This is a genomic window from Prevotella sp. Sow4_E9_plate, from assembly GCF_052116205.1.
In the GTDB taxonomy this organism is placed as follows: domain Bacteria; phylum Bacteroidota; class Bacteroidia; order Bacteroidales; family Bacteroidaceae; genus Prevotella.
In genome coordinates this window covers 1-41,783 of the sequence record NZ_JBQKLN010000036.1, presented here as the reverse complement: position 1 = coordinate 41,783, position 41,783 = coordinate 1, and the positions used below count along the sequence as shown (strand labels likewise).

Sequence of the window (41,783 nt, the reverse complement as noted above, 5' to 3'; positions counted from 1 at the left end):
GCTCAAGAAAACGAGTCGCATAAAGGCTTTTGTCTTCAGATTCATCTCCGTACCTGCCAAGTGGATCATGACTGCAAGGCAATACGTGCTGAATATCTACACAGAGAACCGCGCTTATGCAAAACCCTTCAAAACAGAATTCGGATAAGAATCCTTTCTTTCCGGTTTGAATCTGCGTATTACCTCAAGTCGCATCGTGGGGTAAGGGGATGTTGGCTACATATTGATGTTGTGCTGTTGCTTTTTACTGAAAGCTGCTACTAACGACTCATAAATCTACCCTTAATCGTGTATTGGATGATAGTTGCGGGTTTTAGGAAAATCTGAAAGCGTATTTATAGTCATTTGAATCATTTTCTATGAACCCAGGATATTAGAGCAGGACAGATATAACATCCCTGCGGTCTGAGATTCTATATGAATCTCAAACCATATCCTTTTAACAAAGAAATGGCATCCCCTCAAAACCAGGGAGTGCCATTTTTAATTTGATCGTTGTCATTTCTCAAACTCCACAATATAAGTAAAGCGCCCCCACGGTGAACGGCAATAAGCATCTTTGCTACCCTTAGGAACATAGAGAACAATCTTCCTAAAACTAAGAGCCTCAAAGATATCATCCATCGTCACCTTCCAAAGTGCATTTCCCAACCTAGGTGGCGTCTTGCTACGGAAATATATACTCTCCAGATTAGGACTGCCAGCAAAGATATGTTTCATCACGTGCAACTTGGGATTATCAGGCATCACGACCCGCTTCAGGAAAGGGTGAGCAGCAAAGGCACTATCCTCCAACTCATCTACACGATAACTCACACCCTGATATTTCACGGTAGCAGGAATCTCGATGACAGAATCCCGGTCATTGGCAGCACTTACTGTAACCAAACCGCCACCCCACGACTTATATTCCAGGTTGCCAACAGTAAACTGAGCAACCACATCGTATAGTATCTCTGGCTTTACCACCTTATTATATAAAACAATACCTGATGTACCCAAAACTAAAAAAGCGAGAAGACAGTTTAAAGCTTTTAGGCGACGATGAAGCGACTGAATATGCATCCTTAAAGCTAACACATTAGGATACCGATACTCTAAAGGAAGAAAACATCTCTTGACAGCCCAACGGCAAGACCATCCCAGCCGCATCTCCTTCAAGATGACTCCCAGACTGTAGATATCATTGCGCACATCAGGCACACTCTCTTCCTGCTGCTCAGGCGAAACATACCCTTCGGTACCGGCAGGGCTTTTCAGAATGGTATAGCTGTCGGCATCAGAGAGCCCGAAATCAATCAACTTGATCGTACCTCCGTTACGGGCTATCATGATATTGGCAGGTTTCAGGTCGCGATGCACAATCTGCTGATCGTGCACATACTCCATCACCAGCAAAAGCTGGTGGGCAATCTGCCGGCGCTCCAAACCGGAATGCTTCTGGGCAAGCCACTCATCAAGCGTCACGCCATCTATCCATTCCATCACGATACACCTGCCGTATCCCTCAACTTCTTCCAACCCCTCCACCTTCACAATACCGGGATGGTCAAGACGGGCAAGAATGTCATATTCCTTCTGCTGAAGCTGCAGGAAGGTAGAATCATGACACACATCAGGCTTCAACGATTTCAATATCCACCACTGACCGTTGCGCTTGGCACGGAGCAGGACATTAAAACCGCTGGTAGAGAGCTCGGAGATTTCCGTGAATCTATCCGAAACTGCATCTACAGGAGACAATATAAAACCTGAAACTTGCGTCATAGCTGCAAAGATAATACTTTCTGATGAAGAAACAGAAGAATTTAAAATAATTTTAGCATAACATGACGGATAACTCATGAAAAAATAGTATCTTTGCACCCAAAATTGCAATTTTATTAATAATTAATGAAGATTCTAGTAACGGGTGCATCGGGTTTTATCGGCAGTTACATCGTGGAAGAAGCCTTGCGACAAGGCATGGAAACCTGGGCGGCAGTACGCCCTACCAGCAGCAGGAAGTATCTGCAAGACGAACGCATCCATTTCATCAATCTCAACCTTTCTTCAGAGGAAGAGTTGGAGAAAGAACTCGCCCCGCATGAGTTCGACTATATAGTGCATGCAGCCGGCGCTACCAAGTGCCTGCATGCAGAAGACTTTTATAGGGTTAACACAGAAGGAACCAAACACCTGGTGAATACCATCCTGCATCTCGGAATGCCTATCAAGCGATTTGTCTTCGTCAGTTCGCTCAGCATCTTCGGAGCCATCCGTGAGGAGCAGCCTTATCAGGAAATCTGTGAGAATGATGTGCCTAGACCAAACACGGCATACGGCAAGAGCAAGCTGGAGGCAGAACGCTATCTTGACAGCATCGGCAACAACTTCCCCTATATCATCCTGCGACCTACTGGCGTGTATGGTCCTAGAGAAAAAGACTATTTCCTGATGGCAAAGAGCATCAAGCAGCATATTGACTTTGCTGTAGGATACAAGCGTCAAGACATCACCTTCGTGTATGTTCAGGATGTGGTGCAGGCTGTTTTCCTTGCCCTAGACCATGGTATGAACGGCAGGAAATACTTCCTCAGCGATGGCGAGGTATATCAGTCGGCTGCCTTCAGCGACCTGATTCACAGGGAATTGGGTAATCCGTGGATGCTGCGCATCAAGGCTCCTATCTGGGTGCTGCGCATTGTCACCTTCTTCGGTGAATATATCGGAAGGTTAACAGGAAAGATGTCGGCTCTGAACAATGACAAGTACAACATCCTGAAACAGCGCAACTGGCGATGTGACATCGAGCCAGCCATGGACGAACTGGGCTACCACCCTCACTATCCATTGGAAAGAGGCGTGAAACTCGCCATCAAGTGGTACAAGGATAACGGATGGCTGTAAAACATATCATAAAGTTCAATGTTCAAATCTCAAAGTTCAAAGTAACACCGTGATAAAAGATTATTTTAAGATAGAAAAGAACCCCAAGAAGGGTCTCCTACCACTGGAATGGGTGATGCTGGGATATATGGCTGTTACTGTCATTACCATGCTCTTTACCTATACCAAGCTGGTTAACCCGGAAGAAATGCTTTGGGGACGACTGAGGGTTCTCGCCATGACTGCAGCCCTATGGGCAGTTTACAGAATGGCACCTTGCAGGATAACCAAGATGGTAAGAATCATGGCACAGATAGCTCTTCTTGCCTGGTGGTATCCAGACACTTACGAAATCAACCGGATGTTCCCCAACCTGGACCATCTTTTTGCCGGCTGGGAACAGGACCTCTTCGGATGTCAGCCTGCCCAGCTCTTTGCCAAGGCAATGCCATGGGCAGTAGTGAGCGAACTGATGTCGATGGGCTACTTCATGTACTATCCGATGATAGCAGTTATCGTACTCTACTATTTTTTCTGCAGATACTATGAGGCTGAGCGTGCATCTTTTGTGGTGCTGGCTAGCTTCTTCATCTATTATGTCATCTACATCTTCGTACCGGTAGTAGGACCGACGTTCTATTTTGATGCCGTGGGAGCCAGAGACATTGCGCAGGGAATCTTCCCGGCAATGGGCGATTACTTCAACAGCCACAGCAACTGTCTGCCAACACCAGGCTATACTGATGGTATATTCTATCAACTCGTAGAAGATGCCAAGGCTGCTGGCGAACGTCCTACGGCAGCCTTCCCTAGTTCGCATGTAGGTGTAAGTACCGTCATCATGCTGTTGGGCTGGCATACGGGCAAGCACAAACTGGTTTATACGATGTTGCCATTCTACATTTTCCTGTGTCTGGCCACCGTTTATATCCAGGCACATTATCTCATTGATGCTGTGGCAGGACTCGTTTCGGGCGTTGTTCTCTACTTCGCCCTGATGGCAGTATCCAAGCACATGATAGAAAACAACTCATCATCCCGATTGAGATTCAGATAAAGACAGATACATATATATAATAACAACATTAATTTGAATAGAATTCATCTAGAACAATGAAGAAACTATTTATTGAGACTTATGGCTGCCAGATGAACGTGGCAGACAGCGAGGTAGTTGCCTCTGTGATGCAGATGGCAGGCTACGAGATTTGTGAGAAAGAAGAAGAGGCTGATGCCATCTTCCTGAACACTTGCAGTATCCGCGAGAATGCGGAAAACAAGATTTATCATCGCCTCGACACCCTCCATGCAGAGCAGAAGAAGGGCAGAAAGGTGATTCTCGGCGTATTGGGCTGCATGGCTGAGCGCGTGAAGGATGACCTCATCCAGAACCACTATGCCAACCTGGTCTGTGGACCAGACAGCTATCTCAACCTGCCGGATATGATTGCGCAGTGCGAGATGGGAACCAACGCCATCAACATCGAACTTTCCAAGACCGAGACCTACCGTGACATCGTACCTCAGCGCATCGGTGGCAACAGAGTGAGCGGTTTCGTAAGCATCATGCGTGGTTGCAACAACTTCTGCCACTACTGCATCGTTCCTTATACCCGTGGACGTGAGCGCAGCCGTGATGCCGAGAGCATCCTGCGAGAGGTGCGCGACCTGCACGACCGTGGTTTCAAGGAGGTTACCCTTCTGGGACAGAACGTAAACAGCTATGGTCTCTCTCCATCGGGCAAGCGTGAGGAAGGCAGTCTTTCCTTCGCCGAACTCCTGCACATGGTAGCCCAGGCTGTACCGGACATGCGTGTACGCTTCACCACCTCTAACCCAGAGGATATGACCGAGGACATTCTCCACGCCATTGCCGATGAGCCAAATCTCTGCAAGCACATCCACTTCCCTGCACAGAGCGGAAGCAATAAGATACTGAAGCTGATGAACCGCAAATACACCCGTGAGGAATATCTGCAGCGCATCGCCGATATCAAGCGCATCATCCCTGGCTGCGGCATCACCACCGACATCTTCGTGGGTTATCACGACGAAACCGAGGAAGACCATCAGGAAACCCTCTCGCTGGTGAAGGAAGTAGGCTTCGACAGCGCCTTCATGTTCAAGTATTCAGAGCGCCCTGGCACCTACGCAGCCAAGCACCTGCCAGACAACGTTTCTGAGGAAACCAAGATAGCCCGCCTCAACGAGCTCATCAAACTGCAGACCGAGGTGAGCGCTGAGCAGAACAAGAAGGATGAGGGCAAGGAATTCACCATCCTCATCGAGAACTTCAGCAAGCGTAGCCGCGAACAGATGATGGGCCGAACAGAACAGAACAAGGCGGTAGTCATCGACAAGGGCAACCACCATATCGGAGAATTCGTAAAGGTCCGCATCACCGGCTCTACTTCTGCAACTCTCTTCGGAGAAGAAGTAAAAGAGTAAGAATGCTTCTTCAGAAAAAGAAGCGAAAATATACCCAATCGCTCTTTGAAGAAGAAAAAACAAAGAAAACCAAAAGAAAACCGCTAAAAATTTGGCGGTTTTCTTAAAAAGCACTATATTTGCACCTATGAAGGAATTTTTGCAAATCTTACGCCGATTCGTCCCTCCATACAAAAAGTATCTGGGGCTCTCTGTTCTGTTCAATATCCTGTCTGCGGTATTGAACATATTTTCGTTTGCAGCCTTGATACCAATCCTGCAGATTCTGTTCCAGGTAGACGGTGGTATCCGTGCCAATGACTACATGGAATGGGATGGAAGTTTTGATACCGTCAAGGAGGTAGCTACCAACAACCTGTATTACTATATCCAGGAGTTTATCGTGGCACATAGTGCCTCCTTAGCCCTTCTGGTCATCGGCTTGTTCCTTGCTTTCATGACTTTCCTCAAGACGGGAGCCTACTTCCTGTCTTCAGCCACTATTATCCCTATCCGTACAGGTATCGTCCGCGATATCCGCAACCAGCTCTATCAGAAGATCACCTCGCTTTCTCTTGGTTTCTTCAGCGAGGAGCGCAAGGGAGATATCATCGCCCGAATGAGCGGTGACGTGCAGGAGGTGGAGAACAGCATCATGTCTTCACTCGACATGCTCTTCAAGAATCCTATCCTGATTCTCTTCTATTTCATCACGCTCATCTGCATCAGCTGGCAGCTCACCCTCTTCACCATCATCTTTGTACCACCATTCGGCTGGTTCATGGGATTCGTGGGCAAGAAGCTGAAGGCAAAAAGTACAGAAGCACAGGCTCTCTGGAGCGATACGATGAGTATGGTGGAAGAAACCCTGGGCGGATTGCGCATCATCAAGGCTTTCTGCGCAGAGGATAAGATGAACTGGCGCTTCAACCAGGTGAACAGCAGCTATCGCGACAACATCATGCGCGTGAACATCCGTCAGCAGATGGCTCACCCGATGAGCGAATTCCTGGGAACCATCCTTATCGTAGTGGTATTATGGTTTGGCGGTATTCTGGTATTGGACTATGGAAGAATCGATGGTCCTACCATCATCTTCTATCTCGTGATGCTCTACAGCATCATCAACCCATTGAAGGAATTCTCCAAGGCGAGCTATAATATCCCGAAGGGATTGGCAAGCATGGAGCGTATCGACAAGATTCTTCAGGCAGAGGTAGAAATCAAGGACAAGGAGAACCCTGACCATATCGCCAGCTTTGAGCACCAGATAGAGTTCCGCCATGTATCCTTTGCCTATACCGACCATCAGAACGATGAACTGGTTTATGTATTGAAGGATATCAACCTCGTGATTCCTAAGGGAAAGACCATCGCACTGGTGGGACAGAGCGGTAGCGGAAAGAGTACGATGCTCGACTTGATACCTCGTTACTACGATGTACAGGAGGGCGAAGTGCTCATCGACGGCATCAATGTGAAAGACCTTGCCGTGCACGACCTCCGCCAGCTGATAGGGAATGTGAACCAGGAGGCAATCCTCTTCAATGCCAGCTTCAAGGACAACATCCGCTTCGGCAAGACCGATGCTACCGATGAAGATATCGCCAATGCGGCAAAGATAGCCAATGCCTACGAGTTCATTACCAAGTCGGAACATGGTTTCGATACCGGAATCGGTGATCGTGGCGGCAGACTCTCCGGTGGTCAGCGCCAGCGTGTAAGCATCGCCCGTGCCATCCTCAAGAATCCTCCTATCCTCATCCTCGACGAAGCAACATCGGCTCTGGATACCGAAAGCGAGCGTCTGGTTCAGGATGCCTTGGAGAAACTGATGAAGACCCGTACCACCGTGGCTGTAGCCCACCGACTGAGTACCATCAAGCATGCAGACGAGATTTGCGTACTGCATGAGGGAAGAATTGTGGAGCGTGGTACACACGACGAGCTGATTGGAAAAGACGGATATTACAAGAAGTTGCACGATATGCAGCAGGTGTAATATAACTGAGAATTAATAATTAACAATAAATAGTTTTGTTGATGGTTAAGATTGTTTATGCATTCTTTTATGCAATATCGCTGCTGCCTTTCAGGCTACTCTATTGCATCGCCGATTTCGAGTACTTCATGATGTATCGCGTCATCAAGTACCGCAGGGGTATTGTGCGTAAGAATCTCACCAGCTCTTTTCCTGAGAAATCAGAAGAAGAGATTATCGACATCGAGAAGAAGTTCTATCGCTGGTTCAGCGATTACTTCTTCGAGGCTGTCAAACTGCTCAGCATCAGTGACAAGGAGTTGCACCAGCGATTCCAGGTCATCAACAGCGAGGAAGTGGAGCAATGTTTCCTGGAAGGTCAGAACGTGGCAGCCATCCTGGGGCATTACTGCAACTGGGAGTGGCTTTCGTGCGTGGGCATCGAACTGCCTAAGTCACGCAAGATAGGTCTCATCTATCATCCACTGCGCAACCAAGCCTTCGACGAACTCTTCAAGCGCATCCGTTCTCACGAGGAGAATGGCGTGGTAGTGCCCAAGAAAGACATCCTCCGCTACTTGGTGGATTACAAGCGCAAGGGCATCTTGAGCATCTTCGGCTACATCAGCGACCAGGGACCTAAGTGGGAGAACATCCACCTGTGGCTTCCTTTCCTCAACCATCCCGAAACCCCAGTGTTTACGGGTGGCGAAAGAATCATGAGGAAGATGAACAATGCCGTGTTCTATGTAGAAATGTCGCGCCCGAAGCGAGGCTATTATACTGCCACTTACAAGCTCATCACCCGTGAACCCAACTCATTGCCGGAGCACGAGATTACCCGCCGCTTCTTCCAGATGCTGGAAGAAACCATCCGCAAGAATCCACCTTATTATTTATGGACGCATAACAGATGGAAGCGAACCCGGGAGGAGTTTGACAAGCGATATGAAATCAAAAACGGTAAAGTAATTCCTAAAGAATCATGAGAATAGTTCTTTTCTGTGAAAACAAGTATGCCATAGACATACTTAATCCGATACAAGAACATGTGACAAAGCAGCATTTGCCACACGAGATATTGTGGTATATCCACAAACCAAAGATAGACAGTTTTCCATACGCCGACCAGGTGAAATGGACCAACTCTATTCAAGAAGTCTATGACTTCCAGCCAGAGGCTATCTATGTGCCAGGCAACATTGTGCCTTACTATCTGCCAGGCGTCAAGATACAGGTATTCCACGGCTATGCCGCAGAGAAGAAAGACCATTGGATTATCCGCCGTTACTTTGACACCTATTTCACCCAAGGTCCTTACTTCACCTCCCACTTCGAGGCTCTGGCTAAGAAATATGGCGATTTCGAGGTGTTGGAAACGGGATGGCCTAAGCAGGATTGGATCAAGGAAAACCTGCATAAATATGATGCCGACCGAGAGAAACTTCTTAAGGAAAGCGGCAAGGAGACGCTGATACTCTACGCCCCAACCTTCTCGCCAAAACTCACTTCGCTTCCTTACATCAAGGAAGAGCTGGGCAAGCTGGCTAAGGAGCGCAATGCCCTGGTAGTAATGAAGTTCCATCCGCTTACCCGTCAGGAATGGGTAGATGAATACCGTGAATGGGCAGCAAACAAGAAGGATGTTCTCTTCATCGACAAGGGAGAAAACGTGACGAAATATCAGCTGATGGCAGATACGCTCATCAGCGATACCTCTTCCACCATCTATGAGTTCCTGCTGCTCTCTCGTCCAGTCATCACCCTCGGCACCATTTCCAAGGATATCTATTGGGAGAACATCACGGAACCTGGTCAGCTGATTGCCGCCTACGACCATGCCCTCACAGATCCTGAGGCGATAGCCAAGCGACAGTGGATAGTAGACAACTACGACCCATATCTGGACGGCAACGTATGCCAGCGCATGCTCGACGGCGCTGAAGACTACATTCGCCGCCATGGAGTGCCGAAGAAGAGAAAGCTGAATCTCTGGCGTAAATATACCAGCATCAAGACATTTGGAAGAATCAAGAAAGGATAAATAAGTTATGCTTAATTTTACAGTAGGACCTGTGATGGCAAGCGATGAGGTTAGAGCCATCGGTGCTGAGCAGGTGCCTTATTTCAGAACAGCAGAGTTCTCCGCCATCATGAAGGAGAACGAACAATTGATGAAGCAGTTTGCCAAGGCTTCAGACGATGCCCGCACAGTTTTCATCACAGGTTCGGGCACAGCCTCTATGGAAGCTGTGGTCATGAATGTGTTCACTCCTGCCGACAAGGTACTGGTAGTGAATGGAGGTAGCTTCGGTCACCGTTTCGTACAACTCTGTGAAATTCATGAGATACCACATACAGAAATCAAACTTGAGATGGGGACTCCACTCACGGCAGAAGACCTCAAGCCCTACGAGGGACAAGGCTACACCGGCTTCCTCGTCAACCTGCATGAGACTTCTACCGGCGTACTCTACGACATCCAGATGATCAGCGACTTCTGTCATCGCAACCATATTTTCCTGGCCGTAGATTCCATCAGTTCATTCCTTGCGGACCCATTCAACATGAAGGAACTCGGCGTGAACGTAATGATTACGGGTTCACAGAAGGCACTGGCATGTCCTCCAGGCATCTCTGTCATCATTCTCGATACAGAGGCAATCAAGCGAGTAGAGGCAAACAAGGTTAAGTCGATGTATTTCGACCTGAAGGATGCCTTGAAGAATGGTGAGCGTGGACAGACTCCTTTCACCCCAGCCGTAGGAACCTTACTGCAGATTCATGCCCGCCTGAAGGAGATAGAACGAAATGGCGGCGTGGAGAGCGAGAACAAGCGCATGAAAATGCTTGCAGAAGATTTCAGAAGCAAGATCAAGGACCTGCCATTCACCATCGTTTCCCAATCGATGTCAAATGCCGTTACTCCTCTGCATCCACAGAACGCCTCTGCCTACGACATCTTCCTGAAGTTGAAAGATGAATATAGCATCTGGGTATGTCCTAATGGTGGCGATATGGCAGAAAAGGTATTCCGTGTAGGTCATCTCGGCAACCTGAGTCCGGAAGACAATACAACACTCGTTGATGCACTGAAGGATATGCAGGCTAAGGGACTGCTATAAAGGGGCAGCTATAATATATATAATAAGGTATAGAGAACTTTCAAGATAGAGAAACTTATGGTTAAAGTTATCACATACGGTACTTACGACCTGCTTCATTATGGTCACATCCGTCTCCTGGAGCGCGCCAAGGCTCTGGGCGACTACCTCATCGTGGGCGTAACCTCGGATACCTTCGACCGTGAGCGAGGTAAGATCAATGTACAGCAGTCACTTATGGAACGTGTGGAAGCCGTACGTGCCACCGGCATTGCCGATGAAATCATCATCGAGGAATACGAGGGACAGAAAATTGATGACATCAAGCGACTGGACGTAGATATCTTTACCGTAGGTTCTGACTGGAGAGGCAAGTTTGACTATCTCAACGCCTATTGCAAGGTGGTTTATCTAGACCGCACTCAGGGCGTATCGAGCACGGAGATCAGAAGCGAGCAGCAGGTGGTTCGCCTCGGACTGGTGGGCGAATCGCCTATCCTCAACAAGATAGAGCGGGAAAGCCAATATGTCAATGGATTTGAGGCAGGAAAGGTATTCTGTCTCAACGACCAATATCTCTCAGAGAATCTGCAGGCAGAGGAAAAGCAGGCAGCCAGTTTCCAGGAACTCCTGGACGAAAGCGATGCGCTCTATGTCATCTCTGCCCCAAGCAAGCACTATGCTCAGATAAAGGAGGCATTAGAAGCGGGCAAACACGTACTGTGCGAATCGCCTATCACCCTTCAGCCTCAGCAATGGGAAGAACTCAAGGCAATAGCAAAAGATAAGAAGGTTGTCTTGATGGACTCTATCAAAACCGCCTATTCCGTAGCTTATTACCGACTCTTACTCTTGGCAAAGGGCGGTATCATCGGCGATATCATGTCGGTGGATGCCACCTGTACCAGTCTCGTAGACTTCGACCCGACCCAGGATTCCCAGAAGAGTCTTTACGAATGGAACAGTATCTGCGCCTGGGGCCCGACAGCGCTCCTGCCTATCTTCCAGCTTCTGGGCACAGAATACAGCAGCAAACAGATAGCCACCCACTTCCTGGACGAGGCAAAGCGCTATGATGCCTTCACCAGGATATCCTTCCTCTACCCTCATGCCGTAGCTTCACTGAAAGTAGGACAAGGCGTAAAATCGGAAGGCGAATTGATTATCTCAGGTACCAAGGGCTATATCTACGTACCAGCCCCATGGTGGAAAACCGATTACTTCGAGGTGAGATACGAGAATCCGCAGTACAACAAGCGCTACTTCTACCAGCTGGATGGAGAAGGCTTGCGCTATATGCTCCTCTCCTTCCTCAAGGCAATCCGAACCGGCAAGGACTTCTCTTACGTATCCGATGATATCTCAGAAGAAATCGTCAGGACTATTGCAGATTTTGAAGCAAGAAAGGAAATGGTCATCATATAGGTTTTTCCTACATGATGACCATTTCTTTTATATTAGCAATAAGCCACTCTTAAAGCAATGCCATTCTGACACCAATTCAGCTGGTGGAGCTTCACCTGCTGTAAAACCTTCACATGATATTGTTCATTGGCCTTAGAAGCTTCCCGGTGATACAGATGATACATGATGCCACCCATCTTGAGGGCTTTCTTCCTGATACCCGCAAAGTGCAGGCGATAGGCAAATTCACCATCCTCATGCCCCCATTGCTTCAAATCCTCATTATATCCATTGACAAGAAGAGCATCAGCCTTCCAGTATGCCATATTGCAACCTCTCAGATGATCGATGCGGCGGGCATAACGAAAGGCGAGATAATTTCTCAGCATACGGGAACGGATGCTGTTCAGCATATAAGGCAACGGCATGTTCCAAAGCTTTAAACGGGCATGCTTATCCTGAAGTAAACGTTTCGAAACAGAAGCCTCCAGTCTCACTCTACTGCCACAGACAAAGCAACCCTCTTGGGCAACCTCCAGATGATCAGCAACAAAGTGAGAATCCAGTATCACGTCACCATCTACCTGGATGATATAATCGCCCGTAGCCTTAGCTATCGCCTTATTCAGAATGACAGTACGGCGGAATCCCTTATCTTCCTGCCATACATGCACAACCGGTACAGGCGAAGACTTTGCATAACTATCAATAAGCTGCTTCGTTTCCGCTGTAGATCCATCATCGCCAATAACAATTTCGTCTGGCATTTTACTCTGATGCATGGCACTTTCCAAAACCATCCTTAAGGCTTCTGGCCAATTATACGTAATAATGAGCAATGTTACCTTCATACCTAAACTTTTATTACAATTTACCTTTATCTATCTTTCCTTTAAACACTCTTATGACGCAAATCTTGCATGATCCCCCTATTAATTTTACCGACATTCATATAATTTAACAGCTGTTTATGCAAGAAGACACAAGATTCTCTGTTATTATCTATGTAAAAAGAAAGAAATAAGTAAAAAACAACACGATGAATCAGAAATTGTTGAAAAGCCAGACGATATTGGCTATTTGTATTCTAATCTTATCTATCATCCCTATCGTGGCAATAGGTCCTTACCTACATCAGTTTGCGGATGACTATGTATTCGGAGCTCCAGTCTACAAGGCTTGGACCGCCACCCATTCATTAGGAGCATGCATTCAGGCTGCATGGGATGAATCCATGCATATCTACCAGACATGGCAGGGTACTTACTCTGCATGTTTCCTGATGGCATTGCAACCGGGCATCTTTGGCAAATACTGGCTTGTACCTATTATTCTATTGGGAGGTTTGGTTCTTTCCACCTATACCCTGGGTTATACAGTATTACGCAGGTTGCTACATATCAGCAAGCTGGAGTACGCTTTCGTTTCTACGCTGTTCGTATTGATGACCGTACAGTTCGTATGGTCGTTCTACGATGCATTCTTCTGGTATAACGGAGCGATGTACTATACCTTATATTATAGTCTTTCGCTGTTTCTAGCCTCCCTGCTCATCGAATTCCATCTTACGAAATCCATCATGGCGAAAATCATCATCACGCTGGTTTCCGCAGCACTCGCCATATTCATAGCCGGCGGCAACTTTGTTACCGGTCTGGGTATGCCTGCCATTCTCTTTATGGCTATCGTATGGATGTGGGTGGAGAGGAAAAAGACTCCTTTCTTCCAGATTTCTATCCTTATGATTTATGCCAGCGCCTTTGCTTTCAGCGTATTTGCACCAGGCAATGCAGTCCGCCAAGCCACAGTCACCGATCAGCCGAATGTGGTTGCTGCCTTCTTTATGGCAATAGGAAAGAGCGTGGAATTTCTTGCTGATGCCATTGGAATCATGGAGGTACTCATGTTTACCATTTTTATTCCATTCCTGGCAAGATTAGCCAAGGCATCCCGTTTCAAGTTTTCTCATCCATGGCTTTATCTGCTCATCTCTTTCCTGCTCTACAGCGCCTTCTTTTTCCCAAACAGCTATGCCATGGGATCCAGAGGAGCTGACAGAGTACAGAATGTATACTTCTATGTGCATCTGTGGATGTTCTGCTTCAATATCTTCTATCTCTCAGGTGCCCTCCAGCGCAGAGCGGCTACTCAGGAACCGGTAAGCGTTGCCATAATGAACCTGATTGACGCCATCAAACAGAAATACGATAGATACTTCAAGTGGACACCGGTATACTACTGGCTGGTATTGGTACTGTCTATCTCTGCCAAGCCAACTACTACCAACAGAACTATCACCCTGCTGCGTAAGGGAACAGCGCAGAAGTTTGACCAACAGATGCGGCAGCGTGAAATTGAAGTAAAGAAAAGCAAGGCAGACCATCTGGTTCTGAATCCGCTCACCGTAAAAATGCCATCCGATGCATTCCACGACATCACCATCTATCCAGGGTACTGGATTAACCGAGGTATGGCAAACTATTATGACAAGAAAACGGTAGTAGCATTACCTTTCGATGATGCCGACGAATCACCAGCCCAACTCCTGGAACGCTGCCGGGAGGAAGTAGGACCAGGCGGAATGACCTTTATCGAAGGAAAATAAATAAGAAATTAACAATATCATTCGTCAAACAAAAAAAAGGTAAGTAGCCTAAGCAACTACTTACCTTTTTTATTTTTCATACGATCTTCAATTATCTTACTGACAGCAACAAACTGATAGATTCCTTCATAGCAGGCACAGATAAATCCTTCCTTACCATCCCGGAATCCACCCTTCTGTATATAAGCACGGAAGAAACGCACAAACGGACGATAGAACAAGGCAGCCATTCCATAATTGCGATCTTTCTTCTTTTCTATTTCATTCGCTGTATACTGGTTGATCTTTCCCATCCTGCTGGCGATACTGTCATCTGCCAGATGAACAAGTGCCATATCAGCATGAGCCGCTGGTATCTTTTCTATCCTGCCCTTGATAACAGGATCGGCATGAATGATGGCTGGCCATACGGTATCCTTCCTGATAAAGAAACGCAACTGGTAATCAGGATAGAAACAATGCATGAATCTTCCCATAAAGCGACTCTTGCGTGGAACATACAAACCCTGTGGAGCATCCTTCTTCTCTATCAGGGAATAAAGATAATGCTTCAGTTCCGGGGTTACCAATTCGTCTGCATCAACCACCAATACCCACTTGCAGGAAGCGGCATCAATGGCAGTCTGCCTTGCCGGTTCACAAATCTGATAATTGCCTCTAGGAAAGATAACAATCTTGCAACCATATTTACGGGCAATATCCAATGTATTATCCGTACTCTCCATATCGCAGATTACTACCTCATCGAAGTCTTTTACGGTTTCCAAAACCTCTGCCAAATGCAGCGAGGCGTTATAGGTATTAATAACGACAGAAATGCCGCGCTCTATATTTATTTGACGATTCTCTTCTTTCATAATTTTACAAGTATTTGTCTATTCCGTTATTGCAACGGGTTATATGCTCTTTTTCAACCTTTTCTAAGGCAATATTATGGGTTTCCTCATTAGCCCTGGAAGATTCCTTATGATATAGATGATAAACAATACCACCCATTTTGAGCACTTTTTTCTGAACGCCAGAATAGTACAGTCGATAAGCTATCTCTGTATCTTCATGCCCCCATTGTGTCAAATCTTCATTATACCCATTTACCCGGATAAGGTCGCTCTTCCAAAACGCCATATTACAGCCTCTCAGATGCGCCAATCTACGGGCATAACGGAATGCGAAATAATTTCTGAGCAGTCTTGAACGGAAACTATTACAAACAAAACTGATAGGCATATTCCATGGTTTTATGACAAACTTATTGTTTGCCAATATACTCATGGTTTCCTTCTGAGATATCTTAACTCTACTTCCACAAACAAAACTGCCTGCTTGAGCCATTTCAATATGGTCGGCAATAAAGTGAGAATTTAAGACTACATCTCCATCTATCTGGATAATATAATCGCCCGTAGCTTTAGCTATAGCCTTGTTTAAAATGGCTGTTTTGCGAAAGCCTAAATCTTTTTGCCATACATGGATAACTGGCTGGGGAAAGTTGGCTGCAAAATGTTCTATCAGCATTTTGGTTTCTTCTGTAGAACCATCATCTGCTATCACTATTTCATCAGGCAAGACCGTTTGACGACTCACACTAGCGAGTACCATCCCCAATGCTTGAGGCCAATTATATGTAGTCATCAATAATGTTGTCTTCATAACTTTACTTTTTTCTAAAACAATGCGTTATATTTTTTCTCTTCTTCCATCGCCAATCATGTTCTGCCTTACCATCCATAAAGTTCTGAACCTGAGACTCTTCCAATCCTCTAGCCTTGACATATTCACGGGCTACAAGCTCGAAGACATCCATTCTGCCGGTGAATCTCGTCAGGTTTTCCACACATTCCTTCATCGGTGGATAACCTGTGTAAAACTTCATGCGGTTGATGTCGATAAGAGAGAAGGTATAATGGCCATCAGCCTGAGGCTGATACAGTACATTACCACTGTTCAGGTCGATATCGATGATACCTTTCTGATGCAGACGATTCACAAAGCGGGCAAAATCACCAGCCATAACCTTGTTGAATTCCTTCGGATCGTTCAACTGCCCCGTAATAGGCAAACTGTTATCTACATCAGAGATAAAATAGCAATAGTCGATAAGTCCATTCACTCTTGTCTCAACATATCCAAAGCCTTCAGGGGTAGCAAAGCCATCCTCCTGCAGTTTGACAGCATTCTCATAAGCCCGGCAAGCCTTGGTAGAGCGGAAGAAACTATATCCTATCTTCTGAACGAAGTTAGGGCGCTTATATCTTTTCACCACCACTTCCTTGTCTTTTCCATCAAGCTTCACAAGAAAAGCCTTGATTACATTCCGTCCCTGAAAGATGCAACGTCCCTCCTGCTCGAACACATCCGGGATGCGCTCGATGAAACTTCTCATCTCTTCGTATTTTGGATTTATCTTTATCTTCATTTGTTTTCTATACTTTTATATTATCATTGTCCAAGATACTTGGGTACATTTATGATTCCTTCCACACTCTTCTCTTGAGCCACAACGCCAAGATGGGGTCACTCATTTCCAGATGCTTAGGAACAGGAATCGTAATCAGATCTTTTACCATCAAGGATTTCTTAAGGCGGGTTACATTGGCGGCAGTACCCAGGCGATAAGTTTCCAATATTGCCGTCTGGGTGAAACCAGTATGTACTCCATTGATAATGGCATGCAGGAAATTCATCTGATAGGCAGAAAGGTCTTCGGTCTGCTGAATAAACAAAGGCTCACAGGCATCCAGCAACCTGTCTATTCCATATTTCAAGTCCTCTTCTGTAGCTGCAGAATCATCCTGTACACGCAACCATACAAACCATGCCAACTGCTGTACATAAGAAGAATACCTATCTGTTACCTGACAGATTTCTCGAGCCAGCTCTTCCGAGATATGCTTGCCGGTAGATTCGAAACGCTGACAAATATACTCCACCCAGTCTTTCTCGCTTATCTTGTTCAGATAGAAGAAATCTCCAAAGCGATAGAATGGGTAACTGGCATTCTGGAACATCTGTTCCATCATGTGTTTCTTGCTTCCATAAAGGCAGTAAGATACATGGCTCTGTAATTGCCATACGCTACGGAGCTTCTTCTGGAAGGTCAATGAATCAGGGAAATCGCCTATCTGCTGAAATTCATCGATGCAGACTACGATATGACAACCTTTAGACCGAGCTATCATTTCCGGAAGTCTCAAAACCTCTTCTGTTGTATTGTTACCTGCATTATACTCCAAAGTCAAAGAGAAATCAGTCAAAGGATCTTGTCCTATACTGATTTTCGGAACGAAACGGCTCAAGAACACCTTGGCATTCTCCATCCATTCTTCCCATTTTGAAGAAGTAGCCCGAACCACAGCTGTGGCAAAAGCATTGATAAAATCATTCTCAGAGCGACAGCCAAAGGCATCTATACGAGCTATCCTGATGTCTTCGCTCTCTACAAGCGAACACACCTTATCCACCAATGAAGTCTTACCCATACGACGAGGCGCAATCAATATCGTATTCACTCCATACGTAAAGTTCGCCTTCAAGCGTTCTGTTTCCTCTCTACGGTCGGTAAAGGAATCTCCCTCCACACGAACACCGAACACAAACGGAGCTTCTTTACTTTTTATCATAATTACTACCTTATTTTATACTATACAGCTTTTCTTCTGCAAAGAAATTGCAAACGAGCGCAATGAAAGCTGGCTTTCAAATTGCCGAGTGCAGCTTTTCTTCTGCAAAGATAGCCAAAAAAAACAAATTAAACAAGGTTGTTTTAAACAAAGTTGTTTAAAACCATCTTTTTTTGCAGAAACAGCGATTCTTCGTCTGATAAAAATATAGTTTCATAAATTATACCCTAGGGTATAATACCTTTGGGTATAATTTTGTAACTTTGCAGAGAATAAAACTTCAAGCCCCTGAAGGATAGAAAAACTATATGAACAGTCAATCCCCCATCACGCAGCCAAAGCGTGGTGGGGGATTACTGTTTCTGATAATATTTTTTTTATTGCTGATGTCGCTCAATATACTCCGCTGCCTGGATATTCGAGAAGACATAGGTCTTCAAATCCCGGAACTTAGACTCTTGCTTGGTTTCCTTCAGATTGCCATTCGGCAACACATCATAACAGAAACTGCGGTTCATCGACGGATTATAGACGAAGCAACGCTGATGGTCTCTTGCCACAATCTGGTTGTCTGCCGAATAGAATACCATCGGGCGCTGCTGCTTCAGCAGATCCACGCCGAAGCCCTCGTACTCATAATTCAGATTCATCAGACCGAAAAGCGTAGGCATTACATCCACCTGCATGCCCAAGCCCGCATACTGCTGCTGCGGAACACCAGGACCAAAGATGATGAGCGGAATGTGGTTGTAAGACTGCGGCAACTCGCCCTCGCTCTTACCCACCAGCTTGCCATGGTCTGCCTGAATCACGAATATCGTGTTCTTATACCAAGGCTCCTGGCTTGCTTTCTTCAGAAAATCGCCTATCGCCCAGTCGGCATACTCCACTATCTGCGTTTCCTTCTCCTTGGTCTTCGGCTTGAAGAAATCTGGAATGATATATGGCGGATGATTGCTCACGGTGAGGATGGTAGCCATGAAAGGCTTGCCCGTCTTCGCCTTCTGGTTGATGGTGCTGAGGGCATAGCCCATCTCGAAATGGTCACTCACACCAAAGCTGTTCACCACCTCGCTCTTAGGATAGTTCTCCTGAGAGAAGATGTCATCATAGCCATTGGTCTGGAAAAAAGCCTTCATGTTGTCATACTGCGCCTCGTGGGTCATGAAGAACATGTTCTCGTAGCCATACTGCTTCAATACCGTGGCGATACCCTTGCGGCGCGGAGTTACCGTTCCCTTCATCAGGTTGCGGAACATGAGGGCAGGGAAACTGTAGAGCGTAGCCGTCATGCCATGGTTGGTATGGATACCGGCACTATAGAAATGGGTGAACGCCAGGGAATGATGATAGAGCGAATCGAGCGTTGGGGTGAGCGGCTGCTGATTGCCGAAAGTGCCCAGCAGGTTTGCCGACATCGACTCCATCAATATCACCACTACGTTAGGATGATTCTTCTTCATCATCAGGGAATCGTTCACCACCTCACGCTTCAGAATATTCGTGCTATCCACCTTTCCCGTAATACCGAGCCACTGGCGGGTATTCGTGATAGCCTCAGCGTACGGCATGAGATGCAGTTCCTTGTTCTCCTTGCGCATATCGTCGAGCGCCGAAGTAAGGAGATTGAATGCCGGATTGATGCCAAGCTGGTTGAGGAAGGAATCCTCGCAATAGTAAGCCTGACTCACCTTGATTGGGTTATAGCCCATTCTGCCACGGATGCCAAAGAGGCAGGCGCCTATCATCACCGCAGAAATAAGGAAACGACTTGCCACCAGCACTAGGTGCATATTGTCCTTTGGCAACAGGAAAAGCCCCTCGAAGTAGCGGCGCAGGCGGATAAGCGCATAGATAAATGCCCCCGTAAACACGAAATAGAGGGCGATATAGAGCCAGTAGGAAGACTCCTGCAAGAGCATGCCCGATGTGGTAGCAACATAGCCGAACCAACCGAAGATGCTGGAATTGATGTTCTTGAAGAAATACTGGAAATAAGGGGTATTGGCTGCCGAAGGCATGAAGGCGATGGCAAACCATGCCGCATACCAGATGTTGATGCCACGCAGCAAACGGCGATGACACCACCCCAGGCTGGCAGCAACAAGGAGCACAGCCACAGGCAATACCGAAATATAACAAGCGATGACATTGTCAAACCATACACCCTTGACAAACGCCATCACCCTACTCGCCCCTGCATCCACTATCATGCCATGCAGGGCGATGAATTCCACCAATCTGAACAGAGTCATCACCAGCAATGCCAATACATGCACCGAAAGGAGATAACCCAAAGCCTTAAAATATCGTTTCATCTTTATTCTACTTTAGAAATCGGGTGCAAAGTTAATAATTATATCCCAATAAAAGCAAAATTCCCACCTTATTCTGTCTATAAACAAATAATTATATGTAACTTTGCAGACAAAATAACATTATAAGACTTCGATAAGACATGAACATCAAGTACAACAAAGCCCTGTGGCTTATCACTATTCTAGCCATCGTGATGCTGATTCCATTCCTCGGACTCTCTGATTTCAATACCAAGGGAGAACCTCGCGAGGCAGTAGTTGCCTACACCATGCTGGAACATGGCAACTGGATATTGCCTATCAACAATGGAGGCGACATCCCTTACAAGCCACCTTTCTTCCACTGGTGCATCGCTTTCTTCAGCCTTTTCATCGGCTACGTGAATGAGTTCACCTCCCGTCTGCCATCCGCAGTATCGCTGGTATTGATGACCATCGGCGGCTTCGTGTTCTATGCCAAGCGCAAGGATACCCAGATCAGCCTCATCGCAGCCATCCTCACACTTACCGCTTTCGAAGTGCACCGTGCGGGAATCAACTGTCGTGTGGATATGGTGAACACCGCCTTCATGGTGGGAGCCATGTATCTGCTCTATCGCTGGTGGGAGAAAGGAAAGCACCAGCTGCCTTGGCTTGCCATCCTCTGCATGAGCGGTGCCACGCTGACCAAGGGTCCTGTGGGCATCATCCTGCCATGCTTCGTGATGGGTGTATTCATGCTTACCCAACGGGAGAACTTCTGGGGCATCGTATGGCGCATGGCGCTAACCGCCCTGCTCTCGCTCATTATCCCATTCTGCTGGTACTATGCAGCCTATCTGCAAGGCGGCGACGAGTTCCTGCGTCTGGTGAAGGAAGAGAACATCGACCGATTCATGGGCAAGATGGCATACGAATCGCATGAGAACCCGGCGTGGTACAATCTGCTTACACTCGTGATGGGTTGGGCTCCTTATACCTTATTATTACTGTTCTCGCTCTTCATCCTGCCATGGAAAAAGTTCTCAAAGACCCGATTCCTGGAGAATGCGAAGAAGGCTACTCCGCTGCAAGTGTTCACCTGGCTCGCCTTCCTCCTGGTGCTTTTCTTCTACTGCATCCCAAAGAGCAAGCGCAGCGTCTATCTGCTGCCATGCTATCCGTTCATGGCTTATCTCATCGCCGAATACATCGTTTGGATGATGAAGGAAAAGATGGGAGCCATCAAGGTATATGCCGGCGTGATTGCCTCGCTGGCAGTTATCCTTGTGATTGCTACGCTTGTTATACGAGCAGGCGGCATACCAGATACCATTTTCCATGGCAAGCATGCAGCCGACAACATCGCCATGCTCCATGCAATAGGGGAATCTACTCATGGTATCCTATTCTACGTATGCTATATGTTTCTTATAATAGGGGCTTATCATATATTCAAGGCACTCAAGAAAAAAGAGACAAGCCAAATGATGAAATATACATTGGTGATGATTATCGCAATTTTCATCACACTCGACTCCACCCTGCAGCCTGCCGTGCTCAACACGAAGGCAGACAAGCATCTGGCGCCGGTTATCGAAAAGAAGTTTGATACCAGCAATCTCTACTCTTATATGTCAGTAGATATGCTGCATTTCTTCAGCCTCAACTTCTATCTGGGCGATAAGATCCAGCAGTTTGACAAGGTGCTGCCACAGGATGGCGTGCTGATGATTCCAGAGGAAGACATGCCAGACTTCAAAGAGAAATTCGGCAAGGACTATACCTTCCAGAAGGTTTGGGAAGTAAGGAGGCTCGTAGAATGGCACCATCCGGTAGGCTTCTATCAGTTTGTAAAGACAAGTGCCAACATCGCACAGAAGAAATAATCAATAATCAGATACAAAAAATAGCATCGGGATTCATCAACCCGATGCTATTTTTGTATCTATCAAATTTATAGTCTTCTTATTTTCTTTCTTCGATAAGATTATACTCTTTCTTCGATAAGATTATACTCTTTCTTCGATAAAGTATCGAGGACGGCGCTTCACCTCGGTATAAATCTTGCCGATATAGACACCTGTGATGCCCACACCCGTGGTGATGATGCCACCGATAAACCACATGGAAACAAGCAAGGAGGTCCAGCCCTGGATGGTCTTGCCCTGGAAATGCTCCACCAAGGCAAAGATAATCATGATGAAGGCTACTAAAGTCATCGCCAGACCCAGGAAGGTGATAAACTTCAATGGTGCCACGGAAAACGAAGTGATGCCATCGATACTGAAGCTCAGCATCTTGGTAAACGGATACTTGCTCTCACCTGCCTCGCGTGCCTTGCGGTCGTAATAGACGAATCCCTCTCGGAAACCCAACTGTCGGACGATGGCCCTGAGGAAGAGGTTGCGCTCAGGATATTGCATCAATGCCTTGAGGGTACGGTTGGTCATCATTCGGAAGTCAGCATGATTCTGCACCGTATCCTTGTCCACACTCTGCATCAGTTTATAGAAGGCAAGAGCTGTGAATCGCTTGAAGAACGTATCGGTCTTACGTTCCTTTCTTACACCATAGATAATATCCTTGCCTTCCTGCACCTGCTGTACCATATCGATGATGACATTCTCATCATCCTGCAGGTCGGCATCGATACTTACCATCGCATCGCAATGATCTACCGCCGTTTCCATTCCTGCCCAGAGTGCATTCTGATGTCCACGATTATGAGATAACTTGATGCCGTGTACATAATGATGTTGCTTGGCAGCATCCGAAATCATCTGCCAGGTACAGTCACGGCTACCGTCGTCGACAAGGAGCAACTCCGTGTCGGCGTCTGTCTTTACTTTTATTGTCTGTATAAGATTGCCGAGCACCTCTAAGGTTTTAGGCAACACGGCTTCCTCGTTATAACAAGGAATAACTATTAATATCTTCATCACTTCTCTTGTTTTCTTCGTTAGCACAGAGATACTTTACTCTTTTGCAAAAATACCCCGATTTTCTTACATACACAAATAAAACGCCAGTTTTTTCATTATCTTGCATCATATTACCCAAAAAGAATGAAAAGAAAAGCAGGAATATACTGCATGCTCACCATTTCCACTTCACCTGTATCTCCAGATCCATCTGACGCGAACCCGCTATTTCCTGCTTTCCGGAAGAGATGCGATTGCGATCAAAATAATCGGTTGTACCCAACTTGGCAATCACCAGCAGATGTTCGTTAATCTCCGAACGAGCTACCAGGGCATAACGGATGCCCTCACCATAAAAGCTTCCGAAACTCATCTGATAAAGCAATCCCGGCTCATAGACATAGATACGGCTGCTGTAATCCTGCGTATGGAAATAGCCGAAACTCCCCGATAACCTCAACCATCGCCAACAGGTTCCAAGATTCTCATTCAGCATATAGCCCCGGCTAATGGTACCTTTCTCGTTCTCCATCAGGCTAGCCTGTTTATTCTCGGAGAATTCAACACTTGTCTTGGCAAACCATTTTGCATTCTTAAGATTGGCATAAAGACGTAAGCGTTCGGTAGTTGTACCCGCCTTATCCTTATAACGGATTCTGCCACCTAACGCCAAACTTCTGGAAGCCTGAAAGATGATACTTACCAGATTATCCCAACTATGCGTACTCTCCCTGGTCTGATACTTAGGCCAGACAAAATAGGCAAAATCACTATAGGCGGTGATATTCCAACGACTGGCAGGAGTCCAGGTAAACCCCAGATAGGCTCCGTTTTCATCCTGTACAGCACTCCCCTCGGAAAAACTGTTGCTGAAGAGCGAATAGTATCGGGCAGAATAGAAGCGCTGCAATGCCATCAACAGAAAATGATCAGTAAATTGATAAGAGATGGTATTCAATGTAGCAATGGCACCACAATCGCCCGTAGCCGTCTCACCGGCAATATTCCAACGGTGCGAGATATAGCCATAGTCTATACTGGCATTCCAGAATTGGTCGCCTACCGGCGAAAACCGCTTATAGAGCTGAGATGTATTAGGAGTAAGCGGAAGAGAAAAGGAGGTATAGAAAGCCGTGGCTCCTGCATGCCAACCAGCATGATGATAATTGATATTACCTCCCACCAAGGTGTTGGAAGCAACATCCTGCTTTGCTATTTCGGAGGAAGTGCGATGCAGACCGGTCTTCAATATCGTCTTGATGCCACCATTGGCAGACAGAGTGGCATCTATCGTGCGATAAGATACAAACCCCGTTATATCAAGTCCTTTCATCAAGGAACAGGTTGCAGCTGCTCCCTGCAGATAATTGGCTGAAGAACGGGAAGAATGTACACGGATAGTACTCGGCATGGAACGTCCGAAGGAAGAAAGGATGGAGAGTTTGCCAAAACTGAAATCGTTATTGAGAATCAGTCCCAATCCTTCATGCAGACGGTATCTGCCAAGAGTGATATTCTTCCATCGCCCCAACTTCTTCAGCTGTATATAAAAGGAATAAAAATCATAACCCAGACTGTTCTTGCCAGAACCAAAAGGCTCACCGGCATCCTGGGCTCCCACGACTCCCATCTTCACATAGTCGCCATACCTGAACTGATAGCGCACGCCATGCTTGTACTTATAACCCAAGTAACCATCGGCCCCCATCACATCGCCCTTACGTTCATAAAACGGCACTTTCAGCATTCCCATCAGCTCATGCTTGCCATACCGAACTATAGTCTTGATGCCAGGAAAATCCTGCCGTGTGACATCGGCAACATAAAAGAAATAATCCATCAGCTGCCGCTGATACCAACTGATGCTCGGAATCAAAGCTAATTCGGCCATACTCTTCATTCCTCCATAGCGATAAACGTATGCCTGAATATCTTCAACCTGTGAAGCCGTGAGAAAAGGCAACTGTTCTAATTCTTCACGCGTAGCCACATTCAAGTTCATCGGATGCTGAGCCAATTCTTCCAGGTCTTCCTCATAATCTTCCCATAACGTAGTTTCGAAGTCCTCTGTCTCAGAAAGTTCCAGAAGAAGCTGTTGCCAGGGTTGAGACGCAGGAGAGGCAGAACTTACAGGAAGCGAATCCTTAACTAATGAAGAAGACTGAGCACAACAAAGAGAAGCATAGAAAATCTGGGAACTGCCTATAAGAAACAGTTTCAACAAAAAAGATATTATGAAATAACAACGCTTCATCTATAGGCAAACGATTATTAATTTTCTTCAAAGTTACTATGAAATTCTGAAAAAGAGTAAGAAAATAGAAATAATCTTTCTCTAAATGAAAAATAAACTGTAATTTTGCGGCTAAATTAGAAACAATAGAGGGTTACACCTCTTTATATATATAGAAACAATGAAACAGAAATTGTTATTCTTGCTGGCGATGCTCTTCTGCACCAACTTGCAAATAATGGCACAAAAGAATGATACCAAACCGGAAGACAGGGCGGTAGACATGGATGCTCCTACCTTTGAGCCGATGGTTAGAGTGGGTAAGGTACTATTGGATAAAGATAGCATTCAATACGTACAGGTGAACAACGTGTATGTCTATCCGCAGCCAGTATTCAAAAACGCCAAGGAGCGAATGGCTTACAACCGACTGGTATACAATATCAAAAAGGTATTGCCTATCGCCAAGGAGGTAAGAAAGATCATTATCGAAACAGGTAATTATCTGGAGACTCTCCCTAACAAGAAGGCAAAGGATGCACACATGAAACTGGTAGAGAAGGGAATCAAGGAAGAATACACTCCAAGAATGAAGAAACTCACCTATGCACAGGGTAAACTCTGCATCAAACTGGTATATCGTGAGTGCAATTCCTCATCCTATCACCTGATTCAAGCCTTTCTGGGTCCTATCCGTGCCGGATTCTATCAGGCATTTGCAAGCCTCTTCGGTGCCAGCCTCAACAAGAAGTACGACCCGAACGGCGTTGACAGATTAACAGAAAGAGTGGTAAGACAGGTAGAATCGGGGCAGATTTAACCAGCTCATCTTATTCAGAAAGCCCATACACTTAGGTATAAAAGCATTTCCAGTCAATAGGAATTGCTTTTATACCTAAGTTTTTTTGTTGATACAAGCAGAAGAAATCTCCGTTCATAGACATTGAACCGCCGTTCAAAGACATTGAATGTCGGTTCAAAGACACTGAACGGCGGTTCAACGTCTATGAACGAAGATTTAAACTGGCTGAAAAAAGAAATGTTCCTAAGAAAAGCAACAACTTTTCCTAGGAACATTTCCTTTTATATTCGAATGGGATGCCCACCTATTCCTCTGTATAAAGCACCTGAATCATAGTCTGGCCAACCGCCTTAAGCACATTCTTATCCAGATGAGCCATATCATCGCTCACGGTGTGCCAGGTAGGACCGAAACTGCTCTGCTGGCAGTCTGGATAATAAGCAATCACATCTACAGTAGGAATCTTAGCCTTCTCGTTGACCGGAATATGATCATCAGTAATCATTCCGCCATCGCTCTTAGGGAAGTAAGAGCCAAAACCTGCCTGACGGGCTGCAGTCCAAACCTTCTTCACGATGCCACCGGCATACTGCATAGACATACCTTCACGATAGAACTTGGCTCCCTGTCCGCCCACCATATCGAGGAGGATTCCGAAACGAGGATTATATCCCTCAGGCTTGTTCTCGCTCCAGTACTGGGCACCCAATGCCCAACTGTTGCCATCGTCCTGAACATCAGCCCACTGAGGTGTTCCCCAGTCTTCGGTATCGAAACATACGAAATCTACGCCGATGTTAGGATTCAGCTTCTTGTCAGCCTGCAGCTGGCGGGCAATCTCCAACATGACGGCTACTCCGCTGGCTCCATCGTTGGCAGCCATTACAGGCTTGCGCCAGTTGGTACTGTCGGGGTCGTTGTCAGCCCAAGGGCGACTGTCCCAATGAGCACAGAGCAAAATGCGGGTTTCAGCCTTCGGGTTGTAATGGGCAATGATATTGGTATTCTTCAATATCGTGCCATCATAACCCTTCAAGTCTGCCTTCTGGGTCTCTACCTCGCAGCCAAACTGCTTGAACTTGCTCACAATCCATTCGCCACACTTATCGTGCGCCTCGCTGTTCATGACGCGAGGACCGAAATCGCATTGCGCTGCACAATAAGCCAATGCCGAATCAGCATTGAAAGCCGGACCTACGGGATTCAGCTTCTCCGCTTCCTCTACCTCCTGCACATCAGGCGAACTACTGGTATTGGCATTCTTATAGCTGATGGTACCAGCCACCAGACCGGCAGCAACCACCACACCTAATATAATTTTCATTTTCTTCGTCATCGTATTTACTTTGAACTTTCAGATTTGAACTTTGAACTTTATGATTATCTTATAACTGTCGAATTGGCTTTCCCTTTGGCCGCCTAACGTTGTTTCGTCGTTCTTCACTCTTCATTCTTCACTTTCCAAAGTTCTGCACCTGCGTCATCACTCTGAGCCAGTTGCCTCCCCATATCTTTGCGATATCCTGCTCGCTATACTTGCGGCGCAGCAGCTGGAGGGTGAAGTTGATGAGTTCAGAAGAATCGGCAAGTCCGCGGATGCCTCCATCTCCATCAAAATCGGTACCGAGACCTACATGGTCGATGCCCATCACCTCGATGGCATGCTCCAGATGGGCAATGGCATCCATGATGTCTGCCTCGCCCTCCTTGCGCAGGAATCCATGATAGAGCGTAGTATGAGCCACACCACCACGGGCTGCCAAGGCACGCATCTGATCGTCGGTCAGGTTGCGAGGCACATCGCAGAGGGAACGGCTGCTGCTATGGCTACACACGATAGGAGTCTGACTGATTTCCAGTGCATCATAGAAACTCTTTTCGCCTGCATGACTCAAATCTACCATAATGCCAAGTCGGTTCATCTCCTGAATCACCTTCTCGCCAAAACTGCTCACACCATTATGGGTATTACAGCCACGGGCACTATCACAGATATCGTTATCGCCATTGTGACAAAGGGTAATATACACAATACCACGCTGTGCAAAGTGCTTTACATTGCTCAGGTCATGCTCCAAAGCCAAACCGTTTTCTATACCCAGCATGATGCTCTTTCTGCCCTTGCGCTTATCGCTATACAGGTCGGCAGGTATACGGGCTATACTGAGGTAAGCCCTATTCTTGCTGACGATTTCCTCTATCTTATCGAAGATGAGATCGGCATACTGAGCAGGTCCCTGCACATCAAAAGCCACCTTGCTGCTGAAGCTTTCACCTATCTGAGGCTGAGGCAAATAAGCCACCATGGTAGTAGCATCCTGGCGTCCATCGGTCATCTTATGCAAATCTACGAGAATGCGGGAATCACGATGATCGAACTTGATGCCTTGCGGGAAGAACATCGGTGTATCACAATGCGTATCAAGGGTAAGGATGCGCTTATGCAACTCCTTGGCAGCATAGAAATTATTAGCCTGGTTCACAAGCCAATGGAAAATCTTTCCTCCTTCCTCTCCAAGCCATTCCGGATGCCATTGTACGCCAAGTATCTGCTTATACTCGTTGCTTTCTATCGCCTCTATGATTCCATCAGTAGACTTGGCTATGATGCGCATGTGCTTGCCAGGCTCACTTACAGCCTGATGATGGAAAGAATTAACAAGAATCTTTTCTGCCCCATATATATTATATAAGGTGGAATCTTTCTTGATTTCTACACTATGGGTAGGTTCTGAACGATCAGCATCCTGACTGTGCTTCACCATCTGCTTGATGTCCTGATACACCTTGCCTCCCAAGGCTATTGCCAATGTCTGGATGCCACGGCAGATGCCCAACATCGGAATCTGGCGATTGAAAGCCAGACGAACCAGCATCAGCTCGGCCGCATCACGCTCCTGATTGATGTTATGAAGACGAGGCGAAGGTTCTTCGCCCATCCACAGAGGGTTATGATCTCCCCCACCCGTCAGAATCAAAGCATCGAGATGCTCCAGGGTGTTGACGATGACTGTACTATCGGCAACGGGAGGAATAATGACAGGCGTACCACCTGCCGCTATTACCTGCTTATAATAACGATCACGAAGCGTTGCATCAATGTTTTCGTAATTGGCTGTGATGCCTATTACGGGTTGATGCTTCGCTTCGGGAAAAGAAGAGTACGCACCCTTGAGATGCGACTCCAAGTCAAATGTTTCCATTTGTTTATTCTTTTTCAAAAATATTATTCATCCTCCAAGAGAACAGGAATCTCACGCTTGATACTCTGCTCAAGCGAGATGAGTGTTTCGGTAGAAACCACACCAGGAATTGCCTGCAACTTGTTGTTGAGCAAATCCATGAGCTGCTCATTGTCACGAGCATACAACTTGATGAGCATCGTATAAGAACCGGTAGTAAAGTGGCACTCTACAATCTCTGGGATATTCTGGAGTCGCTCTACTACCTTCTTGTACATATTACCACGCTCCAAGTTGAGTCCTACATAAGTGCATGTAGAATAACCTAAACTCTTAGGGTTTACATCGAAACCGCTACCTGTGATGAAACCATCCTCCATCAAGTGCTGAACACGCTGATGGATGGCTGCACGAGACACGCCGCACTCAGCAGCTACGTCTTTGAAAGGAATACGGGCATTCTTAGAAAGGATGCCGAGTATCTTTCTGTCAAGATTGTCAATCTTTTCCATTTTTGTCTATTTTATATGTTGCTATTTTTAGGTACTCTTCTATACCAGATAGCAAAATTAATAAAAACTATTGAAAGAAACAACAAAATGCACGAACATTTTGCAATATCCGTGCATTTTGTTGTTTTTTATACTGTTTTTAACCAAAAACCTTGGCATTTTGCTACTTTTAGTAGAAAAATCATACGCTTATCTGATAACCTCGGAGAAGTAATGATCACGCAAAGGTTTCACCACTTTATCACCCGTCAAAACTATCTGCTGCTTAAGACGGATGTCTTGAGAAGAGGCTCCAATCTTCAGTTCATACGTTCCAGGAGCAATGTTCCATTGACGATTGCCTTGATGAGAATAATAACCGAACTGATCAGTATAGAACTTGATGCATACTCTCTTGGTTTCGCCAGGATTGAGAGAGATGCGGGCAAAGCCCTGCAACTGGATAGGATGAATATGCTGGTTGCTCTGAGTTGGCGACAGATATACCTGCGCTATCTCATCGGCACGAACCTTACCCGTATTGGTAACCTCAAAGTAGATATTGCTCGACTCTGAAGCCGTAGAGAGCTCCTTAACTGCCTGCAAGTTCTTATAGGCAAAGGTTGTATAGCTCAATCCATAACCGAAAGGCCACTCTACACGGGCATCCTGCCGGGTGGAATAATTATAGCAGATAGGCTCATAAACCTCAGTATTAGGATAGCTGACACTCAGCTTGGCAGATGGTGAAATCTTGCCATAAAGAATGTCAGCCACAGCTGTACCACCCTCTTCACCTGGATACCAGGCCTGGATGACTGCTGCACAACGCTTGGCTATCTTGGAGATAACCTGCGCACGACCGCCGAAGACTACCAGGACTACAGGTTTGCCCGTAGCCAAGAGTTCCTCAACATATTCCTCTTGCTTACCAGGAAGCTTGAGACCATCTCGCTCACGATTCTCACCACAGAGCATCACATTCTCACCTACAGCAGCAACGATAACATCGCTTTCCTTTGCCATCGCCAAAGCTTCTGCCTTGTCTGCCTTCTCGCCAGAATCAACCTTGCGATGCAGGAGCTGATACTCCCAAGCACGCTTATCGCCAGACTCTTCAAATTTGGTCTCTATCTCCTCTGTCCAGTCACAACCACGAGAATACTTAATATTAATCCCCTCAGGTTTACCAGCCTGCATTGCCTCTAGCAATTTAACGATATGTGGCAAGTGGCTATCATCCCATTTTTTCTTCCAACTCTGCCAGAAATAGAACATTGAAGGGAAAGAGTAGTCGCCACACATCGCCCAGATAGAATTGGCATTAGGACCTGTGAGCAAGATATTCTTAACCTGATTGGTGCTGTGAACATCGGCCTCCTTCACAAGAGGCAAAACACCATTATTCTCTAATAAGACGATAGACTGACTGGCAATATCGTAAGCCGTCTGCCGTTCTTCCTTTGTATCAAGTTTTACATCCTCCGTACTATACAGATATGGATTCTTATCCATCAGTCCTGTACGAATCTTGTAACGCAGAACATCCTTTACAGCACGCTCAAAGACTTCTTTCTTAACAAGTCCCTTATCCAAGGCTTCCTGTAAATACTGATAGTTTTCGCCTCTAGGAAAATCAACATCATTGCCACCCTTGATAGCAGCTACAGCTTTCTGAAGAGGAGTATCAAGTCCCGGCAACTGATCAATGGCAGTATAATCGCTCACCACCATTCCATCGAATCCGAGATAATCTCGCAAAATATCGTTGAGAATCTCACTATTTGCCACGCACTTGGTACCATGAACAGCATGATAACCCGGCATCAAAGCCTTGCAACCTGCCAGACGAATCATCGTCTCATGAGGCAAAAGGATATCTTCCATCATCTCCTTCTCATCAGCATCACCGCCACCACCATATCCCAGATAGTGTTTAGAGCAAGCTCCCACTCCCTTCTTGAGATCGCCCTGCTGAAGACCCTTGACAAAAGCTGTACCCATAACGGCAGAAAGATAGCCATCCTCACCGTATGATTCTTCCAGACGATTAAAACTTGGAGTACGGCAGACGTCTACCATAGGAGAAAGCGACAATACGCCACCCATCTTGCGAAGAGCGGTACCTGTCTGCAAAGTCTTGAGCTCAGCCAACTCTGGATTGAATGAGCAAGCCTGACCTATCTGCTGTGGATAGACTGTTGCATCTTGCGTATTGATACCCGAAAGAACTTCCTCGTGAAAAAGAGCCGGGATTCCGTTAGGGGTATGATGCATCAACCAATCTTGTACAACAGCCACACGCTTTCGCAAGAAATTGGCATCAACCAATTCCTGACTGGCATACTGTGAAAAATGCCCAATACCATAAGGAATGAGCTGCTTGCATTTGACGGTATCCAAATTGCCTTCCGCATCAAAAAGCTCATCCATATACCCACTCCTCAACTGAGCGATACGCTCTGGCTGTGACATTCTGCTGTAGAGTTCATCTACCCGTTGGTTCACTTGCAGCTCCGTATTGCTTATATTACCGCAACTAGCCATCAGCATGGTTGCACATACGGTTGTTGTAATTTGTTTCATCATTATCTTTCAGGTTAAAAATATGATTATTGAAGTTGTTTATTACCAGGTGCAAAGATAATACAAATAAGAGAACCTGCAGATTCACTTTTCCCATTTTTTATGCAAAAGCAACAAACACAAACGTAAAAGAAACAAAGAGGGAGGCATAAGTCCATATGACGCACCTTTTTTTACTCCAGCGGAACCATTGATTAGAAAATATTTCTACTTTCGATATCAGTTGGAGCCTTTGATTGCAATCAACAGCCACTTTTAAGAGCTGTTGGGACTGATGATTGGAATCAACAGTCACTTTTAACATCATTGAAGCCATTGTTTGCAATCAACACCTGTTTTCAAGAGCCGTTGGGACTGATGATTGGAATCAACAGTCACTTTTAACATCATTGAAGCCATTGATTGCAATCAAAGGCTACTTTTAAAAGCCGTGGATGTTCTGATTCCAGTTTCCATGCCCGCAAAATGTAAAATAGGGATGTAATTAAAAAGAGAGAGGGTATGTCATAAACCAATGACATACCCTTCTCACCTTATTATATATGTAGCAATTACTTTCTCTTCTTTGAATGCGCAGCTTTCTTGGCAGCAGGTTTATCTACCTTCTTGTCGGCACTCTTTACTGCACCCACTGATACATCATCCTTCAATTCACCAGCAGGCTCAGAAGTTACTTCTGGCTTAACGATACTAACGAGTTCTAGATCGAAAACCAAAGTTGAGTATGGTGGAATCTGACCTGCCTGACGTTCACCGTATGCCAACTCATAAGGGATATAAAGCTGCCACTTGCTACCTACAGGCATTGTAGTGAGAGCTTCTGTCCAACCCTTAATCAAGTTACCGGCACGGAACTTGTCTGTTTTAGCACCACCATGCTTAGAAGTTGCATCAAAGACCGTTCCATCGATAAGACGGCCCTCGTAGATAACCTCAACCTCATCAGTAGCCTTAGGAACTTCTCCCTGACCAGCCTTGATTACTTTGTACTGCAATCCACTAGGCAAGACCTTCACTCCCGGTTTCTTGGCATTCTCTGCAAGGAATTTCTCGCCTGCACCTGCCAAAGCTTCCTTCTTGTACTCACCAGCTTTCTTCTCACTAAAGATAGTTGTATCATTGGCAATAGCTGCAACGAAACCACGGCTGAACATGGCAGCATCAATAGAATCCTTAGTGCTCTTCAATTCCTCACGAGTTCCTGGAAGGATGCGCTGAGAAACCATCTGGGCAATCTGCATACCGACGATGTATGCTGTGCCCTGAGGAGTATTTGCCTTATCTATTGCTTCCTCATAACCACGGATAAAATCTGCCATATAAGCAGTATCCACCTTATAACTCTGCTGAATGAATGGTATCAAACCACGTGTAGCATGAACACCGGCAGCATAACTCAAAGAGTCGCTTGCTGTAGATAAAACCACTGGGGTAACTTTCTTACGCCCCTTCTTCTTGTCTGCAGCATGAACTGTAAACAAAGAAGCACTCGCCACGAGGACGAGTGCTGTCAATAATATTTTCTTCATATTCTTAAAAGTCCTCTTCCTTAAAATAAAGCTTGAGTTCTCTTACAATATTAATTACTTACCACCTACTGAAATCAACTCAATCTTGAAGATCAAAACAGAGAATGGCTTGATCTGACCCTGCTCGCGCTCACCGTAAGCCAACTCCTGAGGGATATAAACTTCCCAAACAGAACCTGCTGGCATGTGAACCAAAGCCTCAGTCCAACCCTTGATAACCTGGTTAGCACGGAGATCTACAGCCTCACCACGCTTGAAAGAAGAATCAAATACCTTACCATCGATAGTCTTTCCCTCGTAGTTTACCTTTACCATAGAAGTATCCTTTGGCATAGGACCATTACCCTCCTTGATAACCTTATACTGAACACCTGAAGGAAGTGTTACAACACCTGGCTTCTTCTTGTTAGCTGCGAGGAACTTCTCACCAGCCACCTTATTTGGACCATATTCCTTCTCCATGTTCTTAGCCTTGATAGCCATCATCTTGGTCTGTGCAAGCTTAGCAGCCTCGTCGATTGTCATCAAGCCCTTCTTGCCAGTAGTACCTGAGATGAAACCAGCCATGAAGTTCTTCAAAGAGATAGTCTTGGTAGAATCCTCACCGAATACCTCATGATTGATACCCTTAACCATCTGGTTAGAAATCTGCTGACCAATCTGAATACCTGCATAGTAAGCAGCCTTCTTCTTGTCATCACCTGCATTAGCACCATCGTTAAGACCCTTGATGAAATCATCCATATAAGCGGTATCAACGCCCATACGCTCTACCATAAACTCTTTCAGACCCTGAGTCTGAGACATACCCATGGCATAACTCATTGTATCTACATCAGTCTTGAGATCTGCCTTAGGAGTTGAATTGCCACAACCTACAAATGTAGCTGCAGCACAAGCCACGAGGGCTCCGAAAAATAACTTTTTCATTTTTTACTTTTATGTTTTTATTCTATGTTCTCTGATATTACTTTACTGCAACAAGCTCTACATCAAAAATCAATGCTGAGAATGGAGGGATAGATGCACCAGCACCACGCTCACCGTAACCCAACTGATAAGGAATGAAGAAACGATACTTAGCGCCCTCGGTCATCAACTGAAGACCCTCGGTCCAACCAGCAATAACCTGATTCAATGGGAATGTTGCTGTCTGACCACGGTCGTAAGAACTATCAAACTTAGTACCATCAATGAGTGTACCCTCGTAGTGGCACTCTACCTGATCGGTAGCCTTAGGAGCCTTACCATTTCCCTCACGCAAAACCTGATACTGCAAACCACTCTTAGTAGTGATGATACCTTCCTTCTTGCCATTCTCAGCGAGGAACTTCTCACCAGCTTCCTTAGCAACCTTGCCCTTCTCTGCAGCAGCAGCCTGAGCCTTAGCTTCCTGCTCTGCGAAGAAATTCTGTACCAACTCCTGAGCCTCCTGCTCACCGAGCTGAAGTTTGCCTGCAATGGCATCCTTAACTGCCTGTGCAAAATCGTCGATATTCAAACTCTCTGCACCCATTGACGCCAACTGGCGACCGATGCCAATGCCTAAAGCATAACTTACTTTATCCATAATTTATCTAAAACTTTGTATTAATATTCTTTATTTTGTACTTATTGTCCTTAAAACGAGTGCAAAGATAACATTTTTCTCGCTGAAAACGATGCTATTTGAAGAAAAATTACTAAATTTGTGCATTCTTAATAGTAAGATTATGAAGAAACTCGTATTTTTAACCGGTGCAGGCATGTCTGTGGAGAGTGGTTTCAAAACTTTTCGCGGCAATGATGGCCTATGGGAAAACTATCCTGTAGAACAGATAGCGACCCATGAGGGATGGGAAGCTGACCCTACCCTAGTGACTAACTTTTATAACATGTTGCGCCATAAGCTCTATGCCGCTCAACCAAACAAGGGTCATAAGCTTATCAAAGAACTGGAGAAGAACTTTGAGGTAACTGTTATTACACAAAACGTAGATAATCTACATGAGAAGGCTGGTTCTTCGAATGTCATCCATCTACATGGCGAACTTTCTAAGGTTTGCTCTTCTCGCGATCCATACGATTATCGCTACATCAAGGAATTACCTGAGGATGACTGCGAGGTAAAACCGGGAACCGAAGCTGGAGATGGAAGCCTGTTGCGCCCATTTATCGTTTTCTTCGGCGAAAGCGTTCCTATGATTGAGCCGGCAGCCGAAGCTGTACAGCAAGCCGATATCTTCGTCATTATCGGAACCTCACTCAACGTTTATCCTGCTGCAGGTCTGATTTCATATACCAAGCCTCACATTCCTATCTATCTGATAGACCCGGGTGCTGTAAACACCAATGGATATTACAAGATAGAGCACATCATGAAAGGGGCTTCAGATGGTATGAAGGAACTGAAGGAAATATTGGAAAAATAAAAACATTCAGAATATATAAACAACAAAAGCAAACAGGGAAGCATCCATTGATACTTCCCCGTTTGCTTTTATTACTTTTATTTTCTTTCTATCAATAACATTCTGCATTACACAGCCTCAGATGTTCTGACTCCCATGCGAGCCTCGGCGACATTAACCACATAATCACCCAGTTTTTCGCATTCCTGAATGATATCCATATACAATGTACCTACACCATAGGTATAAAGATGGTTATCCACATCATCCAGGTTCTGGTTTCTCAACTGAGTACGATAATTATTAATCTCAGTCTCGATATTGTACGTATGGTTGAGATTGATAGAATGGCGTTCATGAGCAAACATATAGTTCATCTGAGTCAGCGCCTCATCTACCAACTTAAACATCTGATGAATGTTTTCACTCTGCTTGGCAGTAAACTCCTCCTTGTTTTCACCCTTGCGCTTAATGGTGCGGGCAAGATTGAAGCAACTGTCACCAATACTCTCGATTTCAGAAATCTCACGCAACATCGCACGGATCTTCGCCTTGGTATCATCACTCAGATGAGCATCGCTCACCTGATCAAGATACTTGGCAATCTCTATCTCCATATTATCAGAAATACCCTCATACTTCTCGATATGCTCATAGAGTTTGTCGAAAGTCTTGGAATCCTGAGTATCCAGCAACTCTCTCACCATACTAAACATACGATGGATACGCTCGCCGAAACTGCCGATTTCCTGCTGTGCCTCGAAGACAGAAAGTTCTGGGGTCTTCATGATGCCAGCCTGGATAAAGCGCAAACGGAAATCTTCATCCTCCTTATCTGCCTTAGGCTTGATAAGTTTGCAGACAACTTTTTCCAACTGTGGGATAAACCAAATCAGAACGCCCGTGTTGCAAACATTGAAACAGGTATGGAACATTGCCAAAACAATTGGCAACAACTTTGCCTTCTGTGCCGCAGACATACCACCATCAGGATCATACCCCACGATAGAGCAAACGAAATCTACAAATGGATAGAACAGGCAGAGAACCCAGATTACACCAAAGACATTGAATACCAGATGGGCCAAGGCTGCACGACGAGCCTGGGCATTGGCACCCAAAGCGGCAAGATTGGCTGTTGCGGTAGTTCCGATATTCTCACCCATTACCAAGGCAATACCCAGATAGATAGGGAGTACACCCGTAGAACAGAGTAAGATGGTGATGGCCATCACAGCTGCCGAACTCTGTACGATACAGGTTATAAGTGTACCAATCAGGAGGAAGACTACAATCGTAAAATGACTCTTCGTATCAAAAGATCCAAAGAAATCGATAACCGCCGGATTATGTTCCAGATCGAGAGCCTTACCCGCACTACTCAACAGAACGAGCGAGAAGAAGAGGAAGGCGATACCAAAAAGGAAATCTCCGAAATAACGGCGCTTCTTACTATAAATCAGCATAATGCCGAGGAAGAACGCAGGGAATACGACAATCGTTAAATCTACATTATAACCCAGCGACATAATCCAAGCCGTAAACGTGGTACCAATGTTGGCACCCATAATAACGGAAATTGCTTGGGCTAAGGTCAGCAAACCTGCATTTACAAAAGAAACCGTCATAACGGTAGTTGCAGAGGAACTCTGAACGGCACAGGTAATAAAGGTACCTGTAAGCATTCCCGTAAATCGGTTGGTTGTCATAGCACCCAAAATGTGGCGCAACTGAGATCCTGCCATCTTCTGCAAGGCCTCACTCATCACCTTCATACCATAGATGAGCAAAGCTAAAGAACCGAGAATCTGAAAAAAAATCACAAGATATTGACTTGTATCCATAATAATTTGTATTTGTGGAAATATTTGTTACGTTTCAGTTGCAAATATAATAAGAAATCTTCTTATTACGAAATATCTATATCGGATATTTCAAATTGTAACAACATTGTAACATCAGAGGCTTTCCAAAGCCTCTAAAACAGGAATGAAGCATTTCCGATGAGTAGAAAAAGCATATTCCTTTCTTCTACTCTTAAAAAGGGAAAAAAGACGGAATCTGTGCCCATTTTTGTTACATATTTGATAAAAAACGAAAAAAGATGCCAAGAAACTTTGTATTCTCCATTTTTTTTTGTTTCTTTGCCTTATAAAACTATTAACAGTCATATAACAGTCGAAATTATGGGAAAAGGTAAAAAAGGTGGCAAGAGAATGAATAAGGCGCAACTCACTGAGATGCTCCAGGAATTCTTTGCCCAAAGGCCAGGCGAAACGCTCAGCTTTAAAGAAATATTCCGTTCCCTCCATCTTACCACGCATCCACTCAAGATGCTGGCTATTGACGTCATGGAGGAAATGGCATGGGATGACTACCTAGCTAAGGTAAGTGATAATTCTTATCGCTTGAATCAAAGTATTCAGGTGATGGAAGGTAAATTCAATCGAAAAGCAAACGGCAAGAACTCGGTTATTCCTGATAACACTGAAAAACCTATATTCGTTTCTGAACGAAACTCTATGGGTGCACTAAACGGAGACCGTGTAGAGTTCACCTTTTTAGCTCGTCGAAAGAATCATATCAAAGAAGCCCAAGTTAATAAGATCCTAGAACGTGCCAAGGATACTTTCGTTGGTAGATTAAAGGTAGATAAAGACTTGGCTTATCTCGTAACACCTAGTGATGTTTTTGCTCACAATATCATCATACCTAGACGAAAGGTAAAGGGAGGAAAAACAGATGATAAGGCTGTAGTGCGTATCATCGAATGGCCTGATGGAGAAAACAAAAGCCCTATCGGTGAAGTTGTTGACATCCTCGGACAGATGGGTGACAATGATGTTGAAATGAACTCTATCCTCGCACAATATGGATTGCCTTATAAATATCCGAAGAACGTAGAGGATGCTGCCAACAAGATTTCGGGCGAAATCACAGAAAAGGATTACAAGGAACGCGAGGACTTCCGAAAGGTATTCACATGTACTATCGACCCTAAGGATGCTAAAGATTTCGATGATGCCTTGAGTATACAGAAATTAGAAAATGGCAACTGGCAAGTAGGCGTGCACATTGCAGATGTTTCTCACTATGTCACTGAAGGCAGTATCATAGATAAGGAAGCTGTAAAACGTGCAACATCGGTTTATCTCGTAGACCGCACAATACCAATGCTTCCAGAACGTTTATGCAACTTCATCTGTTCACTCCGTCCAAATGAAGAAAAACTAGCTTACAGCGTTATCTTTGAAATGGATGAGAATGCCAACGTGAAGAACTATCGCATCGTTCATACTGTCATTGAAAGCAATCGTAGATATAAATACGAAGAAGTACAAGAGCTTCTGGAAGCAAACGGCGTAATAGATGGTACAGGTGAGCCTGCTCCTGCAGAGACTAAAGAACACCCATATCAGGGTGAAAACGCTCTTCAACTCATTACACTAGACAAATTAGCAAAGAAATTGCGCGCTGCTCGATTCAAGAATGGTGCTGTAAAATTCGATCGTGAAGAATTGCATTTTGATATAGATGAGAAGGGAAAGCCTATACGATGCTATTACAAACGCTCTAAAGACGCCAATAAACTTGTCGAGGAGTTCATGCTACTCGCTAACAGAACTGTCGCAGAAAGCATCGGAAAGGTCAAGAAAGGCAAAAAGCCAAAAACGCTTCCTTATCGTATTCACGACAATCCTGACCCACAGAAATTGGAAACCCTTCGAGAGTTCGTTGTTAAGTTTGGGTATAAAATAAAGACAGAAGGCACCAAGGGTGCTACTGCCAAGAGTCTCAATAAACTGATGGCAGATTGTGATGGAAAACCTGAAAGCAACCTCATCCAAATGGTAGCACTACGTGCCATGATGAAGGCAAAATACTCTGTACATAACATTGGTCACTTCGGTCTTGCATTTGAATACTATACTCATTTCACTTCACCAATACGCCGCTATCCTGACACGATGGTACATCGCTTGCTAACCAAATATGCTGCTGGTGGTAGAAGTGCCAACGAAAAACATTATGAAGAGCTTTGTGAACATAGCTCTGAGATGGAACAAATAGCACAGAATGCTGAGCGTGACTCTATCAAATATAAAATGGTAGAATTCATGGGTGACAAACTCGGTGAAGAATTCGATGCCCACATCAGTGGTATCACATCCTACGGCATCTATGCGACGATAGACGAGAACCATTGCGAAGGCATGGTTCCTATGCGAGACATTGCTGATGACTATTACGATTTTGACGAAAAGAATTTTTGCTTGATAGGCCGTCGTCATCACAATAAATATTCTTTAGGTGATGCCATCCGTATCAAGGTTGCGCAAGCAAACTTAGAGAAGAAGCAGCTTGATTTCACTCTCGCTGGTGATTTTGCACCTATACGAAAAGAAAAGATAGCTACTGGTGATGCAAATAAAAAGGATAGAAAGAATTCAAAGCAAAAGACTCGTAATCATTGCAAACGTAAATAAGTAGATATATAAGATTTTTAAGAAAGAAAGGGTTGTCCATCCATGCGATGAGGCAACCCTTTTATTTTAAAAATTAACTTGATAATGTTGCTTGTATTTTGATTTATCAAAAAAGACGATTCCGGCATAATACAGATTGTAGGTAATTCCAGTATATTCGGAATATTGCAATCGATGCCAAAACTGCTTGTTTTTTCCATGATTTAAGCCCAAAACTACTAATAATGTTCTATCATTGCAAAAAGGCAATATAGAAGAATACAGCTCATCCTTATCTATATGATCTAAATCGATAACGACCAAATTCTTTGTGGAAGAATCATATAAGTCATACAAAGTACAAAGTACAGTTTTATAGCATCCTGCGTTAATGTAAGGAAAATAAAGAGATTCAATACTATAACACTTTTCGGGCTGCCAGTAATTAGCTAAGCGAAAAAGAAGTCTGCCTAGCTTATGTTGCAATCTGCCAGGCATCTCATAACGTTCTTCCAATTCAGAATATGCATAATAAGGATAATGCTCATTTATAACATATCGAATAAAGCTATAGGCAGAAGGTGACTGAACACCAAAACCGCGGCTATATTTACAGCGACACAACCATCTCCACCAAGTGCTTAAATAATAAAACATAATTATTTTTTTTTTGCAAAGATACAAAATACAATTAGATTATAGAACAATAGAACTCAAAATATACAATAGATAATAAAAGAAAAGCCTCAGAAATCTTTCGAAATCTGAGGCTCTTGATGAAAGGAGGCGGCTACCTACTCTCCCGCATTGCATTGCAGTACCATCGGCGCAAGTGAGCTTAACTTCTCTGTTCGGAATGGGAAGAGGTGGGACCTCACCGCAATAACCACCTGAT

The 41,783-nt window shown here is 45.2% G+C and carries 31 protein-coding genes, 1 rRNA gene and 1 pseudogene; 14 read left to right on the top strand and 19 right to left on the bottom strand.

Annotation, left to right across the window (positions count from 1 at the left end; genetic code table 11):
• Positions 1 to 148: pseudogene (locus ACTQ53_RS12790) on the top strand (IS1380 family transposase); the annotation flags it as partial.
• Positions 149 to 498: 350 nt separating this feature from the next.
• Here ACTQ53_RS12790 and ACTQ53_RS12785 read toward each other — a convergent pair.
• On the bottom strand, positions 499 to 1,767 hold the full coding sequence (locus ACTQ53_RS12785; protein WP_441933330.1) for a serine/threonine protein kinase: 1,269 nt from the start codon (positions 1,765 to 1,767) through the stop codon (positions 499 to 501).
• Positions 1,768 to 1,893: 126 nt separating this feature from the next.
• On the opposite strand from ACTQ53_RS12785, the gene ACTQ53_RS12780 reads away from it, so the two are divergent.
• The 8 genes from ACTQ53_RS12780 to ACTQ53_RS12745 all read left to right on the top strand — a co-directional run bounded on the left by ACTQ53_RS12780 (position 1,894) and on the right by ACTQ53_RS12745 (position 11,805).
• On the top strand, positions 1,894 to 2,889 hold the full coding sequence (locus ACTQ53_RS12780; RefSeq protein WP_441933328.1) for an NAD-dependent epimerase/dehydratase family protein: 996 nt from the start codon (positions 1,894 to 1,896) through the stop codon (positions 2,887 to 2,889).
• 49 nt (positions 2,890 to 2,938) lie between these two features.
• Positions 2,939 to 3,925, top strand: a complete 987-nt coding sequence (locus ACTQ53_RS12775) for a phosphatase PAP2 family protein (protein ID WP_295346933.1) — start codon at positions 2,939 to 2,941, stop codon at positions 3,923 to 3,925.
• Positions 3,926 to 3,981: 56 nt separating this feature from the next.
• Positions 3,982 to 5,316, top strand: a complete 1,335-nt coding sequence (miaB, locus tag ACTQ53_RS12770; protein WP_294969359.1) for a tRNA (N6-isopentenyl adenosine(37)-C2)-methylthiotransferase MiaB — start codon at positions 3,982 to 3,984, stop codon at positions 5,314 to 5,316.
• Positions 5,317 to 5,443: 127 nt separating this feature from the next.
• Positions 5,444 to 7,297 carry an ABC transporter ATP-binding protein gene (locus ACTQ53_RS12765; protein ID WP_295346931.1) on the top strand — a complete coding sequence of 618 codons (1,854 nt, stop codon included), beginning with the start codon at positions 5,444 to 5,446 and terminating at the stop codon, positions 7,295 to 7,297.
• A 41-nt stretch (positions 7,298 to 7,338) separates the two neighbouring features.
• A complete protein-coding gene (locus ACTQ53_RS12760) occupies positions 7,339 to 8,265 on the top strand; it encodes a lysophospholipid acyltransferase family protein (RefSeq protein WP_441933325.1) in 927 nt (308 codons plus the stop codon).
• Positions 8,262 to 9,320, top strand: a complete 1,059-nt coding sequence (locus ACTQ53_RS12755; protein ID WP_441933323.1) for a CDP-glycerol glycerophosphotransferase family protein — start codon at positions 8,262 to 8,264, stop codon at positions 9,318 to 9,320. Before ACTQ53_RS12760 ends, ACTQ53_RS12755 begins: the two co-directional genes overlap by 4 nt.
• 7 nt (positions 9,321 to 9,327) lie before the next feature.
• Positions 9,328 to 10,401 carry an aminotransferase class V-fold PLP-dependent enzyme gene (locus ACTQ53_RS12750; RefSeq protein WP_294969370.1) on the top strand — a complete coding sequence of 358 codons (1,074 nt, stop codon included), beginning with the start codon at positions 9,328 to 9,330 and terminating at the stop codon, positions 10,399 to 10,401.
• Positions 10,402 to 10,458: 57 nt separating this feature from the next.
• A complete protein-coding gene (locus ACTQ53_RS12745; protein ID WP_441933320.1) occupies positions 10,459 to 11,805 on the top strand; it encodes a Gfo/Idh/MocA family oxidoreductase in 1,347 nt (448 codons plus the stop codon).
• A 32-nt stretch (positions 11,806 to 11,837) separates the two neighbouring features.
• Here the strand turns inward: ACTQ53_RS12745 and ACTQ53_RS12740 are convergent, their stop codons facing one another.
• A complete protein-coding gene (locus tag ACTQ53_RS12740) occupies positions 11,838 to 12,635 on the bottom strand; it encodes a glycosyltransferase family 2 protein (RefSeq protein WP_441933318.1) in 798 nt (265 codons plus the stop codon).
• 188 nt (positions 12,636 to 12,823) lie between these two features.
• Here ACTQ53_RS12740 and ACTQ53_RS12735 point away from each other — a divergent pair, with 188 nt between their 5' ends.
• A complete protein-coding gene (locus tag ACTQ53_RS12735) occupies positions 12,824 to 14,389 on the top strand; it encodes a DUF6056 family protein (RefSeq protein ID WP_441933316.1) in 1,566 nt (521 codons plus the stop codon).
• 56 nt (positions 14,390 to 14,445) lie between these two features.
• Here ACTQ53_RS12735 and ACTQ53_RS12730 read toward each other — a convergent pair whose 3' ends face one another.
• From ACTQ53_RS12730 to ACTQ53_RS12710, 5 genes are all read right to left on the bottom strand, one after another.
• A complete protein-coding gene (locus ACTQ53_RS12730; RefSeq protein ID WP_295346926.1) occupies positions 14,446 to 15,246 on the bottom strand; it encodes a glycosyltransferase family 2 protein in 801 nt (266 codons plus the stop codon).
• Positions 15,247 to 15,250: 4 nt separating this feature from the next.
• On the bottom strand, positions 15,251 to 16,039 hold the full coding sequence (locus ACTQ53_RS12725) for a glycosyltransferase family 2 protein (protein ID WP_441933314.1): 789 nt from the start codon (positions 16,037 to 16,039) through the stop codon (positions 15,251 to 15,253).
• Between the two features lie 4 nt (positions 16,040 to 16,043).
• The gene (locus ACTQ53_RS12720; RefSeq protein WP_295346924.1) at positions 16,044 to 16,805 is read right to left on the bottom strand and encodes a lipopolysaccharide kinase InaA family protein; all 762 of its coding nucleotides are present in this window, start codon (positions 16,803 to 16,805) and stop codon (positions 16,044 to 16,046) included.
• A 49-nt stretch (positions 16,806 to 16,854) separates the two neighbouring features.
• Complete coding sequence (locus ACTQ53_RS12715) at positions 16,855 to 18,009, bottom strand: AAA family ATPase (RefSeq protein WP_441933311.1); 1,155 nt, start codon at positions 18,007 to 18,009, stop codon at positions 16,855 to 16,857.
• A 377-nt stretch (positions 18,010 to 18,386) separates the two neighbouring features.
• A complete protein-coding gene (locus ACTQ53_RS12710) occupies positions 18,387 to 20,327 on the bottom strand; it encodes an LTA synthase family protein (RefSeq protein ID WP_441933307.1) in 1,941 nt (646 codons plus the stop codon).
• A gap of 140 nt (positions 20,328 to 20,467) precedes the next feature.
• On the opposite strand from ACTQ53_RS12710, the gene ACTQ53_RS12705 reads away from it, so the two are divergent.
• Positions 20,468 to 22,174, top strand: coding sequence for an ArnT family glycosyltransferase (locus ACTQ53_RS12705; protein ID WP_441933305.1), 1,707 nt, complete (start codon positions 20,468 to 20,470; stop codon positions 22,172 to 22,174).
• Positions 22,175 to 22,297: 123 nt separating this feature from the next.
• Here the strand turns inward: ACTQ53_RS12705 and ACTQ53_RS12700 are convergent, their stop codons facing one another.
• Together ACTQ53_RS12700 and ACTQ53_RS12695 are read right to left on the bottom strand one after the other, a co-directional pair.
• Positions 22,298 to 23,227 carry a glycosyltransferase family 2 protein gene (locus ACTQ53_RS12700; RefSeq protein ID WP_441933303.1) on the bottom strand — a complete coding sequence of 310 codons (930 nt, stop codon included), beginning with the start codon at positions 23,225 to 23,227 and terminating at the stop codon, positions 22,298 to 22,300.
• Between the two features lie 157 nt (positions 23,228 to 23,384).
• Entirely contained in the window at positions 23,385 to 25,430 is a 2,046-nt protein-coding gene (locus tag ACTQ53_RS12695) for a helix-hairpin-helix domain-containing protein (protein ID WP_441933301.1), read from the bottom strand.
• Between the two features lie 193 nt (positions 25,431 to 25,623).
• On the opposite strand from ACTQ53_RS12695, the gene ACTQ53_RS12690 reads away from it, so the two are divergent.
• Positions 25,624 to 26,262, top strand: a complete 639-nt coding sequence (locus ACTQ53_RS12690; RefSeq protein WP_294969405.1) for a DUF4294 domain-containing protein — start codon at positions 25,624 to 25,626, stop codon at positions 26,260 to 26,262.
• A 286-nt stretch (positions 26,263 to 26,548) separates the two neighbouring features.
• On the opposite strand, the gene ACTQ53_RS12685 is transcribed toward ACTQ53_RS12690, so the two are convergent.
• The 7 genes from ACTQ53_RS12685 to ACTQ53_RS12655 form a co-directional block, all read right to left on the bottom strand.
• Positions 26,549 to 27,580, bottom strand: coding sequence for a M28 family peptidase (locus ACTQ53_RS12685; protein WP_294969408.1), 1,032 nt, complete (start codon positions 27,578 to 27,580; stop codon positions 26,549 to 26,551).
• Between the two features lie 118 nt (positions 27,581 to 27,698).
• Positions 27,699 to 29,447 carry a membrane dipeptidase gene (locus ACTQ53_RS12680; protein WP_441933298.1) on the bottom strand — a complete coding sequence of 583 codons (1,749 nt, stop codon included), beginning with the start codon at positions 29,445 to 29,447 and terminating at the stop codon, positions 27,699 to 27,701.
• Positions 29,448 to 29,470: 23 nt separating this feature from the next.
• Positions 29,471 to 29,938: an Lrp/AsnC family transcriptional regulator gene (locus tag ACTQ53_RS12675; RefSeq protein WP_153123959.1), complete on the bottom strand. Its 468-nt coding sequence runs from the start codon at positions 29,936 to 29,938 to the stop codon at positions 29,471 to 29,473.
• Between the two features lie 189 nt (positions 29,939 to 30,127).
• Positions 30,128 to 32,506 (bottom strand): glycoside hydrolase family 3 C-terminal domain-containing protein, encoded by a 2,379-nt coding sequence (locus ACTQ53_RS12670; RefSeq protein ID WP_441933296.1) that lies wholly within the window; start codon positions 32,504 to 32,506, stop codon positions 30,128 to 30,130.
• Positions 32,507 to 33,054: 548 nt separating this feature from the next.
• The gene (locus ACTQ53_RS12665) at positions 33,055 to 34,032 is read right to left on the bottom strand and encodes an FKBP-type peptidyl-prolyl cis-trans isomerase (protein WP_294969417.1); all 978 of its coding nucleotides are present in this window, start codon (positions 34,030 to 34,032) and stop codon (positions 33,055 to 33,057) included.
• A 54-nt stretch (positions 34,033 to 34,086) separates the two neighbouring features.
• Positions 34,087 to 34,962: an FKBP-type peptidyl-prolyl cis-trans isomerase gene (locus tag ACTQ53_RS12660; protein ID WP_153123953.1), complete on the bottom strand. Its 876-nt coding sequence runs from the start codon at positions 34,960 to 34,962 to the stop codon at positions 34,087 to 34,089.
• Positions 34,963 to 34,999: 37 nt separating this feature from the next.
• Entirely contained in the window at positions 35,000 to 35,602 is a 603-nt protein-coding gene (locus ACTQ53_RS12655; protein WP_153123951.1) for an FKBP-type peptidyl-prolyl cis-trans isomerase, read from the bottom strand.
• Between the two features lie 142 nt (positions 35,603 to 35,744).
• Here ACTQ53_RS12655 and ACTQ53_RS12650 point away from each other — a divergent pair, with 142 nt between their 5' ends.
• Complete coding sequence (locus tag ACTQ53_RS12650; RefSeq protein WP_294969421.1) at positions 35,745 to 36,443, top strand: NAD-dependent deacylase; 699 nt, start codon at positions 35,745 to 35,747, stop codon at positions 36,441 to 36,443.
• Between the two features lie 107 nt (positions 36,444 to 36,550).
• On the opposite strand, the gene ACTQ53_RS12645 is transcribed toward ACTQ53_RS12650, so the two are convergent.
• Positions 36,551 to 38,266 carry a Na/Pi cotransporter family protein gene (locus tag ACTQ53_RS12645; protein WP_295346042.1) on the bottom strand — a complete coding sequence of 572 codons (1,716 nt, stop codon included), beginning with the start codon at positions 38,264 to 38,266 and terminating at the stop codon, positions 36,551 to 36,553.
• A gap of 342 nt (positions 38,267 to 38,608) precedes the next feature.
• Between ACTQ53_RS12645 and rnr the strand changes: the two genes are divergently transcribed.
• Complete coding sequence (rnr, locus tag ACTQ53_RS12640; protein ID WP_441933292.1) at positions 38,609 to 40,909, top strand: ribonuclease R; 2,301 nt, start codon at positions 38,609 to 38,611, stop codon at positions 40,907 to 40,909.
• 66 nt (positions 40,910 to 40,975) lie between these two features.
• On the opposite strand, the gene ACTQ53_RS12635 is transcribed toward rnr, so the two are convergent.
• Both ACTQ53_RS12635 and rrf read right to left on the bottom strand, forming a co-directional pair.
• Positions 40,976 to 41,545: a hypothetical protein gene (locus ACTQ53_RS12635; RefSeq protein ID WP_294969430.1), complete on the bottom strand. Its 570-nt coding sequence runs from the start codon at positions 41,543 to 41,545 to the stop codon at positions 40,976 to 40,978.
• A gap of 124 nt (positions 41,546 to 41,669) precedes the next feature.
• Positions 41,670 to 41,782 (bottom strand): 5S ribosomal RNA (rrf, locus tag ACTQ53_RS12630).
• Between the last annotated feature and the right edge of the window lies 1 nt (position 41,783).

Coding starts and splice junctions, on each gene's coding strand:
- rnr (WP_441933292.1), top strand. CDS start 38,609: ATGGGAAAAGGTAAAAAAGGTGGCAAGAGAATGAATAAGGCGCAACTC.
- ACTQ53_RS12740 (WP_441933318.1), bottom strand. CDS start 12,635: ATGAAGGTAACATTGCTCATTATTACGTATAATTGGCCAGAAGCCTTA.
- ACTQ53_RS12645 (WP_295346042.1), bottom strand. CDS start 38,266: ATGGATACAAGTCAATATCTTGTGATTTTTTTTCAGATTCTCGGTTCT.
- ACTQ53_RS12635 (WP_294969430.1), bottom strand. CDS start 41,545: ATGTTTTATTATTTAAGCACTTGGTGGAGATGGTTGTGTCGCTGTAAA.
- ACTQ53_RS12650 (WP_294969421.1), top strand. CDS start 35,745: ATGAAGAAACTCGTATTTTTAACCGGTGCAGGCATGTCTGTGGAGAGT.
- ACTQ53_RS12655 (WP_153123951.1), bottom strand. CDS start 35,602: ATGGATAAAGTAAGTTATGCTTTAGGCATTGGCATCGGTCGCCAGTTG.
- ACTQ53_RS12765 (WP_295346931.1), top strand. CDS start 5,444: ATGAAGGAATTTTTGCAAATCTTACGCCGATTCGTCCCTCCATACAAA.
- ACTQ53_RS12710 (WP_441933307.1), bottom strand. CDS start 20,327: ATGAAACGATATTTTAAGGCTTTGGGTTATCTCCTTTCGGTGCATGTA.
- ACTQ53_RS12755 (WP_441933323.1), top strand. CDS start 8,262: ATGAGAATAGTTCTTTTCTGTGAAAACAAGTATGCCATAGACATACTT.
- miaB (WP_294969359.1), top strand. CDS start 3,982: ATGAAGAAACTATTTATTGAGACTTATGGCTGCCAGATGAACGTGGCA.
- ACTQ53_RS12685 (WP_294969408.1), bottom strand. CDS start 27,580: ATGACGAAGAAAATGAAAATTATATTAGGTGTGGTGGTTGCTGCCGGT.
- ACTQ53_RS12670 (WP_441933296.1), bottom strand. CDS start 32,506: ATGATGAAACAAATTACAACAACCGTATGTGCAACCATGCTGATGGCT.
- ACTQ53_RS12730 (WP_295346926.1), bottom strand. CDS start 15,246: ATGAAAGAAGAGAATCGTCAAATAAATATAGAGCGCGGCATTTCTGTC.
- ACTQ53_RS12750 (WP_294969370.1), top strand. CDS start 9,328: ATGCTTAATTTTACAGTAGGACCTGTGATGGCAAGCGATGAGGTTAGA.
- ACTQ53_RS12785 (WP_441933330.1), bottom strand. CDS start 1,767: ATGACGCAAGTTTCAGGTTTTATATTGTCTCCTGTAGATGCAGTTTCG.
- ACTQ53_RS12745 (WP_441933320.1), top strand. CDS start 10,459: ATGGTTAAAGTTATCACATACGGTACTTACGACCTGCTTCATTATGGT.
- ACTQ53_RS12675 (WP_153123959.1), bottom strand. CDS start 29,938: ATGGAAAAGATTGACAATCTTGACAGAAAGATACTCGGCATCCTTTCT.
- ACTQ53_RS12690 (WP_294969405.1), top strand. CDS start 25,624: ATGAAACAGAAATTGTTATTCTTGCTGGCGATGCTCTTCTGCACCAAC.
- ACTQ53_RS12725 (WP_441933314.1), bottom strand. CDS start 16,039: ATGAAGACAACATTATTGATGACTACATATAATTGGCCTCAAGCATTG.
- ACTQ53_RS12760 (WP_441933325.1), top strand. CDS start 7,339: ATGGTTAAGATTGTTTATGCATTCTTTTATGCAATATCGCTGCTGCCT.
- ACTQ53_RS12780 (WP_441933328.1), top strand. CDS start 1,894: ATGAAGATTCTAGTAACGGGTGCATCGGGTTTTATCGGCAGTTACATC.
- ACTQ53_RS12665 (WP_294969417.1), bottom strand. CDS start 34,032: ATGAAGAAAATATTATTGACAGCACTCGTCCTCGTGGCGAGTGCTTCT.
- ACTQ53_RS12680 (WP_441933298.1), bottom strand. CDS start 29,447: ATGGAAACATTTGACTTGGAGTCGCATCTCAAGGGTGCGTACTCTTCT.
- ACTQ53_RS12660 (WP_153123953.1), bottom strand. CDS start 34,962: ATGAAAAAGTTATTTTTCGGAGCCCTCGTGGCTTGTGCTGCAGCTACA.
- ACTQ53_RS12715 (WP_441933311.1), bottom strand. CDS start 18,009: ATGATAAAAAGTAAAGAAGCTCCGTTTGTGTTCGGTGTTCGTGTGGAG.
- ACTQ53_RS12735 (WP_441933316.1), top strand. CDS start 12,824: ATGAATCAGAAATTGTTGAAAAGCCAGACGATATTGGCTATTTGTATT.
- ACTQ53_RS12705 (WP_441933305.1), top strand. CDS start 20,468: ATGAACATCAAGTACAACAAAGCCCTGTGGCTTATCACTATTCTAGCC.
- ACTQ53_RS12700 (WP_441933303.1), bottom strand. CDS start 23,227: ATGAAGATATTAATAGTTATTCCTTGTTATAACGAGGAAGCCGTGTTG.
- ACTQ53_RS12720 (WP_295346924.1), bottom strand. CDS start 16,805: ATGAAGATAAAGATAAATCCAAAATACGAAGAGATGAGAAGTTTCATC.